Source organism: uncultured Limosilactobacillus sp. (assembly GCF_934202705.1).
Lineage (GTDB): Bacteria > Bacillota > Bacilli > Lactobacillales > Lactobacillaceae > Limosilactobacillus.
Genome location: NZ_CAKPYE010000008.1, coordinates 1 through 57,671 on the forward strand (window position 1 = coordinate 1; position 57,671 = coordinate 57,671).

The following is a 57,671-nucleotide window of genomic DNA, read 5'->3' on the forward strand; positions in this document are numbered from 1 at the left end:
AAGAAGAACCGTTCGGAATTTTGAGAATTCCGAACGGTTCATTTATTATAAAGGACTTATGTCACAGCCCCTTTTTAATCTATTGAATTAGTTTGAAAACCTGGTCTTCTGGAAGATAATCTTTATTCCCAGCTGGCTGTTCGATGGACCCAAATGGCATTTCTGCACGTAACTGCCAAGTTGTGGGAAGATCAAAGGCTTGGTGAATAGCATCATCAATCAACGGATTATAGTGTTGAAGGCTGGCACCAATGTTTTGCTCAGCCAATGCTGTCCAAACTGCCTGTTGGGCGCCACCAATGGCTTGTTCTGACCATGGCTGAAAATTATCGGCATATGAAGGGAATTGCTGTTCTAACTGATGAACAATTTCCGTATCAGTTAAGTATAAAATGGTTCCTAATCCTGCACGGAAAGTTGCAATCTTCGCTTTGGTTTTCTCAAATGCGGCTGGATCTTTAACAATTCTTTGTAAGGTCGTTTCCACAATGTCCCAAACTTGGTCAGATTTTTGACCAAATAGGACGACTGCCCGCACAGTCTGACTATTAAATGCACTCGGTGAATTACGGACGGTGGTTTTAACCAAATCAAAAATTTCTGTGGTGCTTAGATTGATGTTTTCACCCAAGGCGTAAATGGATCGGCGTTGACTAGCTAATTCGTTAAATTTAGAATCCATGACTCATCCCTCCAAAAATTTTAGTAGTATATGTTACGATTAGTTTAACTTACAAAAAGTTAGTAGTCAAGAAATTTATTGAGAAAGTTAATCAGAAAAATGTCATCAAAAATGTCATCTTAATAAAAGAGCCAAGATCAAGTGATCCTCACTGATTATGCTTCATCAATGGTCACTTCACCAGCTACGTTGGTATTGAAAAACCGATCAATATCTTTGACTCCCATTCCTTGGCCAAGTCCCCACATTAACTTGGTGATAGCACTTTCTGACGTCATGTCACGGGCACTGATGGCACCTTCAAGAAGTGCTTGGCGACCGACTTCATACTTGGTTAAATCACTTCGCTCGTAAAGACATTGGCTGGCTGCAATTACCGGAATCCCTTGACGGATTAATTCGCCAATGGCCGCGGCAACGTTGCGTCGAATAAAGGTCATGCCTCCAAGTCCGTATGCTTCGATCACAATTCCGTGACAGCCGTTTTTTGCTAAGGCATGGAGTAGTGTAGGGTCAAAACCAGGGAATAGTTTAATGAGTGACACATTAGTGTCAATCGCAGTATTTAAAATACATTGCCGTGGTTGCCACTGTTCAGGAAGCTTAATTTCTAGACCGTCAGATGTAACTTCAGCTACGGGTGGGAAATTAACGCTTTCAAAAGCGTTAAAGGCTGTCGTTCGAACTTTTACTGCCCGACAGCCACGCATGACTTTGCTGTCAAATGCTAAGTAAATTCCAGGCTGTAAACTTGCAGCTGCTGCAAAAGCTAGGCGCATATTGTCTGGCGCATCGCTGAGCAAGACATTGATGGGTACCTGACTACCAGTGAAAACTACTGGAATATCAATATTTTGCAACATGAAAGTCATCATCGAAGCGGTATAAGCCATTGTGTCAGTACCATGAGAAACCACAATTCCATCATATTCATGGCGATACTTATAAATATCCTCTGCAATTACTTTCCATTCTTCTGGTTGAATGTTTGATGAATCAAGATTGAGAATGTCTTTAACGTCGATCTGGTAAGGAAGGTTTCCAACCATTTTCAGGAGGTCTTCACCGGATTCGCCGGGCGCCAGTCCTTCGTCAGAAACTACCGAGGCAATTGTGCCACCAGTCGATAATAAGAGCAATTTAGCCTTTGCCAATTTAGTCACCACATTTCACTATAAATTCTAATTTCATTTTAAAAGCCCCCGCTTGTTTACACAAGAGGGGGCTTAATTTTAATGATCGTTGGCATCGTCTTGAATTTTAAACGAAATCAAAAGACCAATTACAACCAGAGCAATCGTAAAGTAAAAACCATAATGAACACCGTTTGTGAAAATGAAGGCGTTACTACCACTGACTGCGTGGCGACCAACTTCAAGAAAACTGGTTGCTAATGCAGTAGCAAGCGCGCCAACAATTTGTTGCATGGTGTTTAAAATGGTACTACCATCTGCTGATTCATGACCATTGAGCGCATTTAATGCACTGGTTTGTGAAGGAGACATCGCCAAAGGTGTCCCAATCATTAGAATCACGTGAGCCATAATGACATACCAAATGGGAGTTTTAGTGGAAACCAATGCAAGTAAAATAGCACCGATTAAAGCAATGAAAAGACCCAAGCGCGCTGGTATTTTAGCGCCAATATTGTCATACATTCGACCGGCAATGGCTGAAACAATGGCATTAACTAATCCTCCAGGAAGCATGATGATCCCAGTGAGGGCAACGGGTAAAACCATCCCATTCTGAATATATTGTGGCAACAGATACATTGCAGAAAGAATAATTCCAAAGTCAATCATGACAATCGAGGCCCCGGTCCGGAAGTTGGTGTGTTTAAATACGCGCAGGTTAAGAATCGGTTCATCCAACTGCAATTGACGGTAACCATAGAACACAAGAGCAAGGACCCCAATGATCAGTGAACCGATTACTTTAACGGATAACCAGCCGCTTTCACTGGCAAAACTAACACCAGCGATTAAGCCAGAGAAAGCTACTGCTGAGGAGACAATGGAAGTAACGTCGACGTGGGGTTTGGTCAATTTAGCAATATTTTCCAAAGATGTGATTGCAAATATTAAAGCAATTGCTAGGAACGGTACAAATGACCAGAAAACCCAACGCCAGCTGCCAATTCCTAGTAAGATCCCAGTTAATGTGGGTCCAATTGCAGGGGCAAACATAATCACAAGGGCACACATCCCCATAACGGCACCAATTTTTTGTGGTGGAAAAATCTGCATTACAACAGTAAACATCAGGGGAAGAATTAATCCGGTCCCAATCCCTTGAATCATTCGACCGATTAGAACTATTGCAAAACTATTACCCACCGCTGAAATGATTGAACCGATAATAAAGTCACAAAGAGCGAAAATAATCACTTGCCGGGTTGAAAACCACTTAGTGATCAGACTAGAAAGTGGGAGGATAATCCCGATAATCAACATGTACCCAGTGACTAACCATTGAATAGTCGACTGATTAACGTGGAGCTGAACCATGAGTTGGGGAAGGGCAATGTTAAGTGAAGTCTCACTAAACATGCCAACAAATGCTCCCAACATCATACTAACCATCGCCAGCTTCGGATGGTGGACGGAAACCCGTGCCTGTAAGTGCACTGTTTCTTGCTGATCCATAAAACCAAACTCCTTCTCAAATAATCTTAACGGTAATTAATACCAACGATTGATTACTCTACCAGATTTAAAAATATTTCGTAAGGATTTTTTGAAAATCCATTGAACTTTTTTAAAAACGATGTTATATTTAAATAGTCGTCAGGGGCGATAAGTTAAATATTATTGGGCTATAGCCAAGCGGTAAGGCAACGGTTTTTGGTACCGTCATGCGCTGGTTCGAATCCAGCTAGCCCAACTGTTAAGTCATCACAGTTGTGATGGCTTTTTTGTTTATTTAAACAAAAAAATAATCGTCAGCCGATTGCTGACGATTATTAATTAAAACCACTTACTTAATTTCTTTGTGTTGACGACTAGCAAAGAGAAGAATAGCCATCCATACCAGAGTAACAATTAAAGAAATCAAGGTACTTTCACGCATTGTCATTGTCACTGCAACAATGGCAAAGAAAATCAAAACGATGTAATCCGAAATCGGGGAAAGTGGCATTTTAAAAGGACTTTCCTTAGGATACTTCTTGCGGAACTTTAAGTGGGTAACGACAATTGCCCCCCAAATAAATAGGAAGCTTGTGGTGGCTACACTAGAAATTAATGTAAAGACACTACCGGGAACTAAGTAATTCAGGGCTGCTGATAACGTAATTAGCAGTGCAGAAATTAAAATCGCAAAGGTTGGTACTTGAAACCGCGAAATGTGACTGATCATCCGTACTTTTGGATTCGGTGATTTATAGGTTAATTCAGCTAACATCCGGCCAGTCGTGTATAAAGCGCTGTTACATGATGATGCCGCTGCAGTAATCACAACAAAGTTGATGATGTCGGCAGCTCCGTTAACCCCAATATCTTTAAAGACCATTACGAACGGACTGGAATTAGCGTTTAGCAAGTTCCAAGGGAAAATCGACATAATAACCGCTAATGATCCAATATAAAAAATTAAGATTCGGACTGGAATGTTGTTAATCGCTCTTGGAATGACATCTTCAGGGTCTTGAGTTTCCGCAGCGGTCATTCCGACCATTTCAACCCCAGCAAAGGCAAAGACAACCATTGGCAGGGACTTCAACACTCCAGACCAGCCGGTTGGAAAGAAACCGCCATGGCTAATCAGATTCATCGGCGTGGCGACTCCAGCACTTGTGTGGTAGCGGAAAAACATTAGTCCAACCCCGATTAAGATCAATGCGATAATGGCGACAATCTTAATTAGAGCAAACCAGAATTCTACTTCACCGAAGGCTTTGACAGTAATTAAGTTGATACAAAGTAAAATCGCAATGGTAATTAATCCCGGCACCCATTGCGGAAGTCCTGGTAACCAGAGCTTGATATATACACCAATCGCAGTTAATTCGGCCATGGCAATCGCGATCCAACTCGCCCAGTAGGCCCAACCAATAACAAAACCAGCGCGGTGACTCCAGTATTTATGAATAATATCAACGAATGAATGGTAATGGACGTTGGTCATCATCATTTCACCCATTGCCCGCATCATCCAGAAACAGATGAGTCCAGTAATTAAATATCCTAAAATAATTGATGGTCCGGCAAAGTGGATTGACTCACCAGAACCCAAGAATAGTCCAGTCCCGATCGCGCCACCGAGGGCAATCATTTGAACGTGACGATTGGTTAAACCACGTTGTAATTTATTAGAATTTTGCGTGGTATGATGGCTATCATCAGCCATTTAAATTCCTCCTTTAAGTTCATTACAATTAATGAACTATATATAAATATTAATCAAATTCTCATAATATTGCAAATCTGATGAGGTCATTACCTCCGAAAGCGAGTGATGTTCCTATTATACCGCATTCCCTTTATGAGAGAACAATAAATCAGCATCATGTAAACATCTAATGGTCGATTGGTTGCGTTAGCATTGGTAATTCACTTATAATTGTAAAGATTAATTGCGGAGGAGTGGACAGCATGTCACTAATGCTTTCAACAGTTTTTTTGATTGGGGCAGCCATCATCGGCATTGTGATCCATCGACAGTTTTTTAGCCACGTGGCGAGCAACTACATTAACTTAGTTCTTGGCATCATGATCGGGTTAGTTCCGATGCTGAATCACATGGTGGCAACGTTTCATTCAGAAATGTTTATGGGAATGGTGGTAGCGCCACTCCTGTTTTATGACGGGATGGAGACACGGTTCTATAAAGTCGCTAGAGAGTTTCGTGTGATTATTTCGTTAACTATCTTCATGGCCTTGCTTTGTTCGCTGGCGGCTGCTTTTGGAATGGCAACAACGGGAATTGTTAGCTTACCGTTGGCGTTTGTTTTAGCGGCGATTAGTACGCCAACCGATGCGACTGCTAGTGAAGCTGTTGCCCATGGGCTGATTATTCCTGGTACTGAACGGGTTTATCTTAAGTTGGAATCCTTATTTAATGACGCGTCTGGGATAATTCTTTTAAATATGGCAATTCTCTGGTATGTGAATGGTTATATTAATTACGGACAGACAATTGCTAATTTTATGTATTCTGCGGTTGGCGGGGTTATTTTTGGCTTTGTCGGTGGCGGAGTAATCATTTTCCTTCGTCAGGCCCTGATCCGGTCACATATTAATTTGGTCAATACGGCCACCAGTACTGGGACCCCCTCTAAAATCATTTTTTTAGCAACCCCGTTTGTAATTTACTATCTTGCGGAACATCTGCACATTTCCGGAATTATTGCCGTCGTTTGTACCGGGGTGTTACATAATGCCGAAATGGAACGGAGCAATTTACTCAATCCGCGAGTAATTTATGATTCACAAATGCTTACAGGGATGTTAAAAGAGCTTTTGAATGGGATCGTCTTTATTATTTTGGGAATAATGATGGTGCGGATTACTAACAACAATAATGTGGTTACCCATCCCGAAAACTGGATTGTTCTAGGAATTATTATGTATGTTGCAAATGTAATAGTGCGTTTTCTCTATACCTTAATAGTACGGCGCTTGAACTGGCGACAAGCAATGATTTTTGCCTTTGGCGGGGTGCACGGGACGGTTACATTCGCGTTAGCGTTTATGGTTGCCCAAACGGCAGTCCGGCGCACCGATTTTAACCTGGTGTTAATGGCGGAAGCCGTTTTAATTGTGTTGAGTTTGTTAGTGCCAACCTTTTTATTCCGCGTAGTGTTAAAGCACCGGCCTGGTGATCAGACAGTTGCTAAAAAGACGATTCAAATTCGAGATGGAATGATTAAACATGCGATTGAGAAAATCCAACGGATTTATCTCCCGGACGAACTGCGGGAACTGATTTTGTATGATTTGCAAACTCAGCGGATGAACACTTCAATCAAACATTTTATTCAAGAATTTAAGCGATCACTCCGTCGACCTGGCTTATCTCCTGAAGAGACGAACACATTGGATATGGCATATCGGTTAGCATTTCGCGAAGAACGCGAGTATTTAAATGAAGTTTCACAACAAGAAGACATGGATATCATTACGAACCTATATTCAGAAATTCTGATGGCTGAGATGGTAGTACTAGATCATTAACGGAAGAGGAGATTGACATGGCAATTAAATTAGTGGCAATTGATATTGATGGTACATTAATTAATGACGAGCGAGCAGTGACACCCAGAACTATTGCAGCGATTAAACAGGCTAGTGCTGCTGGCGTTAAAATTGTCCTGTGTACGGGACGGCCAATGACTGGTGTCCGTCCATTTTTAAAGCAACTTGACTTGGATCATTCTGATCACGAATACGTGGTGGCTTTTAATGGTGGATTAGCGCAAGATACTAATGGTCAAGTGATTGTTAATTATACGGTCGATTTTGACGATTACATCGATATCCTTGGCTATGCAACTAAACAGAACGTCAAGTCAGTCATTGAAACACAAGATTATATTTACACCACGAATCAAGACATTAGCCCATACGCGGTTCATGAATCCGGCTTAGTGTTCATGCCAATGCGCTACCGCTCCCTTGATCAAATCAACTCGATGCGGGATCAACTGGTGATTGGTAAGTTTATGATGACGGATGATCAGGCAAAATTGGATGATGCTCATCGCCAATTGCCAGACGGCCTAGCAGAGCGCTTCAAAATTGTGCGTAGCGAAGATTTTTATCTGGAATTTGTTAACAAACGGGCCGGAAAGGGTGCCACTTTGGCGGCACTTTGTGACCACTTGGGGATTGAAGCATCGGAAGTGATGGCCATTGGCAATGCGCAAAATGATGAATCAATGATCGAATATGCCGGAGTGGGAGTTGCAATGGGTAACTCGATTTCTAGTACAATCCAAAAAGCTGATGTGACGGTGGCTGATAATAATCATGATGGAGTCGCCGAAGCTATTCAAAAGTATGTCTGATAATAAAACCGTTGGCGGAAAAGTCCGTCAACGGTATTTAGTATTCTATTTTTCAATATATTTGACAAATTGAGTGTAATCTTGATGAACCTGATTGGCATATTGGACGGCCCAGTCTGCTAAGTCACCGTCTAATTCTTTCTGATGTTTTAAGTAACCGCGAATCATTGGAGCGGTCGGACTTTGGTAGTGGGCCATTGCTAAAAGCAATACACAGGTTTCACAATACAGCTGAAAGCTTGGCAAATCTAATTTGGCAACATTGATCGATTCTTTCATATCACGAAACTGCCGAACGTAATAACTCCGCCCTGCAAAGCTGGTCGCGCCAAGGAAAGGATCCGAAGATGATTGCAGGGTTCGTTGTGCGGTCACAATGCGCCGGCCAGCCCGTTGCCCATTGGCGATGACTTGATTTTTAACCAGTTGCTGTATGTTGTAACGGAGGGGCAAGGCCTCTTTCATTTGAAGCACTAACGGAGTGCCGTCATTTCCGGTTAATAAGAAGAGATAACAGCGAGTGCCAAAGCTTCCCACCCCAACACTATAGCGAATCAGGTCGGAAATGTGAAAATTGGCTAAAAACACTTGAATATCTGGCCGAACGTGCTGACGGTATTTACGGAAGCCCGCTAGCAATTGTTGATAACGTTGCTCGCTGACGTGGCGTGCCCGGGGAACGTTTTCCATAAAATGGTACTCTCCATCAGGACCGATGCTGGCCAGCTTTTTAACCGCCTGAGCAGAATTCGAATGGTGACTTTTTTTGAGGATCCGCTTCATTACGGCTTGAATCGTTTGCGGTTGTTTGTGGTGATCGAGTAGCTGGATGGTTTTGATCATATCCGAGTATTTGAAAGAGAAGTAGTAACGTTGAAAAAGGGCATCCTGGTTAGCACGTTTCACAGCATGGCGATAGGTCTTCGTGAGCCTTTTGAGCAGGCGGTGCAGGTCTTCTTGATCAAACCCATTCTCTTCACCGGCTAACTGGGCACTAACTAATAGTCGCTTCAGATCACTTTCCCAGTTGCCGATTCTTGCTTCATCGAAGTCATTTAATCCAAACAGTAGTTGACGTTCAGGTGAGGCATAAAAACCAAAATTTTGGATGTGGGCATCACCACAGATAATAATTGGTAACTTGCTTTGGTGCTGATGTTTGAGATCTCTTTCCATTAATTCAGCAGTTCCACGAAAAAAAGCAAATGGGCTCGCAATCATCCTTTTGTGACGTAGTGGCAATAGTTCTGGAATCATATTATCCTCAGTTTTTTGGATGGCTTTGATGGGGTCGCGGTGAACTGGCACATACTCGCCTAACTTGGTGCTCGCCAGGATTGCTTGCCGGTGTTGACCTAATTGTATTAACTCGTGTTTTGACTTGGTAATTTGGACGGCTTTTAAATCGAAAATATCTAATTGCGGTTCCATAGCAGCCTCCTTCTTGGTTTTCTCCTTCATTTTAAAATTATTTTACCAATTGTAAATGGGTGTAAAAGGCTTGGTGAGCATATGGTATGATTTTTGATAGAGACGGAGGGATCGAGATGGGAACAAAACGAACAATTCACCTCATGGGCACCATCATTACCCTAGATTTACAGACAGCATTGCCAAATGTTGAGCAACTTGCGGATGAGGCCATTGACCGACTCAAACGGTATGAACAAATCTTTTCCGCCAATGATGCCGATGCAGATTTAATGCAGGTTAATCGCCTCGCTGGTCAAAAGCCGGTCAAGGTTAAGCCGGAGTTGTTTAAACTAATCCAGTTGGGTAAAGCATTCAGTCTATCTCCAGACGGTTACCTGAACATTGCCATTGGACCACTAGTCAAGCTTTGGCACATTGGCTTCAGTGACGCACGCGTCCCTGATGATAAATCAATTCAAGCGCGACTAGCATTAACGGATCCCAGGTTGATCCAGCTCAACGAGCGTGACCAAACCGTGATGTTAGCGAAAGCCGGCATGGAAATCGATCTTGGGGCCTTAGCAAAGGGGTACAGCGCTGACCTAATTAAAGATTTTTTAGTTCGTTCAGGAGTCACCTCCGCGGTCATCAATCTTGGTGGCAATGTGGTCGTGATCGGCGGTAACCAGCAGCGAGCTGATGGAATGTGGCATGTTGGGTTACAAGACCCGCACCAGCCACTGGGAAATTACGTTCGTGTTTTAAACTTAAAAAATCAGTCGATAGTAACTTCGGGAATCTATGAACGAAATTTAACTAGTCATGGGCACTTCTACCATCATATATTTAATCCGGCGACTGGCTACCCGATCCAGACGGTAATGGCTAGTTTATCCATTATCTCACCACGGTCGGTGGATGGTGAAATTTGGACTTCGATGCTGTTTGGCCAATCTTGGTCACGGATTCAAAAAGTGGTTTCAGCGTTGCCGGATGTACAAGCGGTTGCCATCCAGCGAGATGGTAAGATCCTAAGCTGTGAATAGCACTTTAAAAAATGATATACTAAAAAGAAAAATTGGGAGGGAGCAACATGGATCATTTTATTGCAATTGCTGGTTCAAATCGTAAAGGTTCAACCAATAAAAAACTGATTAACTTTATGAAAGAACGGTATGCCAAAGTTGCTGAGATTGAAATTTTGGACATCAGTCAATTGCCAGTCTTTTATAAGACTCCTGATCGGTCAATTCCTGAAGCGGCTCGTCAAATGGGGCAGAAAATTGCTCAGGCGGATGGGGTAATCATTTCAACTCCAGAATATGATCATGCGGTGCCCGCGGTATTGATGAATGCGTTGGCGTGGCTTTCATATACGATCCACCCATTTAAAGATAAGCCTGTCATGGTCACAGGAGCGTCTTATGGGACGTTAGGCACTTCTCGCGCCCAGCAAATTTTACGGAAGATGCTTGCTTCACCAGAGCTCGCTGCACGGACAATGTCAAGTTCGGAATATATGCTGGATCACTCGCTGCAGGCCTTTGACGATCATGGGGAATTAAAGAAGACGGAATTTGTGGACTTATTAGACCAAATCTTTGTTTGTTTTGAAACGTTTGTGAAGCAGACCCGTGAATTTCAGTTAGCAGCGGACCATGCCTTAGAAGAAATTAAGCAGTTGGAACTAGGAAAATAAAGATTGAGGTGAACTCAGATGAAATTAGTTGGGATTGTGGGCTCAATTGCAGAGGATTCATATAACCGTAAATTAATGATGTACATGGCGAACCACTTCCGCAATTATGCAGATATTGAGGTGGTCGACATTAAAGATGTTCCAATGTTTAATGAAGATCAAGACGCCACCAATAGTGCACCCATCCAATATTTGAAGCACCGAATTGAAAATGCGGATGGGGTGATTATGGCAACTCCTGAACATAATCACACCACGACAGCAGCGTTGAAGAGTGTAATCGAATGGCTCTCGTACAAGATCCACCCATTAGAAAATAAACCGGTCATGATCGTTGGCGCTTCCTATTTTGCTCAAGGTTCATCCCGGGCCCAACTAGATTTACGGGAAATTTTGGAAGCTCCCGGTGTCCGTGGTTTAGTCATGCCGGGAACAGAATTCTTACTGGGCGATGCTAAGGAAGCTTTTGATAAACAGGGTAACTTGAAAGATGGACAAACGGTTAAGGTATTAACTAACATGATGGAAAAGTTTGTCAAATGGGTTGACGTTATGAAAGCTCTGCAAGGCCCAGAACCGGCAGATGCATGGAAAAATGAAGACTTGACTGCCAGCGGGAAAACCGACACGACAATCGAAGGGGTTAAAATGAAGGATCCTGAATGGGTCGAAAAGGCGGCTAAAATTACTGAGGCCGCTTCTGGTCATGACTATGTTCAATTAGATCGGGGCGTGCTGACGGTTGATCAAATTAATTGGTTCTTGAAGTCGATTCCAGCAGAACTAACGTTTGTTGATGATAATAATCAATTTCTTTACTACAATCATAACCAACCAGCAGAACGGATGAATGCTTCACGGCGACCAGAGCAAGCTGGATTGCCATTGAGTGAAGTCCATCCAGATATTCGGAACGTCCATGATCATGTCAAACAAGTCCTGCATCTTTTGCGAACTGGTAAGCAGGAAATGTTCCAGCTTTCTGAACCACAAGATCGGAAGAACGAAAAATGGGTGGTTAATAACTACCAAGCGATGCATGACGAAAGCGGCAATTACCGTGGGACTAACGAAATCGTGCTTGACTTCTGGCCAATCGTCAAGAAATACTTGGAAATGACCGGGCAAAAGTTAGTCGATGATCCGGATAACGTGGTTGATACAGGTGCTTCTGCCTCGGTCTCTGAAGACAAAGATGCAAAAGCAACCCCAGATACCGGGGCCAGTGCGTCAGTAGCAGAGGAAAAACCGACAGCACAACCAGATACTGATGCCAGTGCATCTGTTGCGGATGATTCAAATGACAATCGACCGGATGATGATACACCGGACACTGGGGCAAGTGCCTCTGTTAAATAATCCTAACTTATAGTATAATTGCTAACATTAAGTAAGCTAAAAGAGGGATACAATGGAAAAACGAGTTTATCTCGATAATGCCGGAACAACGCCAATGTTGCCTGAAACGATGCAAGCGATGAATGATGCAATGCATGAGTTTTGGGGCAATGCGTCCGCAACGAATTATTATGGTCGCGAGGCCCGCGGCGTGTTAGAAAAGGCTCGTCATCAAATGGCGAAGTCAATCAATGCCAAGCTTGATAGTGAAATCAACATTACTAGCGGCGGGACCGAAAGTGATAATACGGTCATCTACCAGACGGCGCGGGCTCGTCATCATGAAGGTAACCATATCATTACGACTAAGTTTGAACATGAAGCGGTGTTGCGTCCATTGGAAGACCTGGAAAAGAATGAAGGCTTTAGAGTCACTTACCTGGATGTTGATGAAAACGGGCAGATTGATTTACAACAATTGAGAGATGCACTTGATGATGACACAATTTTAGTTTCCATTATGACCGTTAATAATGAGGTTGGTAGTCATTTGCCAATTCATGAAATCGGCGAAATTGTGAAGGATTCTAATGTTTGGTTCCATACTGATGCAGTGCAAGGGTACGGTGCAGTACCGATTGATGTTCAAGCTGATCATATTGACTTGCTTTCAGTTTCAGCTCATAAAATTAACGGGCCCAAAATGATTGGTTTCCTATATCGACGCGATGGGATTAACTTTCCACCATTAATGCGAGGCGGCGATCAAGAGATGAAGCACCGTCCGGGAACGGAAAATGTTCCAGCTGCAGTCTCCTTTGCTAAGGCAATTGAAATGCATTTTGCGGATGGTCAGCTTGAAAAGAACGCTGCCCATTATGTTGAATTAAAAAAGCAACTCATCCAAGGACTGGATGAAAGTCAGATTGATTACGAAATTAACGGTAATTTGACTGATAATATGGCGCCCCAAACGATCAACATTTGGTTTAAGGGGATTCGTAATGATGCCTTGTTGGTTAATCTAGACCTGAACGGGATTGTTGGTGCCGCTGGTTCGGCATGTACCGCTGGCTCACTGGAACCATCGCACGTTTTAGTTGCTATGTATGGGGAGAACAGTCCGCGCATTCATGAATCACTGCGTTTTAGTCTTGGTATGACAAATACCGCCGATGATATTGGACGGTTGGTGACCGAATTACGTAAGATTATTCCGCAAATGAAAGTTGAAGCTGCTAAAAAAGTTGATTAACCAAATAAAATCGGTAATCCCAGAAATGGAGTTACCGATTTTTTACGTATTTATATTAATGAGGGGAGAGTACCAATGGAAAAATTGGTTAACAACGATCCAGAACAGTTAGGCCAACTGATGCGCGAAGCTGGATATTCATTAGAAGAAATTGGACTGGTTCTCCAACTGGTCAAGGCATAAAAAAACGGTGCCGTTGACGACACCGTTCACATCCATTAGGGTTGTTAGTGGTTTATAATGCTTTTATCACGTCTAGAACAATAAAGAAAATCACCGGGACGAGTAATGCTGGAAGCATATCGACCGTTTTAAATTGGCGAATCTTTAAAAGTGAGAGTCCCGCTGCGACAATTAGGAATCCGCCAACAATTGACATTTCAATAATAAATGCCGGTGAGAAAAAGCTCGCGGAAAGAAACTTCGCAATCAGGTAGATTAAAGACAGCCAAATGAAGATTATTGGCGTTTCTAGTAACATTCCCCAACCAAAGCCAGCACCAAAGATAATGGCACAGACCAGGGTAAACATGGCATTGGTATACAGCATGGTTTGGTTGCCGCTAGTTGCCGCATAGACTGGCCCGAGGATTGCGAGGGCACCAATACAGTCGAGAAAACTTGCGGTGGCGATTCCCTCACCAACTCGGGTGGAGAAACGGGAATTTAACCATTGATTTGACCGATCATCCAATTGAAGATAAGTTCCAATCGGAAAACCAATCGCCATACTAATAATGAACAGGATGGGGTAGTGGCTTTTGGGGAGGTTTGCAACCACGGTCTGCATTCCTACACCCAACGCTGCAAAGCCTAGTACCATCCAAAGGGCATCTTTATAACGATCTGTCAGAAAATGCTTGACGATAACCCCAATTGCAGTACCAAAAACCACTGCTAACGTGTTTGCCAGAATTCCAATCATTTCTTTACTCCATTCGTGAAAAAGCAATGATTTAATTTTACTAGAGCGGCAGTTTAAAAGCAACATTATTAGTAAGCAAATAAAATAATTATTATTGGCGGGCAATTCCCCGACCTTTTCCGTTGACAGGACACAATGAAATTCGCTAAACTTTTCATGTAAATGTTTTCATTGGAGATGAGGATAATGATGAAGCAAGTGTATCAGCTCACGACGAGTGGACAAGTTGTCATTGAACAAGCAGACGGGCAACAACTCACCTTTAGTAATGGTGGGGTTGACGGTGAATTTCAAGTCTTCGTGACCGACATTGATCCGGTGCCGGAACTGTTTGAGCAAGTTGGGGAGTTAGCCGACGGCGATTATGTGGTTAAGGGGATTGCCATCGGTAAAGATGTACCAGAAATCAGCTTTCATGGTCATTATCTGGTTTATGGCAATCCAGAGGATGGCAATGTAATGATTGTCAAACGACCTTAATCTTGCGCTTTAGAAGCGAGAATGCTAAAACTAAAAGGGATGGAAACCGGCAATTTCCGTTGCTAATATTATTTGAAACAGAATGGAGAACTTTATTATGGCAAAACACAATGCAAGTACAGCCCAAGACTATAACCAAAAGGGGATTAAGTTGGCGGCGACTGGGAACCCAAAAGAAGCTTTTGAACAATTTAATCAGGCAGTGAGCTTGAACTATAGTCCGCTTTATTTTGGCAATCGGGGAATGATTCAGTTCGCAGGAATGCCAACGGCAGGCGAAGACCGTAAGCACACCATGGAAGTTCATCCGGCACGGACGGCGGATGACTTTATGGTAGCTGCGTTGCTCTTATTTGAACGGTATTCTGAAGTCAATGCCAAGGATCCGGTGACAAAAGGTCAAGCGGCCACTTGGGGTGCTGGAATCATGACCTACCTTTATGGTGCAGGTTGCATGATGTTTATTGAAAATAATCCGCTGGTTAAACCAACGAGTGAAGATTATTACGCAGTGGACTACTTTAAGAATTACATGATTTCCTTTGTCACGGAAAAGGATGCTGCCCAAACCTTCAATTCATGGATTGATATGGATAAGGCCTTTGTCACTTTCTTAGCGAAGATGGCAGAAGATAATCATGATAAGCAACCGGTCTTTGATCAAATGACCAATGTCGCCTTACTGTATGCTAAGCGGTTGAAAGATCCAGAATATTTAAAGGCGGCTCGCGAAGATGTTAAGCAAGTCCTGGGTCATGGTAATCGAGTTGATGAATTGCGGGTGATGGACCGGACCCTCTTTGGTAATACGCACAAGGATGATGAACTGTTCTTCAACCCAGAAAATTAAAAATAAATGAGAAAGCGGTTGACATTTTCTCATTTCAAGGTGTAAGATGCTTTCAACAATTTAATTAGATCAATAATAAATTGTGATGGAGTCGCTAATTAGTGGAGCCACAGGGAGTACCAAGCACTGAGAAGGTATCTCAACTAGTTGGTTAAAGATTACAATTGTCAGCTCCCTTCCGAGGTAGCTTGGTAGCACCCAATATCGTGCAACGGATCGCGAATTAATTTGCTGTCCGTTTGAGGTTGCAGATGTGAGTCGGCAACGAAAAAAGGTGGTACCACGTGTGAACGTCCTTTGTTCTTGATGAACAGAGGGCATTTTTTTATTGATCCAGAAATATTTGAAATTTAATAGCTGAAGGAGGAAATTTCAATGGTTAACTATCATTATTCAAAAGCAGTGCCACAAGATGGCGTCGATACCGTCGGTGAAATCTTAAAAGTTGCTGCTTCACCAGATGTGATTTCGTTTGCTGGTGGCTTACCCGCACCAGAACTGTTTCCAACTGATCAGCTGCAAACGGCTACTGATCGCGTCTATGAAACCGCAGCCCAATCGGCACTTCAATATACCAATTCCAATGGTTTCCTACCGCTTCGCAAAATCTTAGCGAAACGGATGGCCACGCGGGGAGTTGAATGTGATGCCGACAGTATCGCCATTACCACAGGCTCTCAACAGTCAATCGACCTCATTTCACGGATGTTTTTGAACCGTGGCGATACGATTCTGGTTGAAAAGCCAACCTACATGAGTGCTTTAGACGTCTTTCATACTTATGGTGCCAAGATTGTTGGTGTGCCGATGGATGAGGACGGGTTAAAAATGGATGCTTTGGAGCAAGCGCTGCAGGACCATCCAGAAGCTAAATTCTTGTACACAGTGCCAACCTTCCAAAACCCAACTGGCCGAACGATGCCGGTTGAGCGACGGCAAAAGTTAGCGGAACTTGCCCGTCAGTACGATATTGTAATCATTGAAGATGATCCGTATGGTCAATTGCGCTTTGCCGGGAAAACGGTTCCCGCAGTCAAGAGTTTTGATACCGATGGGCGGGTCTTTTATCTGAGTACGTTCTCCAAGACGCTGACGCCCGGACTACGAACCGGTTGGGTAGTGGCTGATCATGATTTTATCAAACATTTTACGGTGATTAAGCAGTCAGCGGACCTCCATACGGATAATGTTTCCCAACAAGTCATTGCTCGGTTCCTCACAGATTTTGATCTGGATAAACACATTGCCAAGATTCGTAAGGTCTACCGACAACGGGAACAGTTAATGATTGATTGCATCGTCAAGTACTTCCCGGCTAACGTGGAATATACTCATCCAGAGGGTGGTTTGTTTATCTGGGTGGCAGTGCCTGGCATTACAGATACTCAAGCGCTGTTTGATGAATGTATTAAAAATAATGTGGCCTTTGTGCCAGGAGAACCATTTTATCCAGATGAAGTGGTCCCTGGAACTTTCCGCTTGAATTTCTCGAACATGAGCGATGACAAGATTGAAGTGGGAATTCAACGGTTGGGACAGGTAATTGCTGATTTTCAGCAAAACTAAATCGGTAACATTGCTTATGAAAAAAGGACCGCAAATGCGGTCCTTTTTGTTATTTCAGCTGGTAATGGTGAGCCATGTTAATGACCCGTTTGCGCAAATTAGCCACGGCTTGCCGCGAGATTCCTAATCTGGTCGCAATTTCGCTTGGTCGGTAGCCCAAATATAGCATTTGAACGTACCGGCGTTGTTGAGGAGTGAGTTGTTGCAAAAGTGACCGCATTAATTGGCTAATTTCGCAGTTAATAAATTTAACTTCAGCGGTTAAGTCGCGTAAAATTTTTTCCTGCTGCATTTGCGCGTCGCAATCGGCAAATTCCTTATCAAGTGACATTTCAATTTGCTGACGACGGCGCGTTTGATTTCTTAACTGATCAATTAGACGCCAGTAAAGGTGTTGATAAAGGTAACAGTAGCGAGGGTGATCATCATGATGTTCCGAACGATGCTGAGTATCATAGGACAGCATTCCCCGGGCCATGATAAGACGGGCTTCTTGTTCATAATCGGGCCGGTCAGGGTGATAGTGATCGATATGGAGTCGTTTAAGAACACCGAAAATAATGCATTGACATTCCGTGTCCTGGTAAGTGGTTTTTAGATAATCATTAAGTTGCAAAATTAATTCATCCTTCAGTAATTTTCTCGGGCCCGGTAGGATGAATATTAGCGAACTATGTAACGGAAAACGATTAGTAGAAAATGGAAAAAAGGGTCTAAATTTGATGTTTTCAAGGCTAAAAGTGGCTGAATAGTTGGTAAATAATACCTGATACAGGATATTACCATTCGAAACGATGAAAGTGTGATTTGCTGAACGGCTGCTTAGTCAAATTAGTAGATTGATGATTGACAGTAGACCATCTTTCCCGTAAATTAATGGGCGTCAACTAAACCGGTTATTGACAGGAAATTGTTAAAGGAGAGAAATGATGACGGAATCGACGTTTAAAACGCCCACTTTTGCCACCATTGAGGAATTGAAGTCCGGCAAGATTGAGGTCGTCACACAATATCGCTTAACTTGGAAGAATTTTTTAATCATTACTCGTTATGGTGAAGAACAAACCTTTGTCTTGCTGAGTAATGGCGAGCGGGTCATTATTGATCAGCCGCTCAAGGTTGCCATGCGTGAATTTTCTACTGTGAATCACTGTTATAGTCGGTGCAGCGTCCCGTATTATGAGCTATTAGGTGAACATCACCCAATTCGTGCCTATGTGGCCGGTCGTAATTTACTGGTGCCATCGATGGGGACGCAAAATGCGGAGATGGTGTACTACATGGTCAAGCCGATGACTGACCACTACTTTACAAAGGACCAGCAGGGGATGATCTTGGCATTTGAAACCCCGCAATTATGCGTGAATGTGCGGGTACCAGCGTATCAGAAAAAATTTGAGAAAATTCTCCATCAAGCCAATGCCATTTCTCAGATGCATTTGACCGAACTGCATGAAACGGTGCATCGGTACGGGCTTGAACAGGAGTGCGGATGCTATGGCAATCAGGATTATGAACAGGCCCAGTTGACCGCTCGCGCCTTTGAAATTAAACGCCATGTTTATGGTTATGTCCTTAATACCCTGCATGAACGACTGTATGGCGAACGATTGAGTGATGAGGCGATGCAGCATTTACTAGAAGTGTTATTTGATACTTTTAAACGATAATTAACATTTGCAACGCTTTTCATTGATTAGTGACCTTTGCTATAATATCCCTATTTAAAATGGTTGCGACAACATTAAAGTAAGAGGAAATTATGAAAGTTATCGATAATTCAGTAATCTTAAAGATGTTCAAGCTGACGGTAGATGATAAACAGCGCCGAGCTTTTAATGAAGTTGGTAAACGGAATATGGTGACATCGGTTACGATTGAAAATGGTACGTTAGCAATGTATCACACTGAAAATGAGCAAGGCCAGAATGTGATGCTGGAAGTTTATGATGGGGCCAAGGCCTATGATCAGCATCGACAATCACCACAGTTCAATGATTTTTTGAAGGTTGCTGAGGACGCCGTTCAAGACCAACAAAAATTTGAGTTAATCCCGCAATTTTTAGGTGAGCAGGAAGTTTCATTGAATGTCACCACCGATAATCAGATGCGGGTGAATATCGTTCATTTGACGGTTAAAGCTGGTTGTGATGCCAAGTTAAAAAAGCTGTTAACCGATTATTTAACACAGGCCATGCAAGCCGAAACGGAAATCTTGGTGTGCTATGTGGCGCAAAAGCAGGATCAGCCCAATCAATGGTTAACTTTCCAAGTTTTTCAAAATGAGGAGACCTTTAAGAACTACGTTAATTCCGCTGGCTTTAAAGAAGTGCAAAAGCAAATGGCGCCGTTGTTAGATGGTCGGCAACTCGAACAGCTGGATGGTCGCGTGTTGATGAATAAAGGACATTACTAGCAATGAATGATCGTGCGGGAGCGCGGTCATTTTTTGTAAAATAATTGAATAGTTACGGTTTATTTAAGGACATTCAGATTATATAATTTATTTAATCATTAAAATTCAGCTTCATAGTAGAATTAAGGGATGTCAGAAAATAGTATATATTTGAAGGTGTTATGTTACGTAATTATTAGGAGAGACTATATTTACTAAAATATGGAGATTTACTCAAACATTACTGCAAATGAGATACAGTATACATTTGGAAATTTTATGAGGAGTTTTACTTTTGGCAACTAAATCAAAAGAATTAAATATTGAAGATAAATTATGGAAAGCAGCTGATGCATTACGAGGAAGCATGGATGCTTCAGAATACCGAAATGTTGTATTAGGATTAATTTTCTTGAAGTATGCTTCTGATTCATTTGAAGAGCGGCGTCAGGAATTATTGAAGACAGATTATCCCGATGACGCTGAAGATCCTGATATGTATCTTGAGAATAATATTTTTTGGGTACCACAAGAAGCGCGTTGGAAGAAGATTGAGCATGCTGCTAAGACACCGCAGATCGGTGAAGTAATTGATGATGCCATGACAGCAATTGAAAAGAGTAATGATTCATTTCGAGGAATTCTGAGTAAGAACTATGCTTCTCCTGATTTGGACAAGACTCGTCTAGGAGAAGTAGTTGACTTAATCTCTGATATTAAGGTCGGCAATAAAGAGTCAATTGACAAAGATGTATTAGGCCGAGTATATGAATACTTCTTAAACGAATTTGCTAGTCAAGAAGGAAAGCACGGTGGTGAATTCTATACGCCACGATCAATTGTTAAGATTCTGGTTGAAATGATTGAACCGTATAAGGGACGAATTTATGATCCTTGTTGTGGTTCTGGCGGAATGTTTGTTCAATCGGAAGAGTTCGTTAGACGCCACCAAGGGGAACTAAAGGATTTACATGTTTTCGGTGAAGAATCCAACCCAACAACTTGGAAATTAGCAAAAATGAATTTGGCTATTCGGGGAATTGACAGTGACCTAGGACCTCATCAAGGTGATACCTTTACTAATGACTTACATAAGGGTGTACGCTTTAACTACATTCTGGCTAATCCACCATTTAACATTAAAAAGTGGGGTGGAGAAAAGCTACAAGATGATGCTCGGTGGAAGTATGGGGTTCCACCAACAGGAAATGCTAACTATGCTTGGATTGAGCATATTATTAGTAAGCTAGCTCCTGATGGTAAGGCAGGCTTCGTTCTTGCTAATGGAGCATTGTCAACATCAAATAAGGAAGAGCTAGCAATTCGTAAAGCAATCCTAGAAGATGATAAGATTGATGCCATCGTTGCTTTGCCAGAAAAGATGTTTTATTCGACCGGAATTCCAGTTTCACTGTGGTTTGTCGATATGAACAAGGAATCAGCTGATGAGCGTTCACGGAAAGGTGAAACACTATTTATTGATGCTCGTAACCTCGGTGAAATGATTGATCGGACTCACCGAGCATTTAATGCTGAAGATATTAAAAAGGTTGCTGATACTTATCACGCTTACCGTGGAACAAATAAGCAAGAATACAAAGATATTGCCGGATTTTGTAAAATTGCTAAATTAGATGAAATTGCGAAAAATGATTATGTATTAACACCGGGGCGTTATGTAGGGCTAGCTAAACAAGAAGACGATGGTGAGCCTTATGAGGTTAAGATGAAACGTCTGACGGGTGAATTAAAGAAACAGTTTGAGGAGAGCAATAAACTGCAAGCTCAAATTAAAGATGTTTTGAAGGAGCTTGGTTATGAGATATAGGAATGTGTACCTTAAAGATATTGCAGAAATAGTAATGGGACAATCACCTAAGTCGACCTTCTATAACAATGAAGGGGATGGAATGCCTTTTTTACAAGGTGTAAGAACATTCGGTGAAAATTACCCGCAAATAGATACCTATACTACAGCTTTTAATCGAGTAGCTAGCTCAGGCGAGATCTTATTTAGCGTTAGGGCTCCGGTTGGTAGAGTAAATTGGGCCAATCAAAAAATAGCTATAGGTCGTGGATTAGCTAGCATAAAGGTAAAAAATGGTTATTCAAAAGAATATCTATATTATTTTTTTAAGAGAATAGGAGATCACTTAGATTCGATAGCAACGGGAACAGTATTTACGTCGATAAATAAGAAAGAATTAGAAGAACTTAAAATAAAAATTCCAGTTGAATTATGCGATCAAAAGAGAATAGCGAGATACTTAAGAAAAATTGATTTAAAAATTGAAAAGAATAATCAGATAAATGATAATTTAGCGGCTTAAAAGAATTTATTTAGTAAGTTTTTCTTTAACTTGACTAATTCTTTATTTTCAGTACTATTCGTATGAATTTGATCAAATATTGGCTGAGCAATGTTATTAAAACCATCTAATAAATCTTTTGTACTAGGTATTTTAATTTCTATGTTGCTAAAATCTGATTTATTTAAATTTTTGATAGTGGTACCACCACTACCAAGATTTCCAATTTTATTTTTTAAGGATCTTAACTCAAGAAATACCCAATAGGTGTATTTATCATCAAGAATTAATGAATTAATCTGCTGATTAGTTTGAACAGCTCTACCTGCTAATGAAACCAATCCTGGTGTTCCTATGCAACTAACCATTATTGTATTAGCAGGCAAATATTTATTTTTTTGTAAATTAGCTCCCAATATAGAAAGATTTTGTGTGGTTTCATCTATAAATACTTTATTATGCATATCTGGAATTTTAACAAAAGGAACATCAGTGCCATAGTTTTCTCTAACCCTTGTGCTAGGTGTCTTCCCTGTAATAATATTTTTTGCTAATGCCTTTAAAGCGATTTTTCGACTAATATTGTGTCTATATTTATTCCAAATTAATGATATGAACTCAAGTAAATTATCATTTAATCCACAAAGCAACTCTATGTGGTGTATTATTTTTGAAAAACGGAGAATAATACAATGCAAAGAGTGGAGTCGGAGAGAGTAATTCGGGAAATGTTGCCATATCTGAATAATAAGCAACTATTGCAACTGAAAAGTATATTAAGTGAATTGATGTCTACTTCTAATAAGAATGGTGATGATTCGAAGAATAATCAGCATTTGTTGCAGAAATATTTTGCTTCTAAGCGAGCTGAAGGATGTTCTGAGAAATCATTGAAGTATTATGAAACTACTATTACTAAGGCTTTAGGTTCAATTGGAAAAGATGCTAAAGAGATTGTTACTGATGAGTTACGAAACTATTTAACTACTTATCAACGTACTCATAATTCTAGTAAAGTTACGATTGACAATATTAGAAGAATCCTTTCTAGTTTTTTCAATTGGCTTGAAGATGAAGATTATATTATTAAAAGCCCAGTTAGACGAATTCATAAGGTTAAGGTGTCAACAACTGTTAAGGAGACGTATTCCGATGAAGAATTGGAACGACTTCGTGATAATTGTGCTGAATTAAGAGATTTAGCGATGGTTGATTTTTTAGCTTCAACTGGAATGCGGGTTGGTGAATTAGTATTACTTAATCGTGACGATATTAACTTTCAAGAACGAGAATGCATAGTGTTTGGTAAAGGTAATAAAGAACGAATCGCATATTTTGATGCTCGAGCCAAATTGCATTTACAGAAATATTTATATAGTCGAACAGATGATGAAAGTGCGCTATTTGTTTCTTTGTATGAAAAGCATACTCGTCTGACTATCGGCGGGGTAGAATCACGATTAAAACAATTGGGAAAACAAGTAGGGATAGCAAAAGTATATCCCCATAAGTTTAGAAGAACGTTGGCAACAACTGCAATTGATAAGGGGATGCCAATAGAACAATTACAACGGCTTTTAGGACATAAACGAATAGATACGACCTTGCATTATGCAATGGTGAAGCAGCAGAATGTGAAGATAGCGCATAGAAAGTATATAGGGTGATTGAAATTTGAAAGTAAAATTAAAAGATCTTGTAATTATATCTAACGATAGGGAACAAGTTGAGAATGTTAACTTAAATAATTATGTTAGTACGGAAAATCTCCTAGCTAATAGGAATGGCGTAAAATTCCCTGCTAATAATATGCCATCAGCTAAAACAGTTAGCACCTATAAAAAAGGAGATATTTTAGTATCAAATATAAGACCATATTTTAAGAAAATTTGGAAAGCTAAATTTAATGGCCCAAAATCAAATGATGTAATTGCTTTTAGAACGAATAGTCCAAGATTAATGCAAGATTACTTATATGTACTTTTGCAGTCTGATAATTTTTTTGACTATGTAACTAGCACTGCTAAGGGTACTAAAATGCCTCGTGGTGATAAAAACGCAATAAGAAATTATACGTTTGAATTACCAAACTTAAATATTCAAAAGAAAATTGCTAATACTATTTTGGTAATAGAAGAAAAAGTAAAATTGAATAATCAGATAAATGATAATTTAGCGGCTTAAAAGAATTTATTTAGTAAGTTTTTCTTTAACTTGACTAATTCTTTATTTTCAGTACTATTCGTATGAATTTGATCAAATATTGGCTGAGCAATGTTATTAAAACCATCTAATAAATCTTTTGTACTAGGTATTTTAATTTCTATGTTGCTAAAATCTGATTTATTTAAATTTTTGATAGTGGTACCACCACTACCAAGATTTCCAATTTTATTTTTTAAGGATCTTAACTCAAGAAATACCCAATAGGTGTATTTATCATCAAGAATTAATGAATTAATCTGCTGATTAGTTTGAACAGCTCTACCTGCTAATGAAACCAATCCTGGTGTTCCTATGCAACTAACCATTATTGTATTAGCAGGCAAATATTTATTTTTTTGTAAATTAGCTCCCAATATAGAAAGATTTTGTGTGGTTTCATCTATAAATACTTTATTATGCATATCTGGAATTTTAACAAAAGGAACATCAGTGCCATAGTTTTCTCTAACCCTTGTGCTAGGTGTCTTCCCTGTAATAATATTTTTTGCTAATGCCTTTAAAGCGATTTTTCGACTAATATTGTGTCTATATTTATTCCAAATTAATGATATGAACTCAAGTAAATTATCATTTAATCCACAAAGCAACTCTATGTGGTGTATTATTTTTGAAAAACGGAGAATAATACAATGCAAAGAGTGGAGTCGGAGAGAGTAATTCGGGAAATGTTGCCATATCTGAATAATAAGCAACTATTGCAACTGAAAAGTATATTAAGTGAATTGATGTCTACTTCTAATAAGAATGGTGATGATTCGAAGAATAATCAGCATTTGTTGCAGAAATATTTTGCTTCTAAGCGAGCTGAAGGATGTTCTGAGAAATCATTGAAGTATTATGAAACTACTATTACTAAGGCTTTAGGTTCAATTGGAAAAGATGCTAAAGAGATTGTTACTGATGAGTTACGAAACTATTTAACTACTTATCAACGTACTCATAATTCTAGTAAAGTTACGATTGACAATATTAGAAGAATCCTTTCTAGTTTTTTCAATTGGCTTGAAGATGAAGATTATATTATTAAAAGCCCAGTTAGACGAATTCATAAGGTTAAGGTGTCAACAACTGTTAAGGAGACGTATTCCGATGAAGAATTGGAACGACTTCGTGATAATTGTGCTGAATTAAGAGATTTAGCGATGGTTGATTTTTTAGCTTCAACTGGAATGCGGGTTGGTGAATTAGTATTACTTAATCGTGACGATATTAACTTTCAAGAACGAGAATGCATAGTGTTTGGTAAAGGTAATAAAGAACGAATCGCATATTTTGATGCTCGAGCCAAATTGCATTTACAGAAATATTTATATAGTCGAACAGATGATGAAAGTGCGCTATTTGTTTCTTTGTATGAAAAGCATACTCGTCTGACTATCGGCGGGGTAGAATCACGATTAAAACAATTGGGAAAACAAGTAGGGATAGCAAAAGTATATCCCCATAAGTTTAGAAGAACGTTGGCAACAACTGCAATTGATAAGGGGATGCCAATAGAACAATTACAACGGCTTTTAGGACATAAACGAATAGATACGACCTTGCATTATGCAATGGTGAAGCAGCAGAATGTGAAGATAGCGCATAGAAAGTATATAGGGTGATTGAAATTTGAAAGTAAAATTAAAAGATCTTGTAATTATATCTAACGATAGGGAACAAGTTGAGAATGTTAACTTAAATAATTATGTTAGTACGGAAAATCTCCTAGCTAATAGGAATGGCGTAAAATTCCCTGCTAATAATATGCCATCAGCTAAAACAGTTAGCACCTATAAAAAAGGAGATATTTTAGTATCAAATATAAGACCATATTTTAAGAAAATTTGGAAAGCTAAATTTAATGGCCCAAAATCAAATGATGTAATTGCTTTTAGAACGAATAGTCCAAGATTAATGCAAGATTACTTATATGTACTTTTGCAGTCTGATAATTTTTTTGACTATGTAACTAGCACTGCTAAGGGTACTAAAATGCCTCGTGGTGATAAAAACGCAATAAGAAATTATACGTTTGAATTACCAAACTTAAATATTCAAAAGAAAATTGCTAATACTATTTTGGTAATAGAAGAAAAAGTAAAATTGAATAATCAGATAAATGATAATTTACTTGAGTTAATTGATGTATATTTCTTAAAACTTTTAGATAATTCAACACTCATTGAAAAAACTATTAATGACATTGGGAGTGTCGTTGGTGGTGGCACTCCTTCTAAGAAAAATAAAGATTATTGGAATGGTAGCATATCATGGATTACCCCTAAAGATCTCTCTCAGAATCCATCCGTTTTTACTTCGCATGGTGAAAACTTTATTACAGAATTAGGATTATCTAAAGGGAGTGCAAAGTTACTACCATCACACACAATTTTATTCAGTTCTCGAGCACCCATCGGTTATATTTCAATTGCTAAAAATAATATATCTACAAATCAGGGCTTTAAATCTATTATCCCTAATAAAAGATACTCATTTCAATTTATTTATGAGTTAATGAAACATGAGACACAAGCAATCATAAATGAGGCTAATGGTTCAACATTTAAGGAAATATCAGGTAAAAGATTAAAGCAGCATATTGTTAAGGTCCCTCAAATAGAAAATATGGATAGATTCGATAAGCTAACATTACCGCTATTTAAACAAATAGAAAGTTTAGAAGAAGAAAATAGAAGTTTAGCAAAAATAAAAGAGCAATTACTAAACAAACTATTTTGATTACTAAATTATCATTTATCCATCCAACCTAAAAGAAAGAGGTGATTAACCCATGACAAGTTATTTTAATGAACAAGATGTTGAAGGAGTTGCTTTGCAATGCCTTGGTGATGTTGGTTATCAGGTGTATAAAAGTGCTAGTTATACGGGACCAAGCGTGATGATTGATGAAGAGCGAGATAATGATCATACTCAGGTTATCTTGAAAAAGAGACTAGCTAATGCTTTGCGAAAGATTAATCCCGGCTATAATGAGGAAATTTACAAAAACGCAGTTCACCAGTTTGAACGATTAGCAGAAAGTCCAGATATGATGCTCAATAATCATAAGCTTCATCAACTTATTATCGGTGGTGCTAAGGTGAAGACATCTGACAATGGTGAAGACAGGACGTTTACCCTGTACCCGATTGACTTTAATAATGTCCATAATAATGATTTTATTGCGACTAACCAATTTACCGTCAAGCAAGGGGATCACGAGCGACGGCCAGATGTTACTCTCTTTATTAATGGCTTACCGTTAGTAACATTTGAGTTAAAAAATCCTGCTAATGTCAACGTAGGCATTCAGCAAGCCTTTGCACAACTGTCTACTTATAAATCAGAAATTCCAGAGTATATGCAATACAACGAAATTTTAATAATTTCGGATGGAACTAATGCCCGTGCTGGTTCACTAACTGCGGGGATTGATCGTTTTATGCGTTGGCGTGAGCCAAGAGACGTTCAAGTTGATGAGTCGATGATGGAGCTTGAAATCTTAATTAAGTATATGCTTCGACCAGCTGATTTATTGAATTTAATTCAGAACTTTATTTTATTTGAAACTGACGGCGACAAGACTATTAAGATTCTTGCAGCGTACCACCAGTATTATATGGTAAACAAGGCGGTAAAACGGACTGCTAAGACGTTGAAGAACCCTGATGATGATCGAATTGGGGTCGTTTGGCATACCACTGGTTCAGGCAAGTCATTATCAATGGTCTTTTATTCAGGGATTGTTGCACGCAAGCTTGGGAACCCAACAATCTTGGTAATTAATGACCGAAATGATTTAGATGATCAGTTATACGGCACTTTTGCCTCGGCTCATGAATACTTACAGCAAAATCCGGATCATGCTGAATCTCGTGATGAAGTGCGCGAGTACATGAGTAAAAATTCTGGCGGGATTGTCTTTAGCACCATTCAAAAGTTTTCGCCTAGTTTTGAAGCTGGCGAAGAGCAGATGCCCGTATTAACTAATCGATCAAACGTTATTGTCATGGTTGATGAAGCTCACCGTTCACAGTATGGAATGGAAGCAAAATTTACTGATAATGGTATTCGTTATGGCTATGCTAAATATTTACGGGAAGCCCTTCCCCATGCGTCATTTATTGGCTTTACTGGGACACCAATTAATAAGGCAGATAAATCGACAGTTGCAATGTTTGGTAATTATATTGATGTATACGACATTACCCAAGCAGTTAACGATCACGCGACAGTTCGAATCTATTATGAAAGTCACGTGTTCCCGCTAAAGCTAAAGAAAAATGCAATTGCGGAATATCAGAAGTTAATCAAAGAAGCGGGGATTAATGATGATCCTAACCTGCGAGAAAATGAGCGGCGTAATCGGGCTTTCACTCGCTTAGAAGCTCTTGCTGGTGCTAAGCCACGTTTAGAGAAGATTGCCCAACACTTCGTTCACCATTTTGAAGCTCGTCAAAAAGAAGAATTTGGGAAGTCAATGATTGTTGAAATGTCCCGTCGGAATGCAATTAAGCTCTATAATGAAATTATTAAGCTACGACCTGAATGGGCAAGTGATGATATTAATAAGGGTAAAATCAAGGTTATTATGACCTCTAATGCTTCTGATGGTCCAGAGTTTGCTAAATTTAAGACGAGCAAGCAGGATCGTTTTACGCTGCAAAAACGGATGAAGGATAATCATGACGAACTACAAATTGTGATTGTCGTTGATATGTGGTTGACTGGCTTTGATGTGCCTAGTATGAATACAATGTATATTGATAAACCGATGCAGGGTCATAACTTAATTCAAGCAATTGCCCGGGTTAATCGGGTCTTCAAAAATAAGGATAGCGGCTTAATCGTTGACTATATCGGTATTGCCGATGCCCTTAAATTTGCTTTGAACGTTTACTCGAAGGACGATCAAGGAAAAGTCGGCATCAATGTTGATCGGGCATTAATGTTGTTAAAAGAAAAGTACGATATTGTTAAAGAGGACTTCTTATACGGAATTGATTACTCTGGCTATGATTCAGAAGATAAGGCAACTAGACAAAAGGCAGTTAATAAGGCAGTTAATGAATTAGAAGCCGAGGACGATGAAACTAAGCAAAAATTCTTTGACGTTGTTACAGAATTGCAAAAAGCTTATGCCTTAGTATCAACTCAGCCCGAAGCCCAAGAATTAGGTGCTGAGATTGCCTTCTTTAAGATTGTAAAAGTATCGCTTACTAAACTTGATGCTACTGCTGAATATGATGGTAGCAATGGTGATCATCCCCATTCAGCGGTGGATTATCGAATGCAACAGTTATTAGATCAATCAATTATTTCCGAACCGAATGTGGATATTTACCGCGATTTAGGACTAGAACGGCCAAACTTGGATTTAATCTCTGATCAATTTTTGAAAAAAGTAAATGAGATTGAAGAAAAAGACGTTGCCGTTGCGTTACTTGAAAAGCTATTAAAAGGGCAAGTAAAGGCTTATCAGCGGACGAACATTGTAAAGGGTAAGAAGTTTGAAGAGCTACTACAAAAGTCGATTGACGATTACAATAAGCGGGGAATCACCAGTGAAATCGTAATCCGTAAGCTGATTGATATGGCAAAGGAAATCAATAAGGAACAACAGGAAGGAAAGAATCTGGGCCTTTCTAAAGAAGAAGTTGCTTTCTATGATGCCTTAGCCGATCATGAAAAAGCGGTTCAAGAATTAGGCGAGAAGAAACTACATTTAATTGCGGCAGAATTAGTTAAAACAGTTAAACAGCAGGCTGGTGTTGACTGGCAAAGACGGAGTAACGTTCGAGCAAAGATGCGGGTAGCTGTTAAACATTTATTACGTAAATATGGTTATCCACCTGACATTGCACCAGATGCCATTAAAACTGTAGTAAGTCAAGCAGAGCAAATGGCAACTAATGAAAATAATTAACTTGAATAATCCAGTAGTTGAAGCGATCCCTGTAGGTTGAACACTTTAATTAAGCAAATTTTTCTAAGGCAAGATTTCGGTTTTTAATCGGCACCTTGTCTTTTAATTTATGCTTGATTCAATCTTAACTGTAATGTTCAATCCACTCTTTCACGGCTTGAAAAAGTTATTTGGACTTACGTTGCTCCCAGCCTAATTTGTTTAGAGCCTCTATATAAAGTGCTGTTTACGATTATGAAAATTTTCTTTGCACATAAGTTATAATATATTTTAATTAAATATTTGGAGTAAAACGCAATGAATAAAACTGACTATAAAAGAAGATCTGTTGAGAAAGCAATAGTTATGGCTCTAAGAGATTTGGGTGGCTCAGCAAGTCGAAAAGTCATTAGAAAATCAATGGCTGACAACGGATACGATGGATTAACCTACGATCAAGTTTTCTATACAAAACGAGGGAAAACAGGCACATATTCTCCTTTTATGTTTGACTTTAATTTTGGAATTAGAAACTTATATACAGTTGGCTATATTGAAAAACCAGAACGTGGGAAAGATATTGTATTAACAAATCTCGGACAGAATAACAGTCTTAAAAGTTATCCAACAAAAGAGCAAGAACAAAGAATGGCTGAGTATTGGCACAAAAAAGATCAAGAGCGAGCTGAAAGACATGCTTCCAAAGCCAAAATGGATATAAAAGAAAGTGAAGATGCCGCAACGGGGTCGGATGATCAAGAAGACACTGATAATTTAGGATGGAAATCTCAATTATTAAATCAATTAATGAAATTTGATCCTGCAAAGTTTGAAAGTTTTTCACGGTTACTGATTTCAAAAATGGGAGTGACTATCGATAAAAAACGTGGGATTGTCCGATCTGGAGATCATGGTATTGATGGTTTTGGATACTTTACCTCTGATGAATTTCGAACCAGTCGTGTAGCAATTCAATGTAAAAGGTACACAACTGGTGCAGTTTCCGAACCTGAAATTGATAAATTTAAAGGGGTAATGGATAGCTTTAATGCTGAATATGGAATTTTCATTACTACTAATTACTTTACGCCACGGGCAAGATCTAAGGCGACGCAAGGTAATAACACCGTCACATTAATTGATGGGCAGGAATTAGCTGATCTTGTTGAAAAATATCAATTGCATATTACTCCTATCACCACATATGCATTAGATGATTATTATTTTGATTTAAAATAGGGACTATTGGAAACAGACTATACAACACTCAAACATCGAGAAGATGGTGTCATTAATCAAGATCCTCTGGGATTACAAAGGGTGTATGTTCAAGTGAAACGTTATGCATCTGACAACTCGGTGGGATGACCTGAGATAGCTGGATTTAGTGGAGTAATTAAATTGAAACACGCTAATCGTGGTGTGTTTATTACAACTTCTACATTTACAAGCGGAGCTGTACAGGTAGCCAGAGATTTAGATATTACTTTAGTTGATAGAGAAATGCTAACAAACTTAATGGTGAAGTATGGTGTGGGTGGCGAAGTGAAAAAACAGTATCGTACTTACCGTATTAATGCTGATGACTTTATTGAATAAATGTGATTAATTTAAAAATACCTTCCATTAATGAATAATTAGAGATCTTCTTTTTAAAGAAAGTGGGTGAATTTTATCCGATTTTATAGCATAAGTAATGGTCAACAAGATCAATTAAAAAATATGGTAAAAAAGGGTCTTCTTGCTTGTTTACCAGATGGAGAACGGTGGATGATTTTATCCCTTAGCCAGAGTAACAATTCTAAAAGCATTTATGTTTATCTTTATAATGCAGGTAATATTTACCCAATTAGAGTATCTGATCATTCAACTTGGTTTCGATTTGTTGACACAGAGTATTTTAATATTAAAGTTGACTTAAAATGTGATATTCCATTAGTTGAACAAATAAAAGAACAGTTTGAAATAGCAACTGCTCCAACGGTGAAGCTGGATCTTCCAGAATTTTTAATACTAGAAATGGTTTATTCAACCCATGAGGCTTATAATCCGATCGGTATTTTTATTCGTGATAATGGAACTTTAACGATAGAAAGAACAAATGAGGGTAAACCAGTTGCGATAAATAATTCGAATGTTTATCAAATTTTTGAAAAGTTAATAAAAATTAACTTGATTAAAGTTCATACAAATGGCTATTTATCAGTAACTCATAATGGGTTAGATATTTTACGCAAGTATAAACGACTAAGATTAAGATCTTGGCCAAAATCAATTAGAGAGTATGATTGGTGGTCAACTCTTCATCAAGTATATTTAATTATTGATTCTAAAGGGTCTCATAAAAGTTATAGTAAAAACGCTAAACCAGATTATCATGAAGATTTAGATTATTATTACGAATTGTTTAATCTTAAAAAGAATACTTCTACTAAAAAAGAAGGTATTCAAGCTAAGAAAGAATCACCTAAATTATGGAGAACTCAGCTTATTAATTGTCTAAAGGGCTCATTGCCTTATGGTTCAACCTTAGTTGCTATAACTTCTGTTACAAGAAAAAGAATTATATATGTTCAAATTATGGCTGGTGATCTTTTATATATGGTATGTTTCAGTTCTGATAGGAAAGAATGTATGGAAGATAGCCCAAACATCTGCATCCTACCAGATAAAATTTCAAATTTAAAAAAGCATTTTACTAAAACATTCCCATTATATAATTTCAGGTATACAAAGGTAGATCAAAAATCACTTTTATGGCTTCGTTATTTGCAATTAATTAATGAATCAAAAAGAGAATATGTAATTAATTTGTCAAAGGAAAATGTGAATATAGAAGACCATAATCATATTTCTAGAGTCCTTCCAAAGCCAGAAGCTAAACGTTATCAATTAATGGTTAAATTATGTTGGGTTGATGAATTGAACAATTTGGTTAGTATCTCTGATATTGGTAAACAAATACTTGAAAATTATTCAAAAACAATTATCAATAAATCCATGTCTTGGAACTTGCAGATTCAAAGAATGAAACTAAAAACAATAGAGAATCTTTTGAATATATAGGAGTTTTAATAAATGATTGTATGGTCAATCCAACCTTATGAAGTCTATGAACAATTGCTTACTAAGGGCACTTTCATTTGTGATCCAGCTAAGTCTATAAACTTGCAGAGTGATTTGGAATTCAATGTTCATGATTTTGAAAATGCCTATAATTGGATGATTAAACAAATGAATCGAAGAATTGGTAATCCTCCGAATGGTGTCACGTTACCTGTTTGGGTTTGGTATAAGTATAATTATTCGCATCGTCATCCAGATTTTCGGACATATCGCGACTATGATAATCAAGTTTGCTTAGAGTTGAATATTCCAGAGAATCAAATACTTTTAAGCGATTATGATAACTGGCACTTTGTTTTAAATGACTGGTATTTAAATGATGCTAAAAGTGATGAAGAATGGCATAAGAAAGATGACTGGTTTGATAATTTGTCTCCGCTTAAACAAAAACGAGTGAAAGAAAGATCTTGGCAACGTATATTTGACGTGACACCAAGAAAAGGTGAATGGACACAAAATGGTGCTTTTGTTCAAGGATGCTGTTGGTATTTTAAGAAAGACCAAATTAGCCATGTTTGGTATTCAAAGAAGGGACAACGTTGTCAGCAGATTTTGTAATTATTATGAGTGACTTGGCATTAATAATAAAACCCTCATGTTGGAAGTGAACTCCAACATGAGGATTTTATTTTGTCGATTCATGAAAACTAACAGAGATCATGATTGCCTGTCAATCGTTTAATCTCTTATCTTAATATACCAGCGGCGCCACTTTCTCCTGCAACCACTTAGCTGCCGCTTTGCTATCAATCCGCGTGAATGGTGCAGGGTGGATCAGTCGATCATCGACGTTAAAGAGTTTCAGTTGGCCCTTAACTTTAATTGGTTCAATCCAGTAGGAACCGCCTTTGGCAAATGACGCAATTTTCCATGCGTAGTAAACTCCTTTCGCATCTTCTCGTTGAATAATGTCATAAATTTTTGCCACGCACAGTGCATAACCCGGCACGGTCCCGTGAATTTTCTTTGCAGTATTACAAATTAGCAGGTCACCGCGGTACGGGGTACTCCAGGTCCGATATTCTTCAATTTTTTGGCCTAACATGATGTCCAAAGCCGCATCGGGCCGAATCGATAAAGCTTTCATTGTCTCTCCCCATTTGTCAGTTTTTAAATCATTATAACAAGTTTGCGTCATATCATTACCTTTGTAATCGCTAACAATGTATAATAAAAGTGTCTATAAATGTTACCAAATAAGGGAGGCTGACAAAATGGAAATTAAAAATGTTGTTGTTGCCGGGGCTGGAGTGCTCGGTAGTCAGATTGCCTTTCAGACTGCACGATGTGGTTTCCAAGTTAAAATTTGGAACCGGCACACTGACCGCGCTGAAAAGCGGCTTGCCAATATTAAAGCACCATTCATGAAAGATATGCATGCTACTGATGCTGATTATCAAAGGGCAATGGATAACATTGTCGACATCAGCAATGACCTTGCTGCCACGGTCAAGGATGCTGATTTGGTCATCGAATCGGTTTCGGAATCAGTTGATATCAAAAAGGCCTTCTATCACGACCTTGGCGAAGTTATGCCAGACCACACGATTGTGGCAAGTAATTCGTCAACGTTTGTCCCGAGCCAATTAGTGAAGTTTACGAACTTCCCCGAACGATTCTTACACATGCACTTTGCTAACCATATTTGGACGCACAATGTTGCCGAAATTGTGGGGACGGACCAAACTTTACCAGAAGTAAAGGACGCCATTATTACGTTTGCCCGGGCAATTAAAATGGTACCAGTGGTTTTGAACAAAGAAAATCATGGCTATGTCATGAATGCCTTATTGATTCCGCTTTTGAACGCCGCTCAAGCATTATGGGCAAACGGGATTGCTGATCCGCACACCATTGATAAGGACTGGATGATTTCGAACGGTTCACCAATGGGACCATTTATGATCTTAGACGTGGTGGGTCTCCGAACGGCTTATGAAATTGTTAACAATTCGTACCAACAAACGAACGATCCACTGGCGAAAAAGATTGCGGATAATCTGAAGAAGATGATTGACGAAGGTCACACCGGGGTTGAATCGGGCCAAGGTTTCTACCATTATCCAAATCCTGAATACCAGGATCCTGATTTCTTTAAGTAACGATCGTTGAACGAAATTAATTTTGATTGCACCAGGTTAAGAGAAAGAAGTGACAATCATGAAGCAGTATCGCGTGATTATTTGGGGCCTCGGCAATGTTGGTCGGGCTGCAGTTCGGATGATTGGTGAACGCAAGTCAGTTAAACTGGTGGCTGCGGTGGATGTTGATCCCAATAAAATTGGCAAAGACGCTGCCGGCTTATTTGGCTTCCCCGATATTGGCGTCAAGGTGACTGATGATATTGATGCGGCCCTTAAGCTGGATGCCGACTGTGTTCTCGTCTTTACACCATTGCGCCACGATTCAGATACTGGTGCCTTTACCCCAAGTGCCCAGGACATGGTGAAAGTTTTAAATGCCAAGAAGAACTGTATTACGACAATTCCACTTTATTATTCACAAGTTACTACGCCAAAGCTCTACAAGATGATTAATGATGCAGCAGTTGCCAATGGTGTTTCATTTATTCCGAGCGGATTGTTGCCGGGCTTCTATGCTTCACATTTGCCATTGTACCTTTGCAACTTAGTGGATCATGTTGATCAATTAACCGTGCAATCGGGTGAAGATGATCAACGGAACACTTCCAGCTGGGTAAAAGTCTTTGGCTATGGACTGGATCCTGACAAATTCCCTCAAGATAAGCTCAAGGCCGGAATTGCGGCTTACTACATTGCTGCGGTTTACGAAATGGGTGAACGGCTGGGCTTCAAGTTTGATGATGTCAAAGTCAATCACGAAGTCTTTACTGCGCCAGAAGACCTGCACCCAGAAGCATTTGGCCTAATTAAGAAGGGTACGATGATGGGTCACCGGTTTACCATGGCTGGTTATGTTGATGGCAAGCCAAAAGTGAGCCTGATCTATGTTCACAAGATCTGCGATGACATTGTAAAGGAACCAGCAATCGACAACCGGATTACGATTGATGGAATTCCAAAGATTGATGTTGAAGTTCATAACATGATCCCGCTTGATGAAAGTTACGTGACTAGTGCTGCACCAGCGGTGGATGCGATTCCGCAGGCTGTTGAAGCAGCACCAGGTTACCAACACCTCTTGGATCAACCGACGATGTTGCCACTGAAGTAATTTTAAAGAGGTTCCTAAATGGAGCCTCTTTTTCATGCTAAATCAGTTGAAAATATTTGAATAAAAAAGAAGCTGCCCGTGAGCTAGTTGCCCACGGGTGGCTTAATTTAGATCGTCATGCCAAAGAATGCTGTACAAATACCGCCAGCATATGAAAGGATCAAGTATAGCCAGAAGGCTGTCCATCGTCGTTCATCAATTAAGGAGACTAGTTCTGTATTAAAAGTGGAAAAGGTTGTGTAACCACCGAGGACACCGCTGCCCCAAAATGCTATTGATGGTTGCGTACTTCCTAAATGGTGAGTTAAGACGCCGAGCAAAAATGATCCGCTTAAATTAATCAAGAGGGTTGCCAACGGCCAATTTAGCTTCAGTTGTTTGAAGCTGATTGTCATCAGGTAACGGACCAGCGCGCCCAATGAGGCACCAATTCCAACGATGAGCATTATTCTTCATCCCTCCCTAAGTTTCTGGCTAGTGCAAACCCCAGTAATGCCATGATGAGACCACCGAACGCACTAATTAGAAAATACATGCCAGCAGTCCAAACTTGGTGTTGAGCCAGTTTGACGGTGGTCGTTGCAAAAGTTGAGAAGGTGGTAAACGCCCCAATGAAACCGGTGCCTAAACCAGTGCTGAGCCATTCTGAAAAAATCCCCTGTTCGATGATGTAATAGGTGAGGAAGGCTAATAAAAAACTGCCAAATAAATTTGCAGACAGAATGCCATAAGTACTCCATCCAGTGCTTAACGACCAGCGTGTGCAGCCGCCTAAGAATGCAAAGACCAGCACACTAATGCAATTTTTGATTTTCATGATCTAATTTCCTTCCTAAAGATAATAAATCTCATCATAGCAAATCGCAGCCGAGAAAAGCAATGAGCATCATTCGTGATCAAAATTTCATATGAACACTAATAATATTTTAATGTATCAAACGATAACCGTATTTGCTGATTCTGTTAAATGCTGATAAATCGGATTTGAGCGGATGTTTATCAAAAACAGCCATTAGTATTGAACAAAATAGGCAATTAATTCTATAAAACTATTATTGATGAGCTTGAAAGCGTTATAATTTAGCGCTACACTTAAAACGAAATTATTAATACTTATTAAGCACTTGATAATTGCATTTTGTCGCACTGCTTACGAGGGAGGAATTAACAATGAACATTGTTAGTTTAGCGCGTTTCCAGTTTGCAATGACGACCGTTTTCCACTTTTTCTTTGTACCTTTCTCAATTGGAACGGTCTTTGTTGTTGCAATCATGGAAAGCATGTATGTTCATACCAAGAATGACCTCTATAAAAAGATGGCAAAATTCTGGGGGAACATTTTTATGTTAAGCTTTGCCGTCGGCGTGGTCACCGGACTGATTCAAGAATTCCAATTCGGCATGAACTGGTCAGACTATTCCCGGTTTATGGGGGATATCTTTGGTGCGCCACTGGCGTTTGAAGCTTTACTGTCATTCTTTATTGAATCGACTTTTATTGGCTTATGGGTCTTTACTTGGGATCGCGTTAAGAAAGGTTTGCACTTATTCTTTATTTGGATGATTGTCTTTGGGACAATGACCTCCGCGCTTTGGATCCTGACCGCAAACTCATTTATGCAGCACCCAGTTGGCTATACTTTACGGAACGGTCGTGCGGAAATGGCCAGCTTTGGGGCATTACTCACGAATCCGCAAGTTCTATTTGAACTTAGTCACGTTTTGATGGGGGCATTATTGACCGGCGCGACGATTATTTGTGGCTTGACTGCTTTCCAACTACTTAAGAAGCGGTCATTATCTGATGAAAACAAACAGATTTACCACAAAACGATGCGGATTGGCCTTTGGTTAATGCTGATCTTCTCACTGGGGAGCATTACCGCCGGTGACTTGCAAATGCAATACTTAATTAAGGAACAACCAATGAAGTTTGCGGCCACCGAAATGGTTTATAAAACCACAGGTGATAAGGCCCCGTGGACCGTGGTTGGTGTTGCTAATCCAAAGACTCATAAGGTCTATGGCAACATTGATATTCCAGATATGCTGAGTGTCCTTTCCTATCACAAGACGACCGGTGCCGTTAAGGGGATGGACGAAGTTAATGCGCAATTAGAAAAGAAGTATGGCACGAAGATTGCTAATCATCAAATGAATTACTATGTTCCAGTTAATACGCTCTTCTGGAGTTTCCGGGTTATGGCTGGTTTTGGCGCTTTGATGGCCTTAGTAGCTATTGTCGGCTTGATTCTAACGCGACGGGACAAACAGACACTTTATGAACATCGTTGGTGTCTATGGGTGATGGCCTTAATGACCTTCACACCGTTCCTGGCAAACACCGCTGGTTGGCTAATTACTGAATTAGGTCGGGCCCCATGGACGGTCTACGGACTCTTTACCATTGCGCAAAGTGTTTCGCCAGACGTTTCAGTGGCTTCGTTATTAACCTCAAATATTATTTACTTCTTGTTATTTACCACTTTGGCAATTATTCTGATTGGTTTGATTGTCCGCTTCTTGCGTAATGACCCGGTCGAATACGCGGCTGCGCAAGCTGACAAGAAGGCAACTGATCCATTTGCAAAGGGGGCCTTTTAAATGTCATTTCTCCAAGGATTATGGTTCTTACTAATTGGCGTCCTCTTTAGTGGCTTCTTTTTCTTAGATGGCTTCGACTATGGAGTCGGGATGGCCGTTGAAACGTTGGGCCACGATGAGGCGGAAAAGACGCAAATTATCCGAACCATCGGCCCAGTTTGGGATGGTAACGAAGTTTGGTTAATTACCGCTGGTGGGGCGATGTTTGCCTCATTCCCATATTGGTACGCAACCTTATTTTCTGGATATTATTTGATTCTCTTATTTATTTTGATGGGGTTAATTTTACGGGGCGTTTCGTTTGAGTTTCGCGCGAAGAGCCCAATGACAAAGAAACCAATTTGGGACAGAGTGATGGCAATTTCTTCTGCCGTTGTTCCATTCCTGTTTGGTGTGATGTTCATTTCCATGATTAAAGGAATGCCAATTGACGCGCAAGGTAATATTTCCGCCCACTTCTTTGACTACTTTAACTGGTTCTCAGTTGTTGGTGGCGTGGCGCTAACTCTATTAACTTACTTGCACGGTCTGAATTACATTACGTTAAAGACTGTCGGGCCAGTTTCAGAACGCGCCCAAAACTATGCGCACGCCCTTTATTGGGTTCTGTATCTCGGTGAAGTGATCTTTGCATTACTGCTCCTCTTCCAAACCGACTTCTTACATGTTCACCCAATCTTAACCTTGCTTTGCCTAGCATTAATTGTCGGCTTTTCAATTTGGGCCCATGCTGCTACTTTCCAGGATCATCAAGGTCATGCCTTTATCGCTAGCGGCTTGACGTTGATTTCACTAGTTGCTTTGATTTTCTGTGGATTATTCCCACGGGTCATGATTTCATCGATCAGTAGTCAATATGATCTGGTCATCAAGACTGCTTCATCATCCAATTACACGTTAATTGTGATGACGGTTGCGACAGTGATCTTGGTACCCTGCGTCCTGGCCTACACGATTTGGGCATACTGGATTTTCCGAAAACGAATTGAAATGCCCGCGATTGGGAGGACCGATGGATGATTGATCGACACCTATTTGAACTCGCAGGTGCTCAATCCATTGCCAAACGGCTTGCGGGACTCAATGTTCTGCAAGCCGTTTTCATTATTGGCCAGGCATTAAGCCTCAGCTGGTTATTAACGGGATTATGGCAAGGTCATCGATTAGATTGGCTGATGTTAATAGCATTTGGTGCTTGCTTTACGGGACGGCAAGCGTTGAATTGGTTGAGCGAACACTGGTTAGATCACTATGCGGCCCAGACTAGTCAGCAACTGCGGAGTCAACTATTGCAAAAAGTATTTGAATTAGGACCGGCCCTGGTACAAAAGCAGGGGACAGGGAGCACGATCACGATGGTGATGGACGGGATTAGTGAGGTCCGTGACTATATTAAGCTCATGTTTACCAAAGTGCTGACCATGATGATTGTACCAATCCTGATTTTAGCCACAATGGTCTGGCTTGACTGGCGCTCTGCACTGATTTTATTGTGCATGTACCCTTTAATCGTGATTTTTATGATTATTTTGGGTCGGGCTGCGCAGGCTAAGGCCATTAAGCAGTTTGGTAACTTTCAGAAATTGTCCAATAACTTTATTGACTCCCTGCGGGGCATTGGTACTCTAAAGTATTTGGGCCAGAGTAAACGTTATTCGCAAAGTATTTTTAGTTCTAGTGAGTTGTTCCGTCATCGAACCATGCGAGTTTTAAAGATTGCCATGCTGTCGACCTTTGCACTAGACTTTTTCACAACCCTTTCGATTGCTGTGATTGCGGTCTTCTTAGGCTTTGATTTGATTAACGGTCGGATGAGTCTTTTCTCGGCGCTCGGGATTTTAATTCTCGCACCGGAATATTTCCTACCGATTCGAAATTTTGCGGGTGACTTTCATGCAACTTTAAACGGCAAGAACGCGTTTAGGCGGATTCGCGAATTAATCCAGCTGCCGGCTCCACAAACCGCAATGGTGTCGTTACATCCCTGGACTAAGGACGATGAGCTAGTGATGAAGCAACTGACGTTTCGATACCCGCACGGAATGGTCTTGCAGCCATTCTCTTTACGGATTAAGGGCAACGAGATGATTGGTATTATCGGGATGAGCGGTTCTGGTAAAACGACGCTGATTAATTTATTGAGTGGCTTTTTGACGCCCCAATCAGGAAAGTTGATTATTCAGGGACAACCCGCGTCCACCCTCAACATTGTTGACTGGCATCGCCAAATGACTTATATTCCACAAACACCGTATGTGTTCACCGCGACCTTACGCGATAATATTGCTTTTTACACCCCGCAGGTTAGTGACCAACAAGTCAAAGAGGCGATTCACGTAGTCGGCCTGGATGACCTTTTAGCAGAATTACCAGCTGGCTTAGACACGGTCATTGGTTCGGGAAAACGGACATTATCTGGGGGCCAAGCACAGCGGATCGCACTAGCGCGGGCCTTTCTGGATCAGCAACGAAAAGTAATGTTCTTTGATGAGCCGACTGCTCATTTGGACATTGAAACTGAATTAGATTTGAAACAGCGGATGTTACCACTAATGGCCAATCATTTGGTCTTCTTTGCAACCCACCGGCTCCACTGGATGCGACAAATGGATTATATTCTGGTAATGGATCACGGCCAACTGGTTGAACAGGGGACTTATGATGAGCTATTGGCTCGTCATGGTGACTTTACCAAACTCATTCAACGAATGCGAGGTGAGACCAATGTTTAAAAAAATTCCATTATTGAAGGCACTTCAACATGACCGATGGATCAAGCCGTTTTTGAAACGTTATCGTTGGACATTAGTTCTTGCCATTGGTTTAGGGATTGTGACCTTTATTTGTGGCGCCGGTTTAATGTTTTCTGCCGGTTTCTTGATTAGCAAGTCGGCGACCCGTCCGGAAAACATTTTGCTGGTTTACGTCCCCATTGTTCTTACTCGGGCATTTGGAATTGCTCGGCCAGCATTGCGGTATGTGGAACGCTTAGTTAGCCATAACTGGGTTTTGAAGATGACCTCGCAGCTTCGGCGAAAGCTATATGATTCACTCGAACACGATGCGGTCTTTTTCCACAGTAAATATCAATTAGGCGATATTTTAGGGCTCTTATCTGATGATGTTCATCATATTCAAAATTTATATTTAAGAACCCTCTTCCCAATGTTTGTGGCGTGGGGTCTATATGCACTAATTGTCGTGGCGTTTGGTGTTTTATCACCATTGATGGGGTTATGGATGCTCATTGTTTTCGGCTTAATTATTTTCGGTATTCCAATCTGGTCAATTTTGGTCAACGGAGCGCGGCAAGAACGCGCTAAACAGCTAAAGGACCAGCTTTACGTCGATTTGACAGATAATGTCATGGGCGTGACTGACTGGATTTTAGCTGGACGTAATCAACAATACCTGACGCGCCGTCAACAGAGTGAAACTGCAGACCAGAAAAATGCTACTGCACTTCACAGCTTTGAACACGTTCGCGACTTTTTATTGCAGATGTTATATCTTTCAATGATCGTCAGTGTGATTCTCTGGGGTGCCAGTAAATTTGGTGGCCACTTTGGCGGTCCTGCCAACTGGATTGCGGCATTTGTGCTCGCTTGGTTCCCGTTAGTCGATGCATTTATTCAATTATCGACAGCGGCTCAAGAAACCAATGTTTATACAAATTCGATCACTCGATTAAATGAACTTAGTCATTCAGATGAACCAGCTGGCAACCAAATAAAATTGCATCGCCCATTCAAACTGCAAATTAATGACGTTCACTTTTGTTATGCGCCAACGCAGCGTGAAGTCCTATCAGGTATTAGTTTAAAATTAGCACCTGGTGAAAAGGTGGCTTTACTTGGCCGGAGCGGTTCTGGAAAAAGTACTTTGGCATCGCTCATTCGGGGAGATTTAACACCCACCAAAGGCGCCGTGAAATTAAATGACGTTGCTACCAGTCAATTTGGTGATCAGATTGCTGATTACATTGGGGTGATTAATCAAACCCCATACCTCTTTAACACGACAATTGCCAATAATGTCCGGCTGGGGGATGAAACAGCCGGTGATGAACGAATTTGGTCGGTGCTGGAACGGGTTGGTTTAGCTGACATGGTTCACCAGCTTCCGGATGGCATTAATACGAAAGTGGACGAAGCTGGTCTGCGTTTCTCCGGTGGCGAACGACACCGTTTAGCACTTGCGAGAATCTTGTTGAAAGATACGCCAATTGTCTTACTGGATGAACCAACGGTTGGCCTCGATCCGATTACTGAACAAGCGGTGATTGATACATTTATGAATCAGCTGCAAGATAAAACGGTAATTTGGATTACTCATCACCTTCAAGGAATTGATCAATTTGATCAGGTCATCTTTATTGAAGCTGGTCAGCTCGCTATGCATGGCTCACCTAGTGAACTGTGGAAAAATAACGACCGCTTCCGGCAATTAAAAAAGGCTGATCAGGGAATCATTCCTGATCAACCAATTAATTAACGCGTTTGAGGAGCTGCTTGGCCAGACGATCCAGTTGGTCACGTGCGGGGCTGTCTGGGAGGTATTGCAAGTGATCTAATGCGCGGTTAGTAAATTTTGTTGCTAACCGTTGACTTTGCACCAAGGCATTCGAATTGATAATCATTTGCTTGATTTTTTGCATGTCATTCATTGTTAACTGGTATTTTTTAGTCAACAAAGGTTTAAGCGATGCCTGAGTGCGTGGATCCTGCAGGGCAAATAGCATTGGTAATGAATAAACCCCAGTGCTTAAGTCTTCCATTGTTGGTTTGGTTAACTGGCTGGTACCAGTATAATCGAGGATGTCGTCGAGCATTTGAAAGGCGATCCCAAGATTTTGACCAAACTTAGCAGCGTGGACGGTTTGACTAGCGTTCGCTCCAGCAAAATGAGCACCTTCGCGAGCCGCTAGTTGAAAGAGGGCCGCTGTTTTACCATTAACGTTGCGCAAGTATTGATGAATTGTCTGTGTTGTATCAAAACGCCGGGCCATTTGACCCAGTTCACCATTGAGGAGCCGTTGCATAATGGTGGCGTTGACTTGCAAGTATTGATTATCATCATGAAGATTCGTGATCAGTAAGTCAAAGAAGATGGTAAAAAGATAGTCGCCAGCATAGACGGCGGTGTCTTTACCAAAACGGGACTGGATGCTGACTTGACCCCGCCGCATCGGTGAATCATCGATAATATCATCGTGGATCAAGGATGCCATGTGTAAGATTTCGATTGAGGCAGCTAATTGGGTGAGCTGGTGAGTATGGCGTTCTGATGAGCCAATTGCTTTGCTGACCATCAGCAATAACGCTGGCCGCAGATATTTGCCCCCATGGTTAGCCATCGCGATGAGGGCTGCTTGTAAGCGCGGATTTGCCGCATTAATATGAGTTTGTAGGATTTGATTAACGGTGTTCAGCTCATTTTGAATGAGCGGATAGTGGTACCGAGCAGGTGAATTAATCATTTGTTTGGTGTCCTTTAAATATTATTTAATCAGTGGAGAAAGGATTGGAATTGAATGTCAGTTGATGTTTTTTTGGAACTCGTGGAAATCAAGGCGAAAACTGCAAGCGTGATCCCGTTTTTGCTAGGAGTTTGCTTTAGTGCCTATTATTTGCACAGCGTTAACCCAGTTCTGGCAGTTGTCTTCTTTATTGCCATGTTGCTCTTTAATATGGCAGTGGACATGCTGGACAACTATAATGACTACCGACATGCCATTGACAAGGTGAACTATCAGCAAAAGACTAACATTATTGGTCGCGAGCATCTATCACCACGGCTAGTCTTAGCGTTGCTCGTGACGTTTTCCGTGATTGCCGCCCTGATGGGCCTTTGGTTAGTCATGAAGGCGGGGCTTCCAGTATTATGGATGGGCATCTTCTGTTTTGCAGTTGGAATTCTGTATTCGTCCGGACCGCATCCGTTATCTAGTTTACCGCTTGGTGAGTTGTTTTCAGGATTTACGATGGGTTTTATGATTCTACTGATCAGTGTTTATCTGAACAGTTATCAGGTCTTCGCTTGGAACTGGGCGAATCTTTGGCGCACCTTTCTGGTGGCACTGCCGGATGAGTTATGGATTTCCAACCTGATGCTGGCCAATAACCTCTGTGACGCGGATGAAGATGAACGAAACCAGCGAACCACGATTATTCACTACATTGGAATCCCTAATGGTCTGCGGGTATTTACCATGAAAAATATCTTGGCCATGCTGGTAATTATTTTATCACCCTTTATCCGGATTGCCCCATTTACGGTTTGGCTGACACTCGTAATTGTACCCTTTGTTTATAAGCAGAACAAGCGATTGATGGCAAAGCAAGTGAAAAGCGAAACCTTCTCCAGTGGAGTAAAAATTCTCCTGGTTGGTTCAGGAGTTTACTTGCTGACGTACTTTCTCGGGATCATCTTTTAATGAATTGTGAGGGATTATTATGAAAAAAATTGTTGTACTAGGAGCTGGATACGCAGGTCTAAAGACCGTGGTTGCATTGCAAAAGAAGATTAAAGGGGTGGCGGACATTACCCTGGTTGATCAGAATGATTATCATTATGAAGCAACTGATCTGCATGAAGTGGCCTCTGGTAACCTGCCAGCCAGCAAAATTACGTACCCGATTAAAGACGTACTTGATCCAGCAGTTACAACCTTTGTTCAGGATCGGGTAATTAAATTAAACGCAGCCGATAAAACAGTGGAGTTAGCTAATCATGCACCGTTAAATTATGACTACTGTGTGATGGCGCTCGGCTTTGTTTCAGAAAATTTCGGGATCAAAGGGGCGACCGCAAATAGTCTGCCAATGGCAAATGTGGACGAAGCCAAGGCGATTCATGAGCACCTCGTTACTGTCATGAAGCATTATCGGCAAAGTCAAGATGTCAACGACCTTAAAATTATCATTTGCGGGGCTGGCTTTACCGGAATTGAATTGGCTGGTGCATTGGATGACGCTAAAAAACGCCTGGCAGGAATTGCTGGCGTAAATGCAGATGACATTCAGATTACGCTGATTGATGCTTCTAATCGGTTATTGCCGATGTTTGATGAAAAGCTCGCTAATTATGGGGTTAATTTATTAAACAAGCTGCACATCCAAATTATCAAAGGGGCATTGATTAACGAAATTCAACCAGGAAAGGTACTGTATAAGAAACAGGGTGAAGCCGACGATGCAGCTTTGCATGAAGAAAGTGCCAACACGATTATCTGGACAACTGGGGTTAGCGGCAGCCCAGTGGTCGGCGAATCTGGATTGCCGCAGCGTCGTGGTCGGGTAATGGATACTGAGCATTTGACGGCACCGGATGACGATCAGCTATACATGGTCGGTGACGTTGCAGCTGTTATGCCACCAGATGGAAAACGTCCATACCCAACCACGGCCCAAATTTCACTATCAATGGCTAATTATGTTGCCAAAGACTTAAGCGCTCGAGTGAAAGGCGGTCAGCGCCCTAGAGCCTACACGTATAAATCATTAGGAACGGTTGCGTCAGTTGGAAATACGCGAGCATTTGGAGTGGCCATGGGTGGTCATTACCGTGGCTACCCAGCCTCGTTTATCAAAAAGATGATTATGAATAAGTCCTTACTAGAAACTGGTGGAATGAAGGAATTGATGGCGAAGGGTCGATTCGATTTATATCACTAGAAGTAAGCAAAAAGTCTCCACATGATGGAGACTTTTTAATCACAAGTTTCAAAGCTGTTTGATTATTGCCCATTAAATTACAATCATAGTGTTCCATTTATCGGAGATCTATAGATACAAGATCAAGCATCGATTATAGTTTAAATTAGAAAATGATTAGAAAATGCTTGACGAATTTTAATTAAACGAGTAAGGTAGATACCAATCAAACGGTATGAACAACCACTTAGAATAGGAAATTAGCTCAATGTTGCCTAGTCAGCGAACCCAAGTTAGTGCGAGTGGGGATTGGCTCAGAGAGTGAAAGTAGCCTAGGAGTGGCTAAGGTGAGAACAATTGTAGCTTTAGCCGGGTACGCCCGTTATCGCGTCAACGTATCTAGATGACTATGTACGGGGTAAGGGAGTAATAGTAATATTGCTCTAAAGTAAGGTGGTAACGCGCGTGAAGGCGTCCTTATAAGCATTGAGCTTATAGGGGCGCCTTTTTTCATACCATAATGATAACAATTTAAATAGGGGGATTGATTAAAATGAAAACAATCAAGGCAAGTATTCAACAGTCGATCATTATTGCATCTCTGATTTTTGGAATGTTATTTGGGGCGGGAAACTTGATTTTTCCGGTTCATTTGGGCCAATTAGCTGGTCGTCATTGGTTAATGGCCAGTAGCGGTTTCCTGATTTCTGGTGTGTTGTTACCATTAATAGCATTACTGGCAATCAGTATCACTAGATCGAATGGAATTTACGACTTAGCCTTGCCTAACGGTCGTTATTATGCTTTGATCTTTTTAATTCTTGTTCACGCCACGTTAGGACCATTATTTGCAACCCCACGGACGGCAACGGTGCCTTATGAGATCGGAATTTCCCAACATTTACCTGCTACAGCGAATGGTTGGGGACTGTTGATTTATTCGGCAATGTTCTTTGGTTTGGTTTATCGATTTTCCAATCACGAAGGAAAAATTACGACACTGATTGGGAAAGTTTTAAATCCATTATTCCTCTTACTGCTTTTTATCATTTTTCTATTAGCATTTATGCACCCACTCGGCGCTGCCAAGTCAGCAAGCGAAACTGGAACATATCTTAGTCATGCTTTTACGAATGGCTTTTTGCAAGGGTATAACACCATGGATGGGCTGGCTTCATTAGCGTTTGGCATTACGGTAATTACGGCGGTTAAGGGGCTAGGAATCAAAAAGCCACAACAGATTTCGTTAGCGACCGCCAAGAGTGGGACCCTTGGGATTGCAGGAATTGCCATTATTTATCTGATTTTAATTTGGCTAGGTGCAACGAGCCTGCATCACTTTAGTCTCGCTGCTAATGGTGGCATTACCCTTGCCCAAATTTCTAATTACTACTTAGGAACAGTTGGTAATGCCATTTTGGCGGTTTTAGCAACGATTACTTGTATGACGTCAGCGATGGGGTTAGTAATCGCTTTTTCACAAGACTTTCATCGCCGTTTTCCACGAATTAGTTATCGGACATTTCTCCGCGCTAATTGTGGTTTATCATTTCTGTTTGCCAATTTGGGTCTCAACCAAATTATTACTTGGTCAACGCCAATTTTGATGTTCCTTTATCCATTAGCGATTACCCTCATCATTTTAGGACTGCTTTCGCCATTGTTTAAACATGACCGGATTGTTTATCAGGTTACGACTGGGCTAACTTTGATTCCAGCATTCTTTGATATGATTCATGCATTACCAACGGGGCTGCAAAAAAGCGAATTAGTGCAAATGTTAGTTGAATTTGCACAGCATTACTTTCCATTCTTTAAACTCGGCTTTGGCTGGTTAACCTTTGCGCTAATTGGACTGATAATTGGGTTAGTCGGCCATACTCTGAAAATATGCAAACAAACAATGCTGGTTGATGAGTAGGGAAAATCAGTGCAGTACATTGACTAAATTATCCCGTCATGGATTTTTAAATAGCGCATTTGAATACTAACCTTAAAAAGAATTTAGATTAATAAATTGGTAAAACAATGCATGGCCCGCGGACCTTTGTGAGCTTCTTTGACCAGACTATTTTTTCAGTTATAACCTATTGAATGATAAATCTACTAATGGTACGATTAATTGGTTAATGATAAGTACTATTAGGAGGATCATTGTTCAATGAGTAGTAATAATCGAAAAGAATTAGTACGTAAAATGACAGAACAACGCCAACGGTTTGCTCTACGCAAGTACACTGTGGGGGTTGCATCAGTATTGATCGGCTTAACCTTTGTAGGGGGGGTAACGGGTCACGCTGATGTTGCGCATGAACCAGTTAGTGAAACGAGCGTTAGTCAGCAAAATCAAAATGCAACGAATAAAGCTTCTGATATCGATAGTCATCAGGTAGCGCAGGATACTGACAAAGGGACAACTGTATCCGCAACAAGTACGGATCATAAACAGCCAGTTACTACTAATGACACGAACCCAGCAAATAATCAGACAACGTTAGTAGTCAAGAATAAAACAACGAACCAGCAGAATGCGGAACATCCTGTTCCTGACCTTTCTGTAAGCAAGACCGCAAGTCGCTATAATGTTAATGATTGGGGTTATTCAACTACCAGTGATGGAATTATACTGGGTAATTATATTGGTCAGGGAACTGATTTTTATATTCCCAATGCCAAGTCTTTTCGTGATGCTGGTAAGATTACAGCCGGCCAAAAAGTCTATTTGCGATATGACTTTATCCGTAACCTTGTTCAAACGAGGGGTGCCACCAGCATTTCGATTGAACGGGCAGCGGATGCTAATGACAAGGTTGTCGCAGTTGGTTACCAGCCTAGCGGTACAAACCTTAATAAGTTGAATGCGGCTTTTGGCGATCCAAATTATTACCATTTTTCTGGTGATCACGCCGAATCTGGTAATAATATAAGATTGAAAAGTGTCGACTTAGCTGGATTAGATGTCTCGAACATTACCGATATGTCTGGCTTATTTGCTAATGATCAACATCTAGAAAGTGTTACGGGGTTAGATACTTGGAAATTTTCACCTAACATGGGCGCCGTGGGCCACATGTTTGCCTTTGACACAAATTTAAAGACAATTCAAGGAATTGAAAATTGGGATACTTCGAACTTTAAATATATCGATAACTTAGTAGTTGGCGATACCAATCTGACCAATTTAAACCTAGGTAATTGGAAGACTGATCAAGTAATTTTGGCTAACGATATGTTTAATGGCGCTAGTCAATTAACGAATGTTGGTGATCTCTCAGGATGGCAATTAAACAATGCTACTTCGACTGCCAACATGTTTAAGAAAACTCAAGCCCTGCACAGCGTAGGTAATTTGAGTAGGTGGGGTCTGGCTAAGGATGAATACCTGAACAATATGTTTACTGGTTCTGGTATTACTGCGGTCAATGTATCTAACTGGAATCTTAAGAACGGTATTCAGGCCAATGACATGTTTACTGATCTGAAGAACAAGGCCAAGATTACTATGAATGGTGATCAGTGGGCTAATGCTGGATTAAAGGCCACAGATTTTAGTGGTAATCAACCATTAATTGTGATTTCTAATGCCTTAAGTCAAGATTTGAACACCCAAAACATCGGTAATAATCAAAAGGGGCATCCAGCGAACACAGTTCATTTCTACGGACGGAATACTAATGGTGCCTCTGAAGAACTTGGCAGTCAGCAAGAGAACTTCGTTTTTTCTTCCGAGGATGCTTTAGCTGATCAATTAGCTAAAATTGGCCAAAATCCCAACGTGAAAAAAGTGATCTCCAATACTTTATCCGATCAGACGATTGCAGAGCCGGAAGGAAACACTGATTTCGATAAATTGGCTGGTAATTACCAGGTGATGGAATCAGTTCATCGTCAATATCGAGTAATTGAAGATTATCCTGGAAACATTCATCCAATCCTGACTTTTAATGGTTCTTTTGAACGTCCGATGATTAAAAATGCTGATGGAACATTCACTTATCCAAACTTTGCTGAACCTAATGCCACTAATGGGATGAAAGTGGTTGGTAGCTGGACTGATAAAGATGGTCATAATGCACAATATCAAAGTGATCAGACAGCTGGTCAGACAATTTATGATTTAGCACCTGATGGTTACACGTTACATTTTCCAAATGGTGCTGACCGTGAACAAATTAATCAAAAGCGGTGGGCAGAAGTGGAACAACCAATTTGGCTCAAGAATTGGTATGTTCGTGATCATGTCAATGCAGACTGGAAGAAAGACAACCATTTGACGGTTGACATTTTCCAAGGGTCTGAATCGGTTGCTGAAATGCCAACGGATCAAGATTTCCATATTACGTACACCGCAAATCCGCAATCAATTCAGTACCAATTCGTTGATGATGATAAAAAGGATTCTCAGGGTAATCCCACACCAGTTAAATCGTTTACCGTTACTGGTGTAACTCATCAAACGGTTGACCCAAGCCAGACGGTTAAGGTTCCTGATAACTACAAATTAGCTGCTGGTGAATCAATTCCGACTAATTATAAATTTAAGGCATCAAATAATGAACCAGTAACGATCCGCTTGGTTCATAAAACACAAGATGTTACTACGGCCGAAAAGAATGATCCGGTAACGTCAACTTTCCATATTATTGAAAACTTGCCAGATGGTACTCAGAAGACAATCTGGACACTGATAACGACTCAGTATCGGCAGGCTACCAAAGACTTGGTAACTGGCAAAATCACTTATGGTAAGTACACGGATGTTTCAGGTAAGGGTGAAGATCCGAATAACTCATATGAAATGAGAGGGCAGGATTGGCATCAAGGTCGAACAACCGCGCCAAATGATGGAACCGCTGGAACTGGTTCATACGATGTTATTAATGGTTACACTGCTCAATTAAATGAGAACAAGCTTCCTGCAGCGTCCACGCCGTTACACATTACTTACAATCAATCTAATCACACCTTTTACGTAGACGTTTACTATGGACAGCAACCAGTTGATGAATTCCCGAAGAGTAAAGATTTCTATATTGACTACGTTGGCAATGATACTCATCAGGACTACCGCTATCTTTACACTGATCGGGATGGTCATCAACATGTGATCGGTAGCGATGGTCAGGTTATGACAGATCCTAATGCGATTTCGACAACCGTACATGGTAAGACGGGTGCAGAGATTTCTGTTCCTTCTTTACCGGCTGGCTGGGTAACTGAAGATGGTAAAGCAGTTTCCGGTGGTAAGTTCAAACCACAAAATGAGGAAACAACGATTCAAGTTAGAGTTAAGCATAACCAAATCCCTGTAACACCGGATCAAGTAACCAAGGATCATCCTTTGAAGGGTGACGGCACCAAGGTTCCTGGTGATGATAAGGCTAAAGACGACATTACCTATAGTGACTTGCATAAGACGATTACGCGGACAATTACGATCACTAAGCCAGGTAAACAACCATATTCAAAGACGCAAACTGTTACGTTAACACGAAATGCAACGATTGATGATGTTACTGGCGATGTTCACTACGGTGCTTGGTCAACAGATACCTTCCCAGAATTTGATGAGGTGCCAGCTGTTCCAGGCTACACAGCATCGCAAACTAAAGTAGATGCTGCATCAGCTAGTGTTCAGACTGGTGATCAGGTCGTTAACATTAGTTATACGGCTAACGATCAAACTGGGAAGATTTCCTACGTAGATGATCAAGGTAACGAAGTTGGATCAACACTATTAACGGGGAAGACTGGCGAGCAAGTACCAGTTAATGTGCAAATTCCAGCCGGTTGGCGTCAAGTAGATGGTCAACGTGTTCCTGACCATGTTACGGTCGGCGCTGATGGTGTACCAACTGTTTCCGTTAAGGTTGAACATGCTAGAGTTACCGTGCAACCGACTGATCCAAAGACGGCAGCCGACAAATTGCCAGATAATCCAGCTAAGCGGTACCCAAGTGGAGTTAGTCATGATGACTTAAATAAGACGATTACGCGGACAATCACGATTGTAAAACCAGATGGGACTCAAGAAAGTCATCAGCAAAGTGCCCACTTAACGCGGACAGCAACCGTGGACGAAGTTACTGGTAAAGTCACGTATGGCCAATGGAGTACGGGGCATTGGGATGACTATGCAGTTCCAGAAGTCCCTGGTTATGTGCCGAGCCAAAACGTAGTTGCTGGTCAGGACGTAACTATTAATACCGTTAGTGGCTCAACTAAGATTCATTACACTGCGAACTTTCAAGGGCACGACAATGGTTCTACTCGCAATGATAATAATGGTCAGTCTCAGCTTAATCACAGTACTGATACTAAATCTGTTCTAGCTAAGAGCAGTGGTACGCAATCTCAACATCAATTACCACAAACGGGTAATGACCAAGATGCTCGTCTAGGAGCAGTTGGATTAACCCTTGCTAGCTTGACTGGTCTCTTCGGTTTGGCCAAGCTTGGTAAAAAGAAAACGGATTAGCAAATTAATCATGTTGCTTTTTCGCTGATTTTTAAAACGACTCAAGAGGATCTGACTCTTGGGTCGTTTTTTGTGGGTTGATTTAGTATAATAAGTTATTGTGAACGCATTCAGGTTGTAAAAGGAGGAACTGTAATGCAATATGCAGGGAAATCACCAGCTTTATGGAAAGCAATTCGGCACGAAGAAGAACGTCAACAATCCACAATTGAGTTAATTGCTTCTGAAAATATTGTATCTGACGCTGTTCGCGAAGCGCAAGGATCAGTATTAACTAATAAGTATGCGGAAGGTTATCCAGAGAAGCGTTATTACGGTGGTTGTCAGTACATTGACCAAGTTGAACAGTTGGCGATTGATGAAGCCAAAAAATTATTTGGTGCTAAGTTTGCCAATGTTCAGCCACACTCTGGATCACAAGCTAACATGGCGGTTTACCAGGCCCTTTTAAAACCGGGTGATACGATTTTAGGCATGGGGATGGATGCTGGCGGACACTTAACCCATGGTTCCAAAGTCAATTTTTCTGGGAAAATTTATCAATCGTATGGCTATGGCTTAAATCCAGACACTGAGGAGCTTGATTTTGACGAAATTCGTGAACTGGCTGAGAACGTCCAGCCACAATTAATTGTTGCTGGAGCTTCGGCTTACAGTAAAATTATTGATTGGCAGAAATTCCGCGACATTGCGGACGAAGTTGGGGCTTACCTAATGGTTGATATGGCGCACATTGCTGGTTTAGTTGCCGCTGGCTATCACCCAAGCCCAGTGCCGGTTGCAGACGTAGTGACGACGACTACTCATAAGACGCTTCGGGGTCCCCGCGGCGGAATGATTTTAAGTAATTCATTGGAAATTGGCAAAAAGATTAATTCGGCACTTTTCCCAGGAATTCAAGGTGGCCCGTTAGAACACGTCATTGCAGGAAAGGCACAAGCATTTTATGAAGACCTGCAACCTCAATTTAAGGATTATATTGGTCAAGTGGTGAAAAATGCTACGGCCATGGCAGATGAGTTTGACCAAGCAACCAATTTGCGCGTTGTTTCTGGCGGAACAGAAAATCATTTACTTGTTTTGGACATTACCAAAACTGGATTAACTGGTAAAGACGCTCAGGCGTTGCTAGATCATGTGCACATTACAACCAATAAAGAGGCGATTCCGAATGATCCACGGAGTCCCTTTGTAACCAGCGGGTTACGAATTGGGACGCCTGCGATTACCAGTCGTGGTTTCGTAGAAAGTGATGTTCGTAAAGTAGCCGACTTAATTGCTCAAATCTTAAATGATCCGGAAAACACGGCAGTTCAAAAATCAGTTGCTAAAGGAGTTCAAGCCTTAACCAATCGATACCCAATTAACTAAAAGCGAGTTAGTCATGACAAGAAAAGAAGAAGCGTATGAGTATATTCGTGGTGCCATTGTGCATAACGAATTTCATCCTAATGAAGTTATTTCCGAAAACCAAATTACTGATCAATTGAATATGAGTCGGACTCCGGTGAGGGAAGCGTTAAAGCAATTAGAATCAGATGGTCTGATTGAAATGCGAGGACGAGAAAACATTGTGACTCCATTAACTGTTGATGCAGTCCAGGAGGTTTATGAATTACGCAGTCTCTTAGAAACTTTCGCCCTTAAAAAGACAATTAATTTAATTCCAATTGTGCGGTTAAATGAGTTGGAAGAGCATTTTGAGCAGGCAGCTGCCAAAAATGATTGGGACGAATATCTCCAGGTGGACACCGCTTTTCATGAACTCATTACGCATATTGCAGGACATCCGCGGCTGGCCCAGTTTTTAGGGATTCTTAAGGCCCAGACGGCCCGAACCCGGCACGTAAGTTCATATAATCCTAACCGGATGAGTCGGTCGCTGGAGGAACACAAGGAAATTATCAAGTGGTTACGGCAACGGAACCTGGATGAAGCAGAAAAAGCCCTTGCCTATCATTTACAACGGGTTTATGATTCTGTTCGTTCGTATCTAAACTATCTGAATGACTAGAAAAGGGTTTTAATATGTTTACCATTCCATCGGTTGGGACAATTTGTTACTTAGTATTTGGCGGTGTCATTGCTGGGATCTTAGCTTCAGCAGCGTCCTTCGCGTCACTGGCATCATACCCATTATTGCTGAGTGTGGGGGTGCCGCCAGTCTTAGCTAACGTTACTAATGACGGAGCATTAATCTGGGGAAGTTTGGGCTCAATTCTCGGCTCACTCCGTGAATTACATGGTTACTGGCGTCAAGTGTTATATTATGCCTTGTTTACGGTGATTGGTTCGGCGATTGGTTGCTGGTTATTGTTAGCTTTTCCAAGTGCCATTTTTGAAAAGGTCGTTCCTTTCTTTATTCTCATTGCCGGGACATTGGTTTTAGTATCTGGAAAGCATCAGCCCAACCCACAGCGCCAGCATTCCATTGGGGAACGTTGTTTCTACACAATTTGCTTAGTGCTAGTAGGAATTTATGCTGGTTACTTTGGTGCCGCTAGCGGAATTGTGGTGCTGGTTTTACTGACGTACTTAACAGAAGAAAAATTTGTGGTTGTCAATGCTTTAAAGAACGCAGTCGGGGCGTTCACTAATTTAGCAGCTTTGATCATCTATGCGTTTACTTCCCATATTCTCTGGTGGGATGCGATTCCAATGGCGGTGGGGATGTTCATTGGCGGTTATTTGGGACCAATTGTGGTTCGACATGTTTCCGCCAAACTAATGCGATGGATTATTGCGATTTTAGCGGTTACCCAAGCCCTAATTTATTTCAAACAAGCCTATCTTTAATTGGCTGAATAATTGATCACGCTTTGCTCAAGTGATGAGTGAGGCGTTTTTTATTTCGTGAAATTCTCAACTTGTTTAGCTTAACAATCGCTGGTTACGCTAAAGTTTGTGAAAAGCTCCACAAAAATTATTAGAAAGGGTTGAAATATTAATATTATTTGTTAGTATATTGCTTGTATACAAGTTGTCGACACAATGTATTTATTTAAAGAAATATTATTGCATCGCAATAACAGCAATTATTTTTAGTATTAAATCATTATCTAATCTCAGGGGGACAGATTATGAATATCGGTAGCGCCATTGTTAAGACGTTCACTAACCAGGCGATCGTCAGTGCAATTACTTCAACGATTTTTATTATTTTACTTGGTTTCTTTCTTCGCAAACGGGGAGTTTTCGGTCCAAAATTTGGTAAAGTTTTGACGAAAGTTGTTCTGTCGGTTGCGATTGCTGCTCTATCCTTTAATTCCTTCATGCAACCAATTAATGAAAAATCGATGCATCAAGGAATTGGGGTGCTCGTTTGGGGATTTATCATTTACATTTTGTTGATCTTTATTTCACCACTGCTTTATTCAGGACAAAAGCGTGATCGGAAAGAAGTTATGGGAATTTTGACGACTTTTGGCTCCACGACTTTCTTTGGAATTCCGATCGTTGGGGCAATTTATGGTGCCGAAGGGGTTCTCTACAGTTCAATCTTTAACATCGGTTATCGGATCTTCCTATACTCATACGCCTACATTAAGATGTCTGGTTTAAAGATGGAAAAGGACAACATTAAAAAGATGTTCTTAAACCCAATTGTGATCGCTACCTTGCTTGGTTTTATTCTTTGGCTGATTCAACCATTAATGCCAACAGTCACGGTCCCATTGATGAAGAATGGGGTTGCTGCTGGTGGATTAACTCAAGTAGCTTTCTACCGAATCGATCAAACTGCCGTTTGGCTGTGGCGGCCATTGAACTATCTATCATCCCTTGCTTCACCACTAGCATGGTTAGCCATTGGTTGTACATTAGGTTCAATTTCTATTAAGGAAGCTGTTACTAACAAATTATCTTGGTACTACTCATTCAACAAGGTTATTATCGTTCCATTACTAAACTTAGTAATCTTACTAATCTTAAACGCAATGCACATCTTGCCATTAAACTATGTTGCGATTGCAACCGTAGTTATTATGATGGCGACACCTACAGCGACGGTCGCAGCTGCATACGCCATTAGTTATGACCGGGAAGCTATTTTGACTTCTAACTCATCATTGCTATCGACGGTTTCTGCGGTTATTATGATGCCAATTTGGATTGCGCTATTAGGGATTTTACAATCCGCCGGAATTTTCCACTAAGCTTTAATTGTTCTAGAAAGGAAGTTACATCATGAAGATTGTTTGTTATGGGGTTCGTCCAATTGAAGAACCATACTTCAAAAAATTAAACAAGTATGATTTCGATCTGAAGCTAGTTACTGAATTTTTAACTGATGACAATGTTGATGAAGCAAAAGGGATGGACGCAGTTCTGATTCGTGGTAACTGTGCAGCCTCAGCGAAGAACTTGCGGATTTTTGCTGAAGATTATGGGATTAAATATGTCTTTACGCGGTCAGTCGGTTACAACCATATTGATTTAAAAGCAGCGAAGAAGTTAGGAATCCAGATTGCTCGAGTACCAAACTATTCACCATATGCGGTTGCTGAATTAGCAATGACTCTGGGCATGCAATTATTCCGTCATACGAATATTGCCACGACTGATAGTGCGGTGGGTAACT

General features: G+C 40.7%; 49 protein-coding genes, 1 tRNA gene, 1 pseudogene and 1 other annotated feature (1 of these 52 running past the window's edge). Of the genes and pseudogenes, 38 read left to right on the forward strand and 13 right to left on the reverse strand.

Annotated features, from left to right (window positions below; translation table 11 throughout):
* Positions 1-79: 79 nt before the first annotated feature.
* The 3 genes from Q0C76_RS06110 to Q0C76_RS06120 all read right to left on the reverse strand — a co-directional run bounded on the left by Q0C76_RS06110 (position 80) and on the right by Q0C76_RS06120 (position 3,330).
* Positions 80-682 carry a nitroreductase family protein gene (locus Q0C76_RS06110; protein ID WP_295731005.1) on the reverse strand — a complete coding sequence of 201 codons (603 nt, stop codon included), beginning with the start codon at positions 680-682 and terminating at the stop codon, positions 80-82.
* Positions 683-837: 155 nt separating this feature from the next.
* Entirely contained in the window at positions 838-1,836 is a 999-nt protein-coding gene (locus tag Q0C76_RS06115) for an asparaginase (protein WP_295731008.1), read from the reverse strand.
* A gap of 78 nt (positions 1,837-1,914) precedes the next feature.
* On the reverse strand, positions 1,915-3,330 hold the full coding sequence (locus Q0C76_RS06120) for a DHA2 family efflux MFS transporter permease subunit (RefSeq protein WP_295731011.1): 1,416 nt from the start codon (positions 3,328-3,330) through the stop codon (positions 1,915-1,917).
* A gap of 166 nt (positions 3,331-3,496) precedes the next feature.
* Here Q0C76_RS06120 and Q0C76_RS06125 point away from each other — a divergent pair.
* Positions 3,497-3,568: transfer RNA gene (locus Q0C76_RS06125), tRNA-Gln, on the forward strand.
* 93 nt (positions 3,569-3,661) lie between these two features.
* Here the strand turns inward: Q0C76_RS06125 and Q0C76_RS06130 are convergent.
* Complete coding sequence (locus tag Q0C76_RS06130) at positions 3,662-5,032, reverse strand: amino acid permease (RefSeq protein ID WP_295731015.1); 1,371 nt, start codon at positions 5,030-5,032, stop codon at positions 3,662-3,664.
* A gap of 245 nt (positions 5,033-5,277) precedes the next feature.
* On the opposite strand from Q0C76_RS06130, the gene Q0C76_RS06135 reads away from it, so the two are divergent.
* Positions 5,278-6,858 (forward strand): sodium:proton antiporter, encoded by a 1,581-nt coding sequence (locus tag Q0C76_RS06135; RefSeq protein WP_295731016.1) that lies wholly within the window; start codon positions 5,278-5,280, stop codon positions 6,856-6,858.
* A 17-nt stretch (positions 6,859-6,875) separates the two neighbouring features.
* A complete protein-coding gene (locus Q0C76_RS06140; RefSeq protein WP_295731018.1) occupies positions 6,876-7,691 on the forward strand; it encodes a Cof-type HAD-IIB family hydrolase in 816 nt (271 codons plus the stop codon).
* Between the two features lie 45 nt (positions 7,692-7,736).
* On the opposite strand, the gene Q0C76_RS06145 is transcribed toward Q0C76_RS06140, so the two are convergent.
* Positions 7,737-9,122 carry a DUF2252 domain-containing protein gene (locus tag Q0C76_RS06145; RefSeq protein ID WP_295731020.1) on the reverse strand — a complete coding sequence of 462 codons (1,386 nt, stop codon included), beginning with the start codon at positions 9,120-9,122 and terminating at the stop codon, positions 7,737-7,739.
* A gap of 116 nt (positions 9,123-9,238) precedes the next feature.
* Between Q0C76_RS06145 and Q0C76_RS06150 the strand changes: the two genes are divergently transcribed.
* The 4 genes from Q0C76_RS06150 to Q0C76_RS06165 are packed head-to-tail and all read left to right on the forward strand — an operon-like array spanning position 9,239 to position 13,396.
* Entirely contained in the window at positions 9,239-10,150 is a 912-nt protein-coding gene (locus Q0C76_RS06150) for an FAD:protein FMN transferase (protein WP_295731021.1), read from the forward strand.
* A 47-nt stretch (positions 10,151-10,197) separates the two neighbouring features.
* The gene (locus tag Q0C76_RS06155) at positions 10,198-10,803 is read left to right on the forward strand and encodes an NADPH-dependent FMN reductase (protein ID WP_295731024.1); all 606 of its coding nucleotides are present in this window, start codon (positions 10,198-10,200) and stop codon (positions 10,801-10,803) included.
* A gap of 18 nt (positions 10,804-10,821) precedes the next feature.
* Positions 10,822-12,162, forward strand: a complete 1,341-nt coding sequence (locus tag Q0C76_RS06160; protein ID WP_295731026.1) for an NAD(P)H-dependent oxidoreductase — start codon at positions 10,822-10,824, stop codon at positions 12,160-12,162.
* A 52-nt stretch (positions 12,163-12,214) separates the two neighbouring features.
* On the forward strand, positions 12,215-13,396 hold the full coding sequence (locus Q0C76_RS06165; protein WP_295731027.1) for a cysteine desulfurase family protein: 1,182 nt from the start codon (positions 12,215-12,217) through the stop codon (positions 13,394-13,396).
* Between the two features lie 235 nt (positions 13,397-13,631).
* Here Q0C76_RS06165 and Q0C76_RS06170 read toward each other — a convergent pair whose 3' ends face one another.
* Entirely contained in the window at positions 13,632-14,321 is a 690-nt protein-coding gene (locus Q0C76_RS06170; protein WP_295731030.1) for a DUF554 domain-containing protein, read from the reverse strand.
* Between the two features lie 186 nt (positions 14,322-14,507).
* Here Q0C76_RS06170 and Q0C76_RS06175 point away from each other — a divergent pair, with 186 nt between their 5' ends.
* From Q0C76_RS06175 to Q0C76_RS06185, 3 genes are all read left to right on the forward strand, one after another.
* Complete coding sequence (locus Q0C76_RS06175; RefSeq protein ID WP_295731032.1) at positions 14,508-14,801, forward strand: hypothetical protein; 294 nt, start codon at positions 14,508-14,510, stop codon at positions 14,799-14,801.
* Positions 14,802-14,898: 97 nt separating this feature from the next.
* The gene (locus tag Q0C76_RS06180) at positions 14,899-15,651 is read left to right on the forward strand and encodes a hypothetical protein (protein ID WP_295731034.1); all 753 of its coding nucleotides are present in this window, start codon (positions 14,899-14,901) and stop codon (positions 15,649-15,651) included.
* Positions 15,652-16,026: 375 nt separating this feature from the next.
* Complete coding sequence (locus Q0C76_RS06185) at positions 16,027-17,217, forward strand: PLP-dependent aminotransferase family protein (RefSeq protein ID WP_295731037.1); 1,191 nt, start codon at positions 16,027-16,029, stop codon at positions 17,215-17,217.
* A gap of 49 nt (positions 17,218-17,266) precedes the next feature.
* On the opposite strand, the gene Q0C76_RS06190 is transcribed toward Q0C76_RS06185, so the two are convergent.
* Complete coding sequence (locus Q0C76_RS06190; RefSeq protein WP_295731039.1) at positions 17,267-17,833, reverse strand: sigma-70 family RNA polymerase sigma factor; 567 nt, start codon at positions 17,831-17,833, stop codon at positions 17,267-17,269.
* A gap of 313 nt (positions 17,834-18,146) precedes the next feature.
* On the opposite strand from Q0C76_RS06190, the gene Q0C76_RS06195 reads away from it, so the two are divergent.
* From Q0C76_RS06195 to Q0C76_RS06210, 4 genes are all read left to right on the forward strand, one after another.
* Entirely contained in the window at positions 18,147-18,887 is a 741-nt protein-coding gene (locus tag Q0C76_RS06195; protein ID WP_295731041.1) for a hypothetical protein, read from the forward strand.
* 92 nt (positions 18,888-18,979) lie between these two features.
* A complete protein-coding gene (locus Q0C76_RS06200) occupies positions 18,980-19,633 on the forward strand; it encodes a putative quinol monooxygenase (RefSeq protein WP_295731044.1) in 654 nt (217 codons plus the stop codon).
* Between the two features lie 274 nt (positions 19,634-19,907).
* Entirely contained in the window at positions 19,908-21,440 is a 1,533-nt protein-coding gene (locus tag Q0C76_RS06205; protein ID WP_295731046.1) for a class I SAM-dependent DNA methyltransferase, read from the forward strand.
* Positions 21,430-21,942: a restriction endonuclease subunit S gene (locus Q0C76_RS06210; RefSeq protein ID WP_295731049.1), complete on the forward strand. Its 513-nt coding sequence runs from the start codon at positions 21,430-21,432 to the stop codon at positions 21,940-21,942. The genes Q0C76_RS06205 and Q0C76_RS06210 overlap by 11 nt, the downstream gene beginning before the upstream one ends.
* Here the strand turns inward: Q0C76_RS06210 and Q0C76_RS06215 are convergent.
* Entirely contained in the window at positions 21,939-22,619 is a 681-nt protein-coding gene (locus tag Q0C76_RS06215) for a restriction endonuclease subunit S (protein WP_295731052.1), read from the reverse strand. The genes Q0C76_RS06210 and Q0C76_RS06215 overlap by 4 nt on opposite strands.
* Here Q0C76_RS06215 and xerA (Q0C76_RS06220) point away from each other — a divergent pair.
* Complete coding sequence (xerA, locus tag Q0C76_RS06220) at positions 22,614-23,588, forward strand: site-specific tyrosine recombinase/integron integrase (protein WP_295731056.1); 975 nt, start codon at positions 22,614-22,616, stop codon at positions 23,586-23,588. The genes Q0C76_RS06215 and xerA (Q0C76_RS06220) overlap by 6 nt on opposite strands.
* Positions 23,589-23,595: 7 nt before the next feature.
* Positions 23,596-24,105 (forward strand): restriction endonuclease subunit S, encoded by a 510-nt coding sequence (locus Q0C76_RS06225; protein WP_295731058.1) that lies wholly within the window; start codon positions 23,596-23,598, stop codon positions 24,103-24,105.
* Here the strand turns inward: Q0C76_RS06225 and Q0C76_RS06230 are convergent.
* Positions 24,102-24,782, reverse strand: a complete 681-nt coding sequence (locus tag Q0C76_RS06230) for a restriction endonuclease subunit S (protein WP_295731052.1) — start codon at positions 24,780-24,782, stop codon at positions 24,102-24,104. The two genes, Q0C76_RS06225 and Q0C76_RS06230, sit on opposite strands and share 4 nt — an antisense overlap.
* On the opposite strand from Q0C76_RS06230, the gene xerA (Q0C76_RS06235) reads away from it, so the two are divergent.
* The 7 genes and pseudogenes from xerA (Q0C76_RS06235) to Q0C76_RS06265 all read left to right on the forward strand — a co-directional run bounded on the left by xerA (Q0C76_RS06235) (position 24,777) and on the right by Q0C76_RS06265 (position 33,718).
* Positions 24,777-25,751 (forward strand): site-specific tyrosine recombinase/integron integrase, encoded by a 975-nt coding sequence (gene xerA / locus Q0C76_RS06235; protein WP_295731056.1) that lies wholly within the window; start codon positions 24,777-24,779, stop codon positions 25,749-25,751. The two genes, Q0C76_RS06230 and xerA (Q0C76_RS06235), sit on opposite strands and share 6 nt — an antisense overlap.
* A gap of 7 nt (positions 25,752-25,758) precedes the next feature.
* Positions 25,759-26,868: a restriction endonuclease subunit S gene (locus tag Q0C76_RS06240; protein ID WP_295731061.1), complete on the forward strand. Its 1,110-nt coding sequence runs from the start codon at positions 25,759-25,761 to the stop codon at positions 26,866-26,868.
* Positions 26,869-26,920: 52 nt separating this feature from the next.
* Complete coding sequence (locus Q0C76_RS06245) at positions 26,921-30,055, forward strand: type I restriction endonuclease subunit R (RefSeq protein ID WP_295731064.1); 3,135 nt, start codon at positions 26,921-26,923, stop codon at positions 30,053-30,055.
* Between the two features lie 297 nt (positions 30,056-30,352).
* Complete coding sequence (locus tag Q0C76_RS06250) at positions 30,353-31,273, forward strand: restriction endonuclease (RefSeq protein ID WP_295731067.1); 921 nt, start codon at positions 30,353-30,355, stop codon at positions 31,271-31,273.
* Positions 31,274-31,279: 6 nt separating this feature from the next.
* A pseudogene (locus Q0C76_RS06255) lies at positions 31,280-31,633 on the forward strand (restriction endonuclease).
* Between the two features lie 66 nt (positions 31,634-31,699).
* Entirely contained in the window at positions 31,700-33,100 is a 1,401-nt protein-coding gene (locus Q0C76_RS06260) for a hypothetical protein (RefSeq protein ID WP_295731069.1), read from the forward strand.
* A 12-nt stretch (positions 33,101-33,112) separates the two neighbouring features.
* Positions 33,113-33,718 carry a DUF3841 domain-containing protein gene (locus Q0C76_RS06265; RefSeq protein ID WP_295731071.1) on the forward strand — a complete coding sequence of 202 codons (606 nt, stop codon included), beginning with the start codon at positions 33,113-33,115 and terminating at the stop codon, positions 33,716-33,718.
* A 133-nt stretch (positions 33,719-33,851) separates the two neighbouring features.
* Here Q0C76_RS06265 and Q0C76_RS06270 read toward each other — a convergent pair whose 3' ends face one another.
* Positions 33,852-34,247, reverse strand: coding sequence for an ASCH domain-containing protein (locus Q0C76_RS06270; RefSeq protein WP_295731074.1), 396 nt, complete (start codon positions 34,245-34,247; stop codon positions 33,852-33,854).
* 127 nt (positions 34,248-34,374) lie between these two features.
* Between Q0C76_RS06270 and Q0C76_RS06275 the strand changes: the two genes are divergently transcribed.
* Both Q0C76_RS06275 and Q0C76_RS06280 read left to right on the forward strand, forming a co-directional pair.
* A complete protein-coding gene (locus Q0C76_RS06275; RefSeq protein ID WP_295731077.1) occupies positions 34,375-35,262 on the forward strand; it encodes a 3-hydroxyacyl-CoA dehydrogenase in 888 nt (295 codons plus the stop codon).
* 58 nt (positions 35,263-35,320) lie between these two features.
* The gene (locus Q0C76_RS06280; protein WP_295731080.1) at positions 35,321-36,355 is read left to right on the forward strand and encodes a hypothetical protein; all 1,035 of its coding nucleotides are present in this window, start codon (positions 35,321-35,323) and stop codon (positions 36,353-36,355) included.
* 107 nt (positions 36,356-36,462) lie between these two features.
* Here the strand turns inward: Q0C76_RS06280 and Q0C76_RS06285 are convergent, their stop codons facing one another.
* Positions 36,463-36,801 (reverse strand): CrcB family protein, encoded by a 339-nt coding sequence (locus Q0C76_RS06285; protein WP_295731082.1) that lies wholly within the window; start codon positions 36,799-36,801, stop codon positions 36,463-36,465.
* Complete coding sequence (locus Q0C76_RS06290) at positions 36,801-37,172, reverse strand: CrcB family protein (RefSeq protein WP_295731083.1); 372 nt, start codon at positions 37,170-37,172, stop codon at positions 36,801-36,803. Before Q0C76_RS06290 ends, Q0C76_RS06285 begins: the two co-directional genes overlap by 1 nt.
* Before the next feature lie 353 nt (positions 37,173-37,525).
* Between Q0C76_RS06290 and Q0C76_RS06295 the strand changes: the two genes are divergently transcribed.
* The 4 genes from Q0C76_RS06295 to cydC are packed head-to-tail and all read left to right on the forward strand — an operon-like array spanning position 37,526 to position 43,453.
* The gene (locus tag Q0C76_RS06295) at positions 37,526-38,959 is read left to right on the forward strand and encodes a cytochrome ubiquinol oxidase subunit I (protein ID WP_295731085.1); all 1,434 of its coding nucleotides are present in this window, start codon (positions 37,526-37,528) and stop codon (positions 38,957-38,959) included.
* Entirely contained in the window at positions 38,960-39,979 is a 1,020-nt protein-coding gene (gene cydB / locus Q0C76_RS06300) for a cytochrome d ubiquinol oxidase subunit II (protein WP_295731087.1), read from the forward strand. It begins immediately after the preceding gene.
* Positions 39,976-41,691 carry a thiol reductant ABC exporter subunit CydD gene (cydD, locus tag Q0C76_RS06305; RefSeq protein WP_295731090.1) on the forward strand — a complete coding sequence of 572 codons (1,716 nt, stop codon included), beginning with the start codon at positions 39,976-39,978 and terminating at the stop codon, positions 41,689-41,691. The genes cydB and cydD overlap by 4 nt, the downstream gene beginning before the upstream one ends.
* On the forward strand, positions 41,684-43,453 hold the full coding sequence (gene cydC / locus Q0C76_RS06310; RefSeq protein ID WP_295731093.1) for a thiol reductant ABC exporter subunit CydC: 1,770 nt from the start codon (positions 41,684-41,686) through the stop codon (positions 43,451-43,453). The genes cydD and cydC overlap by 8 nt, the downstream gene beginning before the upstream one ends.
* Here the strand turns inward: cydC and Q0C76_RS06315 are convergent.
* Complete coding sequence (locus Q0C76_RS06315; RefSeq protein ID WP_295731096.1) at positions 43,446-44,438, reverse strand: polyprenyl synthetase family protein; 993 nt, start codon at positions 44,436-44,438, stop codon at positions 43,446-43,448. The genes cydC and Q0C76_RS06315 overlap by 8 nt on opposite strands.
* Positions 44,439-44,492: 54 nt before the next feature.
* On the opposite strand from Q0C76_RS06315, the gene Q0C76_RS06320 reads away from it, so the two are divergent.
* From Q0C76_RS06320 to Q0C76_RS06360, 9 genes are all read left to right on the forward strand, one after another.
* Entirely contained in the window at positions 44,493-45,395 is a 903-nt protein-coding gene (locus Q0C76_RS06320; RefSeq protein WP_295731099.1) for a prenyltransferase, read from the forward strand.
* 19 nt (positions 45,396-45,414) lie between these two features.
* Entirely contained in the window at positions 45,415-46,635 is a 1,221-nt protein-coding gene (locus Q0C76_RS06325; RefSeq protein WP_295731102.1) for an NAD(P)/FAD-dependent oxidoreductase, read from the forward strand.
* Between the two features lie 218 nt (positions 46,636-46,853).
* Positions 46,854-47,096: a binding site (T-box leader), on the forward strand.
* A 71-nt stretch (positions 47,097-47,167) separates the two neighbouring features.
* On the forward strand, positions 47,168-48,535 hold the full coding sequence (gene brnQ, locus Q0C76_RS06330) for a branched-chain amino acid transport system II carrier protein (protein ID WP_295731105.1): 1,368 nt from the start codon (positions 47,168-47,170) through the stop codon (positions 48,533-48,535).
* A 240-nt stretch (positions 48,536-48,775) separates the two neighbouring features.
* A complete protein-coding gene (locus Q0C76_RS06335; RefSeq protein WP_295731108.1) occupies positions 48,776-53,092 on the forward strand; it encodes a BspA family leucine-rich repeat surface protein in 4,317 nt (1,438 codons plus the stop codon).
* Between the two features lie 135 nt (positions 53,093-53,227).
* Positions 53,228-54,463, forward strand: coding sequence for a serine hydroxymethyltransferase (gene glyA, locus Q0C76_RS06340; protein WP_295731110.1), 1,236 nt, complete (start codon positions 53,228-53,230; stop codon positions 54,461-54,463).
* A gap of 13 nt (positions 54,464-54,476) precedes the next feature.
* Positions 54,477-55,106, forward strand: a complete 630-nt coding sequence (locus Q0C76_RS06345; RefSeq protein ID WP_295731112.1) for a GntR family transcriptional regulator — start codon at positions 54,477-54,479, stop codon at positions 55,104-55,106.
* A gap of 14 nt (positions 55,107-55,120) precedes the next feature.
* A complete protein-coding gene (locus Q0C76_RS06350) occupies positions 55,121-55,888 on the forward strand; it encodes a sulfite exporter TauE/SafE family protein (protein ID WP_295731115.1) in 768 nt (255 codons plus the stop codon).
* Between the two features lie 284 nt (positions 55,889-56,172).
* On the forward strand, positions 56,173-57,246 hold the full coding sequence (locus Q0C76_RS06355) for an AEC family transporter (RefSeq protein WP_295731118.1): 1,074 nt from the start codon (positions 56,173-56,175) through the stop codon (positions 57,244-57,246).
* 31 nt (positions 57,247-57,277) lie between these two features.
* Positions 57,278-57,671, forward strand: the 5' portion of a protein-coding gene (locus Q0C76_RS06360; protein WP_295731120.1) for a 2-hydroxyacid dehydrogenase. 608 nt of this gene lie beyond the right edge of the window; 394 of the gene's 1,002 nt are visible here — the first part of the coding sequence; the start codon lies at positions 57,278-57,280; its stop codon lies off the right edge, out of view.

Coding starts and splice junctions, on each gene's coding strand:
- Q0C76_RS06355 (WP_295731118.1), top strand. CDS start 56,173: ATGAATATCGGTAGCGCCATTGTTAAGACGTTCACTAACCAGGCGATC.
- Q0C76_RS06130 (WP_295731015.1), bottom strand. CDS start 5,032: ATGGCTGATGATAGCCATCATACCACGCAAAATTCTAATAAATTACAA.
- Q0C76_RS06195 (WP_295731041.1), top strand. CDS start 18,147: ATGACGGAATCGACGTTTAAAACGCCCACTTTTGCCACCATTGAGGAA.
- Q0C76_RS06265 (WP_295731071.1), top strand. CDS start 33,113: ATGATTGTATGGTCAATCCAACCTTATGAAGTCTATGAACAATTGCTT.
- Q0C76_RS06165 (WP_295731027.1), top strand. CDS start 12,215: ATGGAAAAACGAGTTTATCTCGATAATGCCGGAACAACGCCAATGTTG.
- Q0C76_RS06295 (WP_295731085.1), top strand. CDS start 37,526: ATGAACATTGTTAGTTTAGCGCGTTTCCAGTTTGCAATGACGACCGTT.
- Q0C76_RS06185 (WP_295731037.1), top strand. CDS start 16,027: ATGGTTAACTATCATTATTCAAAAGCAGTGCCACAAGATGGCGTCGAT.
- Q0C76_RS06120 (WP_295731011.1), bottom strand. CDS start 3,330: ATGGATCAGCAAGAAACAGTGCACTTACAGGCACGGGTTTCCGTCCAC.
- Q0C76_RS06155 (WP_295731024.1), top strand. CDS start 10,198: ATGGATCATTTTATTGCAATTGCTGGTTCAAATCGTAAAGGTTCAACC.
- brnQ (WP_295731105.1), top strand. CDS start 47,168: ATGAAAACAATCAAGGCAAGTATTCAACAGTCGATCATTATTGCATCT.
- Q0C76_RS06350 (WP_295731115.1), top strand. CDS start 55,121: ATGTTTACCATTCCATCGGTTGGGACAATTTGTTACTTAGTATTTGGC.
- Q0C76_RS06200 (WP_295731044.1), top strand. CDS start 18,980: ATGAAAGTTATCGATAATTCAGTAATCTTAAAGATGTTCAAGCTGACG.
- xerA (WP_295731056.1), top strand. CDS start 24,777: ATGCAAAGAGTGGAGTCGGAGAGAGTAATTCGGGAAATGTTGCCATAT.
- Q0C76_RS06245 (WP_295731064.1), top strand. CDS start 26,921: ATGACAAGTTATTTTAATGAACAAGATGTTGAAGGAGTTGCTTTGCAA.
- Q0C76_RS06335 (WP_295731108.1), top strand. CDS start 48,776: ATGAGTAGTAATAATCGAAAAGAATTAGTACGTAAAATGACAGAACAA.
- Q0C76_RS06345 (WP_295731112.1), top strand. CDS start 54,477: ATGACAAGAAAAGAAGAAGCGTATGAGTATATTCGTGGTGCCATTGTG.
- Q0C76_RS06315 (WP_295731096.1), bottom strand. CDS start 44,438: ATGATTAATTCACCTGCTCGGTACCACTATCCGCTCATTCAAAATGAG.
- Q0C76_RS06175 (WP_295731032.1), top strand. CDS start 14,508: ATGATGAAGCAAGTGTATCAGCTCACGACGAGTGGACAAGTTGTCATT.
- cydB (WP_295731087.1), top strand. CDS start 38,960: ATGTCATTTCTCCAAGGATTATGGTTCTTACTAATTGGCGTCCTCTTT.
- Q0C76_RS06290 (WP_295731083.1), bottom strand. CDS start 37,172: ATGAAAATCAAAAATTGCATTAGTGTGCTGGTCTTTGCATTCTTAGGC.
- Q0C76_RS06275 (WP_295731077.1), top strand. CDS start 34,375: ATGGAAATTAAAAATGTTGTTGTTGCCGGGGCTGGAGTGCTCGGTAGT.
- Q0C76_RS06285 (WP_295731082.1), bottom strand. CDS start 36,801: ATGCTCATCGTTGGAATTGGTGCCTCATTGGGCGCGCTGGTCCGTTAC.
- Q0C76_RS06250 (WP_295731067.1), top strand. CDS start 30,353: ATGAATAAAACTGACTATAAAAGAAGATCTGTTGAGAAAGCAATAGTT.
- Q0C76_RS06170 (WP_295731030.1), bottom strand. CDS start 14,321: ATGATTGGAATTCTGGCAAACACGTTAGCAGTGGTTTTTGGTACTGCA.
- Q0C76_RS06150 (WP_295731021.1), top strand. CDS start 9,239: ATGGGAACAAAACGAACAATTCACCTCATGGGCACCATCATTACCCTA.
- Q0C76_RS06160 (WP_295731026.1), top strand. CDS start 10,822: ATGAAATTAGTTGGGATTGTGGGCTCAATTGCAGAGGATTCATATAAC.
- Q0C76_RS06140 (WP_295731018.1), top strand. CDS start 6,876: ATGGCAATTAAATTAGTGGCAATTGATATTGATGGTACATTAATTAAT.
- Q0C76_RS06280 (WP_295731080.1), top strand. CDS start 35,321: ATGAAGCAGTATCGCGTGATTATTTGGGGCCTCGGCAATGTTGGTCGG.
- Q0C76_RS06325 (WP_295731102.1), top strand. CDS start 45,415: ATGAAAAAAATTGTTGTACTAGGAGCTGGATACGCAGGTCTAAAGACC.
- Q0C76_RS06320 (WP_295731099.1), top strand. CDS start 44,493: ATGTCAGTTGATGTTTTTTTGGAACTCGTGGAAATCAAGGCGAAAACT.
- cydC (WP_295731093.1), top strand. CDS start 41,684: ATGTTTAAAAAAATTCCATTATTGAAGGCACTTCAACATGACCGATGG.
- glyA (WP_295731110.1), top strand. CDS start 53,228: ATGCAATATGCAGGGAAATCACCAGCTTTATGGAAAGCAATTCGGCAC.
- Q0C76_RS06180 (WP_295731034.1), top strand. CDS start 14,899: ATGGCAAAACACAATGCAAGTACAGCCCAAGACTATAACCAAAAGGGG.
- Q0C76_RS06270 (WP_295731074.1), bottom strand. CDS start 34,247: ATGAAAGCTTTATCGATTCGGCCCGATGCGGCTTTGGACATCATGTTA.
- xerA (WP_295731056.1), top strand. CDS start 22,614: ATGCAAAGAGTGGAGTCGGAGAGAGTAATTCGGGAAATGTTGCCATAT.
- Q0C76_RS06110 (WP_295731005.1), bottom strand. CDS start 682: ATGGATTCTAAATTTAACGAATTAGCTAGTCAACGCCGATCCATTTAC.
- Q0C76_RS06145 (WP_295731020.1), bottom strand. CDS start 9,122: ATGGAACCGCAATTAGATATTTTCGATTTAAAAGCCGTCCAAATTACC.
- Q0C76_RS06135 (WP_295731016.1), top strand. CDS start 5,278: ATGTCACTAATGCTTTCAACAGTTTTTTTGATTGGGGCAGCCATCATC.
- Q0C76_RS06210 (WP_295731049.1), top strand. CDS start 21,430: ATGAGATATAGGAATGTGTACCTTAAAGATATTGCAGAAATAGTAATG.
- cydD (WP_295731090.1), top strand. CDS start 39,976: ATGATTGATCGACACCTATTTGAACTCGCAGGTGCTCAATCCATTGCC.